The sequence below is a fragment of the Streptomyces sp. NPDC028331 genome (assembly GCF_055565775.1).
In genome coordinates this window covers 16509-74179 of record NZ_JBVHTR010000018.1, presented here as the reverse complement: position 1 = coordinate 74179, position 57671 = coordinate 16509, and the positions used below count along the sequence as shown (strand labels likewise).

Below are 57671 nucleotides of genomic sequence, written 5' to 3'. Positions count from 1 at the left end.
CCGCCCTCAACGTGAGCAACGGCCCCGGCACCCGTCCCGACCCGCACTGCCTGCGGGCCGCGGGACGGCTGCACACCGCTGGCGTCCGTGTTCTCGGTCACCTCGACGCCGTCTGGGGCGCGCGCCCCTTCGCCGAGATGATCTCCGAGGCGCACCGGTATCTCGACTGGTACCAGGTCGACGGCTTCCTCCTGGACCGCTGCCCCACCGAACGCGCCCTCCTCCCCGAGACCGGCCGCACGGTCGCCGCCCTGCGCGCGCTCCTCGGCCACGGGCACATCGTCCTCGGACACGGCACCCACCCGTATCCCGGATACGTCGAACACGCCGACCAGTTGGTCACCTTCCGCGGCTCCTGGAGCGACTACCGCTGGTCGCAGGTGGCCGAATGGACAGCCGACCACCCGCCCGAGCGCTTCTGCCACTTCGTGCACGGCGTACCCCGCGGCCACCTCGAGGAGGCGCTGCGCATCGCCCGCTGGCAGGGCGCCGCCACGATCTGGTTCACCGACCGCACCGACCGCGGCGGGCGCACCGATCCCTGGGAGGGCATGCCCGGCTACTGGGACGACATCGTCTCGCGTCTCGGAACGGGTGTCTCGGAATGAAGGAGGGCGTGGCAGTGTTACGAGGAGAACAACCGTAGTGATTGACCGACCAACGGAGTCCCCGTGTCGCTGCCACCCCTGGTCGAGCCGGCTTCCGAGCTCACCGTAGACGAGGTCCGCAGGTACTCCCGCCACCTGATCATCCCCGACGTCGGGATGGACGGGCAGAAGCGGCTGAAGAACGCCAAGGTGCTGTGTGTGGGCGCCGGCGGTCTGGGCTCGCCGGCGCTGATGTACCTGGCCGCGGCCGGCGTGGGAACGCTCGGCATCGTGGAGTTCGACGAGGTCGACGAGTCGAACCTGCAGCGGCAGATCATCCACAGCCAGTCCGACATCGGCCGCTCCAAGGCCGAGTCGGCGCGTGACACGGTCAAGGGCATCAACCCCTACGTGAACGTGATCCTTCACGAGGAGCGGCTCGAGGCCGACAACGTGATGGAGATCTTCAGCCAGTACGACCTGATCGTCGACGGCACGGACAACTTCGCCACCCGGTACCTCGTCAACGACGCGTGCGTGCTGCTGAACAAGCCGTACGTGTGGGGTTCGATCTACCGCTTCGACGGCCAGGCCTCCGTCTTCTGGTCGGAGCACGGCCCCTGCTACCGCTGCCTGTACCCGGAGCCCCCGCCGCCGGGCATGGTCCCCTCCTGCGCCGAGGGCGGCGTCCTGGGCGTGCTGTGCGCGTCCATCGGCTCCATCCAGGTCAACGAGGCCATCAAGCTCCTCGCGGGCATCGGCGAGCCGCTGGTCGGCCGCTTGATGATCTACGACGCCCTGGAGATGCAGTACCGCCAGGTCAAGGTCCGCAAGGACCCGAACTGCGCGGTCTGCGGTGAGAACCCGACGGTCACCGAGCTCATCGACTACGAGGCCTTCTGCGGCGTCGTCTCCGAAGAGGCCCAGGCGGCGGCCGCCGACTCGACGATCACTCCCAAGCAGCTCAAGGAGTGGATCGACGACGGAGAGAACATCGACATCATCGACGTCCGCGAGCCGAACGAGTACGAGATCGTCTCCATCCCGGGCGCCCGCCTGATCCCGAAGAACGAGTTCCTGATGGGCACCGCCCTGGAGGGCCTGCCGCAGGACAAGAAGATCGTCCTGCACTGCAAGACGGGTGTCCGCAGTGCGGAAGTCCTCGCCGTCCTGAAGTCGGCGGGCTTCTCCGACGCCGTCCACGTGGGCGGCGGCGTGATCGGCTGGGTCAACCAGATCGAGCCGCACAAGCCGGTCTACTGATCAAGGGTCTCGCTGACCAGCGGGATCGACGAAGCCCACGGCTCTGACCAGCTCGGATGCCGTGGGCTTCTGTCGTTGTTGGTCGCCGTCGGGTGACCGCGGACGGCCCGGGGACGGCCCAGCGCTGGTCATGACTGACACCAGCGGACGTGACTGACCTCTTGGCTGCGACAAGCCGTCGATGATCGCGAAGCAGAGTGTTTGCACCGGGAATGGGAAGGAGTCAGAGCGGGAGGGAGGACAGGAGACAACCGTGACCGTCCTCGCGATCTTTCTCCTTATCATCGGGGCGCTCTTGGTCCTGATTGGGGCGCTTCTCGTCTTTATTGGCACGTTTCTGATCGCCATCGGGGTGGTCTTGATCCTTATGGGGATGGTCCTGATCGTCGCGGGCACGTTCTTGCTGATTCGGAGACTCCTCGGCCGTGATCGAAAGCGATCTCACTCCTGGTGAACCTGTGGGTGGCCCCTCAGCGCAGCCACTGCCGTTTACTACGCTCACGCCGGAGCGCGTGCGGGCGCGCGGTGCCGTCTCCCCGAATTCGCGAGAGGCCGGTAGGGGCCGGGGAGTAACCTCCCGCGGTGACCTCACCTGACCAGCCCCTTGTGGCTCCCGATTTCGCCGTGCCGCACCCGCCTGCCACCGACCGCTTCCGTCTGGAGCCCCTCGGCCCTCAGCACAACGCTGCCGATCACGCCGCCTGGACCTCCAGCATCGCCCACATCCGAGCCACCCCCGGCTTCGTCGGTCGCTCCTGGCCGCCTCCGGAGGGGATGTCCCTGGAGGCCAACCTCGACGACCTGCGCCGGCACGCGGAGGACTTCGACCGGCGCGTCGGCTTCACTTACACCGTCCTGTCGGTCCCTGGGGACGACGTCATCGGCTGTGTCTACATATACGGCTCACGCCAGGACCCCGGTGTCACCGACGTCCGCTCCTGGGTCCGCGCGGACCATGCTTCCCTCGACGCCGAGCTGTACCGCGTCGTCAGCGACTGGCTGGCCCGCGAGTGGCCCTTCGAGCGTGTGGCGTACGCGCCTCGCTGAGCCGCGCGATCCGCGCCGCCACGCCCAGGGGGCCGCAGGCAGAAGGCCCGTAGGCGGGGGCTTCCGGTGCCATCGGCGCCCGGGGCGCCCCCGCCGTCGTCATGAACAGACCGTCCCGTCCTTCGGCACGGTCCCGTCCAGCAGATAGGCGTTCACCGCGGAGTCCACGCAGGTGCTTCCGCTTCCGTACGCCCCGTGGCCCTCGCCCTTCCAGGTGAGTTCCACACCGACACCCTTGCCCAGCCCGTCGGCCATCTTCCGGGCGCCCTCGTAGGGGGTCGCGGGGTCCCCGGTGTTGCCCACCAGGAGTACCGGCGCGGCTCCCGGCGCGCTGACCACCGGGTGGTCGAACTCTCCGGCCACCGGCCAGTCGTGGCACCAGCCGGCCGTGTCCCATCCCAGGAAGTCGCCGAAGACGGGCGAGATCTTCTCGAAGTCCGGCAGCAGCTTCTTCACCGACTCGGGCGTCGGCCGCTGCCTGTCGTCCAGGCACGATATGACCCGTTGGGCGTGGGTCGTGGTGCCGTAGTGGCCCGACGAGTCGCGCTCGTTGTAGTTGTCGGCCAGGCTCAGCAGCTCCGAACCGTCGCCCTTCTCGGCCGCCTGCAGGGCGCTGGTGAGCATGGGCCAGCTCTGCTTGCTGTAGAGCGGCAGCACGATGCCGGTGAGGGCCAGTGTCTGGGTGAGCTTGCGGCCCGACGACGTCGACAGTGGTGTCGCGTCGATCCGCCGCAGCAACCGGGTGATCTTCTGTGAGCCCTGCTCGGGGTCCTGGCCCGTCGAGCTCAGGTAGTCGTCGAGCGCGCGCTGGAAGCCGAGGGCCTGGTTCTTCGCGTGGCCGACGATGTCCGCGGTGGGGTCGACGACGGCGTCCAGCACCATGCGCCCCACGTTCTTCGGGAACAGGTGGGCGTACACGCCGCCCAGTTCGGTGCCGTACGAGATGCCGAAGTAGTGGGTCGTGCGGTCACCGAGGACCTGGCGCATCAGGTCCATGTCGCGCGCGGTGTCGGTCGTCGAGACGTGCCCGAGGAGCTTTCCCGCGGCCTTCGCGCAGCCCTTGCCGAAGTCGGCGGCGTCCTTGAGGTACACCTTCTCCTCGGCGGTGTCGTCCGGTGTCACGTCGACGTTCTCGGCGGCCTGGATCGCCTTGTCGCTGCGGCAGCGGATCCCCTCGCTGGCGCCGACGCCGCGCGGATCCCAGCTCACCAGGTCGTACCGCTTGTGCAGGGCGGAGAGCGTGCTCGCGAACGACGGCATGATCGAGACCCCGGAGCCGCCGGGGCCGCCGAAGTTGAAGAGCAGCGAGCCGATCCGGTTGCCTCCCTGGGCCCTGGACCGGATCAGTGCCAGGCCGATCGTCTCGCCGTCCGGCTTCGACCAGTCCAGGGGCGCCCTCAGCGTCGCGCACTGCCAGTCGCCACCCGGCGCCGACGTGCCCTTGCAGCGGCCCCAGTCGAGTTTCTGCGAGGAGAGCGAGGTGGACAGCCCCGAGGTCCCGCCTCCGCCGGACGAACCGCCGCCGCAGCCGGCCATGAGCAGTGCGGCGGCGATCACGGCCGTCCAGCGTGGGAAACGTGACATCTGAACCCCCTACCCGCTCTCCGCTCGGTGCCGCGGAAAGCAATGAGGCCATGCTAGGCGGATCGGGTGGAGCCCATGCCAACCTGTGGATAACCATCTGACCTGGGGTTCCGCGTAATACGGGCGAGATTTCCGGCTGCGGGTCCGGCTGCGCGTGGGTGGCACCGGCCAGGTGCGTCCGGTACGGGGTCGCCGGTCAGCTGCAGACGGTGCCGGCCGCGGGGACCTTTCCGTTCAGCAGGTAGCCGTCCACGACGCCCTGCACGCACTTGTTCTTGCTGTCGTAGGCGCCGTGTCCCTGGCCCTTGTACGTCAGCTCCACGCCGACGCCCTTGCCGAGCGCGTTGGCCATCCTCTTCGCGCCCTCGTACGGGGTGGCCGGGTCGCCGGTGTTGCCGATCACGAGGATCGGCGGGGCACCGGGTGCGCTCACGTTCGGATGGCCGGCGGCTCCCGCCACGGGCCAGCCGGTGCAGCTGAGCATGCCCCAGGCCAGGAAGTCGCCGAAGACCGGGGAGGCGGCCCGGAACTGCGGCAGCTTGGCCTTCACCTCGGCCGGCGTGTACCGCGGCTTCTCGTCCGCGCAGTTGACGGCGACGTTCGCGGGGATGAGGTTGCTGTACTGGCCGTTCTCGTTGCGACCGTTCATCGCGTCCGACAGCAGCATCAGCACCTCGCCGTCGCCGGCGTACGCCTGCTGCAGCCCTTCGGTCAGGTAGCCCCAGAAGTCCTTGGAGTACAGCGCCTGTGCGATGCCGTTGGTCGCGGCGGTCTGGGTCAGCCGGCGGGGGAAGACGCCGGGGATCGGCTTGCTGTCGAGTTTCTTCAGCAGGGCGGCGATCCGGTTCTCGACGTCCTGCGGGGTGCGGCCGACCGGGCACCCGGTGCTCCTGGAGGTGCAGTCCCGGGCGTAGTTGTCGAGCGCGAGCTGGAACCCCTTGGCCTGTCCGAGCGCGCTCTGCTCCGGGTCCTGCGTCGGGTCGACGACGCCGTCCAGCACGGCCCGCCCGACGTTCTTGGGGAACAGGTGCGCGTAGACGCCGCCGAGTTCGGTGCCGTACGAGATGCCGAAGTAGTGCAGCTTCTTGTCGCCGAGCACCTTGCGCAGGAGGTCCATGTCGCGTGCCACGTCGGTGGTGCGCACATACGGCAGCACCTTGCCGGAGTGCTTCTCGCAGGCGTTGTTGAACTGCTTGGTGTTGTTGAGGAAGGCCGTCAGCTCGGCCGCGTTGTCGGGCGTCTCGTCCTGCTGGAAGAACGCGTCGAGCTGCTGGTCGTCCTCGCACCTCACACCCGCGCTCCGGCCGACCCCGCGTGGGTCGAAGCTCACGAGGTCGTAGCGGGTGCGCAGGGTCTCGTAGTCCTGTGCGAAGGCGGGCAGCGCGCTGACGCCGGAGCCGCCCGGCCCGCCGAAGTTGAAGACGAGCGAACCGATCCGCTTGCTCGAGGGACCGCTGGCCTTCACCCGGATCAGCGCGATGTCGATGGTGCCGCCCGTGGGGTCGTCCCAGTTCAGCGGCGCCTTCATGGTGGCGCACTGCCACCGTCCGCCGTTCGGCAGCGGCGAGGGCGCGGTGCCGCCGCCCTCCGCCGCGGACGGCGCCGGGCAGTTGTTCCAGGTCAGCTTCTGACTCGACAGCTCCCCGTCCACGAAGCCGCTGGCGCAGCCCGTCGGAAGGGAGGACACAAGCACGGCGGCGGCGCTCACGGCAACGGCGCGCAACGGGAGACGGTTCGGCATGTTCCCATCGTGCGACCGCACGGCCCGGGGCGCTCGGGACACGGTCCGTGTGGGTGACTCCCGGCCGCCCTCACCGCGTGTCGCCTGTGCCCGAGGGCCGGTGGAGGCCGGCCCGGGCCCGTCGGATGAGCGTCCACGCGCGCGTGCCCTGCCGAGCACCGCACGCGGGTACGTGCGGCACGCGCGCGTGCGGTCCTAGAGTGCGTCCTTGCGCGTGAGATGGTTGAAGAAGAGCCATCCGGGCAGCACCGGCAGCCACAGCGTCAGCAGCCGGTACAGCAGCACCGCGGGCGCCGCGACCTCCTTGGGGAGGCCGACGGCGATCAGACCGACCGTCAGCGTCGCCTCGACCGCGCCCACACCGCCCGGGGTCGGGGCGGCCGAGCCGAGGGCGTTGCCGGCGAGGAAGACGACCGCGACGCTGGCCAGGCTCAGCGTGGTCTTCTCCTCGTGCCCGAAGGCCCGGATCGAGGCGTCCAGGCACATCACGAAGGACGCGGTCAGCAGCAGCATGCCGCCGATGCCGGTGACCAGCTTCTGCGGCCGCTGCAGTACGTCGAGCATGCGCGGGACGACGCCGGCGAACAGCGACCGCACGCGCGTGACGACGAATTTCCGCAGGAACGGGACGGACGTGACCACCAGGACGAGCACCGCCACCGTCAGCAGGCCCGCGATGACCGTGCGGGACGGAGACAGGGACGGCGTCTTCTCGGTGCCCGTGAGGTAGCCGAAGGACAGCAGCATCAGGATGTGACCGCCCAGCCCGAACAGCTGCGAGGCGCCGACGCTCGCCACCGCGAGCCCCGGCCGCACGCCCGCGCGCTGCAGGAAGCGGGTGTTGAGCGCCACACCCCCGACCGCGGCGGGCGCCACGATCTTCACGAACGATCCGGCGACCTGCGCGGCCACGGTCCGCGGGAACGGCACCCGCTCGGGCACGAAGCCCAGCAGTTGCATCGCCGCCGCGACGTAGCTCAGTGCGGAGAACACAACGGCCGCCGCCACCCAGCCCCACTCGGCGTTGGCGAAGAGCGTGCCGAACTGGATGTGGGTGAGCTGCGTCAGCAGGAAGTACGCGCCGATGGCGCCCGCCATGAAGCTGATGAGGGTGCGCGGCCGGACCCGCTCCAGACGGGCGGGTTCCACCGGCGCCTGCGGCCGGATCCGCAGCACCTGGTGGCGGATCTGGGTGAGCAGGTCCTCCTCGCGGGCCTCCTCCAGTGCCTCGTCGATCGCGCGCTTCTCGGCCCGCTGTTCGGCGCGCACCGCCTTCTTGTCGGGCTTGTCGAGGGTGACCCCGGGGCCGCCGGGGACCTCGTCCCCACGGGCCTGTTTCGCCTGCCGGGACGCCTCGAGGACCGCTTCCCGCTCGCGCTCGGCCCGGTCCCGGGCCAACTTCCTGAGGGTCGCGCGCGTGGAGCGGGTCAGCGCGATGGGCTGCAGCATGGGCAGACAGTCGGCGACCGCGTCGGGACCCAGCACGTGGACCGCGGACGCCACCGCCCGCTCGGCGCCGACCCGCAGCCCGAGCGTGGTCAGCAGCTGCGCGATGTCCATCCGCAGCACCAGGTCCCCGGCCGCGATCTCGCCGCTGCGCAGATCCGTCAGGATGACGGTGCCGGAACGATCCACCACCACGGCGTCACCCGCGAGCCGCCGGTGCGCGATGCGTCGCGACTGCAGCGCCCGCACCTGCTGCCAGGTGTCGTGCAGCAGATCGTCGGTGATCTCCTCGTCGGCCAGTTGGTCGAGGGTGCGGCCGCCGGTGTGCTCGTAGACGAGCATCACGGCGTCGGGGCCCAGCTCGGAGGTCGCGATCAGCTTGGGAGCGTTGGCGCCGGCCGCGATGGCCGCGTACGCCAAAAGCGCCTCCTGCTCCAGGGCCTGCCGCAGCGACTGCAGGCTGCGCCGCGTGGTGATCCCGCGCAGTGTCAGCCGCCGCCACACGCGGTAGAAGAAGCCCTGTGCCTGCTGCTCACGGTCGACGACGGTGACGTCGAGGGGCGGGCCGTCCTCCAGGGTGACGAAGTAGCGCCGTCCGCGGTCGCCGTTGTCCGCCGTGTCGGGCATCTCCTCCCGCGCCGCGCTCATCGGGCGGAAGCCGACGGTGCGCAGCCCCGCCATCAGGGTTCGCCCGGTGGGCCGTACGTTCGGCGAGCCGACCGCGTACAGCGTTCCGGCCGCGATGCTCCAGCCGATCAGCACCGTCAGGATGATCGAGAACGGCGTGGTGTAGCCGGTGACCAGCATCGAGAAGGCGTCCAGCAGCAGCACCACCCACAGCACGGCACGCCAGCGTGGCCTGCGTGACATGCCCACGGCGGTCATATACGCGATGACGGGCGCGAGATAGCCGTGCACGGGGTCCGTCAGGGCGTGGATGTCGCCGGGCGAGGGCTGGGTGAGCGCCTCCTGGATGGACGGCGGTGCGGCCCGGGCGACCCACAGGTCCGTGGCGAGTGTCACTCCGTGGGCGAGGACCGCCGCGAGGACGCCGTCGGCGATGCGCAGCCCGTCCCGCTTGATCAGCCGTTCGATCGCGAAGGCGACGGGCACCAGCAGGATCGCGATGCTCGAGGCCAGACCCGCGATCTTGATCAGCAGATCGGGTGCCTGACCCGTGCCCCTGTTGATGTCCTGTTCGAGCCCCGAGGTGGTGCCGTGCGCGAACGCGGCGACGGCGAGCAGCACCACGATCCCGAGTACGCCCACCAGAAGCCGCATCAGGTCCGAGGGACGGTGCACGCGCGCGGGGAGCAGCGGTTCGTCGCCCTCCACCTCGTCGTTGTGGGAGTCGGCGCACTTCTCGTCCGGCGCCGATCGCCGCCGGGCGTCCGCCGTACGCGGCGTGTCGCCGTCGGGCGCCTCGGCGTGCCCGTTCTCGTCTCCGGACGCCTGCTCTCCGTCGTCGTGTGCCGTCTCGTGCGTGCCGTCGGCGCGCGTCTCCTTGCCCGGCTCCTCGCGGGTCTCGTCGCCGGCGCGATGGGCCGCTGCGGCGGTGTCAGGGCGCGACGAACCCCCAGGGGTGCCCTCCGCGCCTTCGGGGTGCACGCCCTGCTGCTTCATCGTCTCTTCTTGATCTCGTATCACCAGTCACCGCCCGCACGATGGTGGCATGCCCACCCGACACACGGGGCTATCAGGGTGCAAATGCGGGGGCGCACAGTCTGCCCGAAGCGCTGCGCCGGGGCGAGAGTCACGCTCGGCCGCTCTCTCATCACATTGTCGGTGGCGTCGGGCAGGATGGGGCGGATGAGCGAGGAGAACCTTGCGGCCGACGCCCTGCCGGAGTACGCGGAACGGGTCCTCGACGTGGCCGAACGCATTCCGCCGGGGCACGTGATGACCTACGGGGACATCGCCGAGTGGCTTCAGGAGGGAGGCCCGCGCCAGGTGGGCCGGGTCATGGCTCTCTACGGCGGAGCGGTCCCCTGGTGGCGCGTCGTCCGCGCGGACGGCGTACTCCTCCCCGGTCAGGAACTGGAGGCGCTCGGCCACTACCGGGCGGAGGGGACCCCGCTGCGGGAGGCCGGCCGCGCCTCGGAGGGGCATCTGCCGCGGATCGACATGAGACGGGCGCGCTGGGACGGAGTCGAACCCGCGGAGGGACATGTCTGAAAGCTTCCTGGGCCGGACGGGCCGAACGGGAACGCATCGCCCGCATGGGTGAACGAGGGCACACCCGCCGCATGCCGTACGTTCGTGCACTGGGCGACTGCTGTGACAGGGGTGACCAGAGGTGTCTCCGGGAAGTGGGGGAGGCCCTGCTTCCGCGGACCGGGCGGGCGTAGCGTCGACGGCGCGCGCCCCTCTCATCCCGTGACCACCGCCCGCCCCACGCGGCCGCCCGTCCGGCCACCCCGCCCCGACGACGGCGCTCCGCGCCGGCAGCGACCAGCACGAGTACGACCACCAGCACGAGCACGACCACCAGGACCGGCGAACCACGTGAGCTCCTCTTCCTCCACCAGGCGCCTGCCGCACCCCCGGGTGCGGGAGGGGAACCGTGGCGCTTACCGACTGGTCCGTACCCCGCCCGTCCGAGTGGATCCCCCTCCACTGGACGCGAGCCAGCGCGCGGTGGTTGACCACGAGACCGGGCCGCTGCTCGTCCTCGCAGGCCCGGGCACCGGCAAGACCACCACGCTCGTCGAGTCCGTCGCCGCCCGGATCGCCCGCGGCGGCCACCCGGAACGCATCCTGGTGCTGACCTTCAGCCGCAAGGCCGCCGTCGACCTGCGCGACCGGATGGCGCTGCGCATCGGCGCGGCGCACGCCCCGCAGGCCACCACGTTCCACTCGTTCTGCTACGCCCTGGTCCGCGCCCACCAGGACAGCGGTCTCTTCGCCGAGCCCCTGCGACTGCTGTCCGGCCCCGAGCAGGACGTGACCGTGCGCGAGCTGCTCGCCGGCCAGCCCGAGCTGGAGCGCCTGGGCCTCGCGCACGTGCGCTGGCCCGACGAACTGCGCGCCTGTCTGACCACACGTGGCTTCGCCGACGAGGTCCGCGCCGTGCTGGCCCGCAGCCGGGAACTCGGCCTCGCCCCGGACGCCCTGCGTCGCTTCGCCGAGCGGACAGGCCGCCCCGACTGGCAGGCCGCGTCCGCCTTCCTCGCCGAGTACCTGGACGTCCTCGACCTCCAGGGAGTGATCGACTACGCCGAGCTCGTGCACCGCGCGGTCCTGCTGGCCCGCCGCCCCGGCGTCGCCGAGCGCCTGGCCGGGCAGTACGACGCGGTCTACGTCGACGAGTACCAGGACACCGATCCGGCGCAGGTACGGCTCCTGCGGGCCCTGGCGGGCGACGGCCGGACCCTGGTGGCCTTCGGCGACCCCGACCAGTCGATCTACGCGTTCCGGGGCGCCGACGTGAACGGCATCCTGGACTTCCCCCACGCCTTCCCGCGCACCGACGGCGCACCGGCACCCGTGGAGGTCCTCCGGACGTCCCGCCGCTCCGGTGCCGCACTCCTGGCCGCCACCCGGCTGCTCACCCAGCGCATGCCGCTGACCCGGCTTCCGGCGGAGAAGGTCCGCGCGCACCGTGAACTGGCCGCCGTACGGGACGGAGGCCGCGTCGAGGTCTACACGTACCCCACCCCCGGCACCGAACTGGACAACATCGCCGACATCCTGCGTCGCGCGCACCTGGAGGACGGCGTTCCGTGGGGCGAGATGGCCGTCCTGGTGCGCGCCGGCGCCCGCACGATCCCGATGGTCCGCCGCGCCCTGACAGCCGCCGGCGTCCCCTTGGACATCGACGGCGACGACCTGCCCCTGCGCCACGAACCGGCGGTCACCCCCCTGCTGACGGCGCTGCGGGCGGTGGCCCGGGCCGAGACGTCGGGCACAGCGGCCGAAGAGACCGGGCAGGAGCCCGAAGGGGCACCCTGGCTGGACACCGAGACCGCGCTCACCCTCCTCGCCTCCCCGCTCGCCGGCATGGACGCCGCGGACCTGCGTCGCCTCGGCCGCGCCCTCCGCGAGGAGGAGCGAGCGGCCGGCAACCCGATACCCCCGCCCTCCGACGACCTGCTCGCCCGGGCACTGGCCGAACCCGAGCGCCTGGTAACGCACGACCCGGCGTACGCGCGCGGAGCCCAGCGCCTCGGTGCGCTGCTCGCGAAGGCCCGCGAGCGGCTCGCGGACGGCGGCACGGCAGAGGAGGCCCTGTGGGTGCTGTGGGACGGCACACCGTGGCCCAGGCGCCTGGAGAACGCCTCCCGGCGCGGCGGCGCCGCCGGACGCAACGCCGACCGTGACCTGGACGCCGTGTGCGCGCTGTTCGCCACCGCCGCCCGTGCGGAGGAGCGCACCGGAGGCCGGGGCGCCCTGAACTTCCTCGAGGAGATCGAGGCCCAGGACATCGCCGCCGACACACTCACCCGCCGCGCCGTGCGTCCCGAAGCCGTCCGCCTGATGACCGCGCACCGCTCCAAGGGCCTGCAGTGGCGCCTGGTCGTGGTCGCCGGCGTCCAGGAGGGACTGTGGCCCGACCTGCGCCGCCGCGGCTCCCTCCTGGAGGCCGACCGCATCGGCCGTGACGGGCTCGCCGAACCCCTCACCCCGGGGGCGCTGCTCGCCGAGGAGCGCCGCCTGTTCTACGTCGCCTGCACACGCGCGCGTGAACGGCTGGTCGTCACCGCCGTCAAGGCCCCCGCCGACGACGGCGACCAGCCCTCCCGCTTCCTCGCCGAACTCGGCGTCGAACCCAGGGACGTCACCGGCCGCCCCCGCCGCCCCCTGTCCGTCGCCGCCCTGGTCGCCGAACTGCGCGCCACGACCGTGGACCCGCGCGCCTCCGACACCCTCCGTGAGGCCGCCGCCCGCCGGCTCGCCCGGCTCGCCGCCCTCGTCGACGAGGACGGACGGCCCCTGGTGCCGTCCGCGCACCCGTACCGCTGGTGGGGCATGTGGGACCCGACCGAGAGCAAGGTGCCGCTGCGCGACCGCGAGCAGCCGGTCGTGCTCTCCGGGAGCGCCCTCGACCAGCTCGCGAACACCTGCGCCCTGCAGTGGTTCCTCGGCCGCGAGGTCAAGGCCGATGCGCCCGCGACCGCCGCCCAGGGGTTCGGGAACGTGGTCCACGTCCTCGCCGACGAGGTCGCCTCCGGGCGCACACCCGCCGACCTGGACGTCCTCATGGAACGCCTGGACTCGGTGTGGAACGCGCTCGCCTTCGACGCGCCGTGGAAGTCCGCCCAGGAGAAGGACAACGCGCGCGTGGCGCTCGAACGCTTCCTGAAGTGGCACGTCGCCTCGGGCGGTGTCCGTGCCGGGCGCACACCGGTGGCGAGCGAGCACGACTTCGACGTCACCCTCGAAGCGGGCGACTACCAGGTGCGCATCCGCGGCTCCATGGACCGTGTGGAGTCCGACGGCGAGGGCCGCGCCTACGTGGTCGACTTCAAGACCGGCAAGCAGGCGCCCAGCGCCGCCGAGGTGGACCGTCATCCGCAGCTCGCGGTCTACCAGCTCGCCGTGCGCGAGGGCGCCGTCGACGAGGCGTTCGGCGGGCGGCGCCCCGAGCCGGGCGGCGCGGAGCTGGTCCACCTGCGGCAGGGCGCCGCCAGGAAGGACGGCGGTGAAACGCTGCCCAAGGTGCAAGCGCAGCAGCCCCTGGAAGGCGAGTGGGTCGGGGAGCTGCTGGCCACCGCGGCCGGCAAGGTCCTCGACGAGCGCTTCTCGCCGACCGCCGGACAGCACTGCACGCACTGCGCGTTCCGGGCGTCGTGCAGCGCGCGGCCGGAGGGCCGGCAGGTCGTGGAGTGACGGCACGGCTGCGGCCACACCGGTGTGATCAGTCGCACCAGACGCGCTGACCAGCGCATCCTCCGGCGCGGCAGGCACTTCGGCATCGACTGTCAGTGGCCGCCGATAGCCTCTGAGTCATGCCCGCCCGTATCACCGACCCCGAGCAGCTCAAGGAGCTCCTCGGCATCCCGTTCACCCCCGAGCAGACGGCCTGCATCACCGCGCCGCCCGCCCCGCAGGTGATCGTGGCCGGAGCCGGATCGGGCAAGACCACGGTGATGGCGGCCCGGGTGGTGTGGCTCGTCGGCACCGGACAGGTCGCCCCGGAGCAGGTTCTCGGCCTGACCTTCACCAACAAGGCGGCCGGCGAGCTCGCCGAGCGCGTCCGCAGGGCGCTGATCAAGGCGGGCGTCACCGACCCCGACGTGATCGACCCGGACGACCCGCCCGGCGAGCCGGTGATCTCGACGTACCACGCCTTCGCGGGCCGCCTCCTCACCGACCACGGCCTGCGCATCGGACTCGAACCCACGTCGCGCCTGCTCGCCGACGCCACCCGCTACCAGCTCGCCGCACGCGTGCTGCGCGAGGCGCCGGGCCCCTATCCGTCGCTGACCCGGTCCTTCCCGGACCTCGTCGGAGACCTGCTCACGCTCGACGCCGAACTGGCCGAGCACCTCGTCACACCGGAGGACCTGCGCGCCCACGACGCCGAGCTGCTGCGCACCCTGGAAGGCGTCCGGCTCACCAACGCCGACCTGCGCAAGGTTCCCGAGACGGCCGCCGCCCGCCGGGAACTCGCCGAGCTGGTGATCCGCTACCGGGCGGCCAAACGCGAGCGGGACCTGCTCGACTTCGGCGACCAGATCGCCCTCTCCGCCCGGCTGGCCGACCTGCCCGAGGTGGGCCGCATCCTGCGGGACGAGTTCCGCGTGGTCCTGCTCGACGAGTACCAGGACACGTCGGTGGCCCAGCGCGTCCTGCTCGCCGGACTGTTCGGCGGCGGCAGCGGCCACCCCGTCACCGCCGTCGGCGACCCCTGTCAGGCGATCTACGGCTGGCGCGGAGCCTCCGTCGCCAACCTCGACGACTTCCCCGAGCACTTCCCGCACGCCGACGGCCGCCCCGCGACCCGCCAGTCCCTCAGCGAGAACCGCCGCAGCGGCGGCCGCCTCCTCGACCTCGCCAACGGCCTCGCGGCGCCCCTGCGCGCGATGCACGCGGGCGTGCAGGCCCTTCGACCGGCTCCCGGCGCCGAGCGTGACGGCCTGGTGCGCTGTGCCCTGCTGCGCACCCACGCCGAGGAGATCGACTGGATCGCCGACTCCCTCGCCCATCTGGTGCGCACCGGCACCGCTCCCGGGGAGATCGCCGTACTGTGCCGCACCGCGACCGACTTCGCCCAGATCCAGGGCGCCCTCGTCGCGCGCGACATCCCGGTCGAGGTCGTGGGCCTGTCCGGGCTGCTGCACCTGCCCGAGATCGCCGACCTCGTCGCCGTCTGCGAGGTTCTCCAGGACCCCGGCGCCAACGCCTCCCTGGTCCGCCTCCTCACCGGGCCGCGCTGGCGCATCGGCCCTCGCGACCTCGCGCTCCTGGGCCGTCGCGCCCGGCTCCTCGTGTCGCACGCGCGCATGGACGGCGACGACGACCCGGACCGCAGGCTCGCCGCCGCCGTCGAGGGCGTCGACCCGTCCGAGGTGATCTCGCTCGCGGATGCCCTCGACACCTTCCTGGAACTGCCCATGGAGGCCGATCGGGAGGAGGACGGGCTGCCGTTCTCTCCCGACGCGCGCGTACGGTTCGCACGGCTGGCCGCCGAACTGCGCGACCTGCGCCGCTCCCTCGCCGACCCGCTGATGGACGTCCTGCACCGCGTGCTCGCCGTCACCGGCCTGGAAGTCGAGCTGTCCGCGTCCCCGCACGCGCTGGCCGCCCGCCGCCGCGAGACCCTCTCGAACTTCCTGGACATCGCCGCGTCCTTCGCCGCCAACGAACCGGACGCCAGCCTTCTCGCATTCCTCGGGTTCCTGCGCACCGCCGCCCAGTACGAGAAGGGCCTGGACAACGCCCTCCCCGGCGGCGAGAACACCGTCAAGGTGCTCACCGCGCACAAGTCCAAGGGACTGGAGTGGGACGTCGTCGCCGTCCCCGGGCTGGTCAAGGGCACCTTCCCGAGCGCCCAGGGCCGCGAGAAGTGGACCGCCCAGAGCAAGGTGCTGCCGCACGCGCTGCGCGGCGACGCCGACACCCTGCCCGACGTCGAGAGCTGGGACTCCCGCGGCTTGAAGGCCTTCCACGAGGCCATGAAGGAGCACCAGCACACCGAGGAGCTGCGCCTCGGCTACGTCACCTTCACCCGCCCCCGCTCCCTGCTGCTCGGCTCCGGCCACTGGTGGGGCCCCGCCCAGAAGCGCCCCCGGGGTCCCTCGGACTTCCTCCAGGCGCTCTACGAGCACTGCGAGGCCGGACACGGCGAGATCGAGGTGTGGGCCGACCCGCCCGCCGAGGACGAGGAGAACCCGGCACTCCACGAGGCGGCCACCGACCACGCGTGGCCGCTCCCGCTGGACGAGGCGGCCCTGGCCCGCCGCCGCGCCGCCGCCGCGACCGTACTCGCCCACCTGGAGCAGGTCGCCTCACACGACGGCGCCCACCCGGCGGCCGACCACGCCCCCTCCGCGTACGACGACCCGGAATGGCCGCCACCGCCGGACGACGAGGACCTCTACGACGACGTCGACGGGGAGGAAACCGCCCTGGGCGCGTTGCCGCCCGTCGAGGAGGAAGCCGCCTGGGACGACCACGCCGAAGTGGACGACTCCGACTGGGACTCCTGGACGACCCACCGTCCCGCGCCCCCCCACGCGCGCGTGCCCGCGGACGACGGCACCCCCACCGTCCCGCACGCCCGGCGGCACCCGTCCGAGGGCGCCCCCGCGCTCACCCCGGAGGAGGCCCGGACCGTCGCCTCCTGGGACCGCGATCTGGACGCCCTCACCGGAGAGCTGCTGCGCGCCCGCGCCGCCGTCACCGACGTGCCGCTGCCGCCGTCGCTGACCGCCTCCCAGGTGCTCCGCCTGGCCGCCGACCCCGACGGGCTCGCCCGGGAACTCGCGCGCCCCATGCCCCGCCCCCCGCAACCCGCGGCGCGCCGGGGCACCCGATTCCACGCCTGGGTGGAGGCACGCTTCGAAGAGCTGCGGCTGCCCATGCTGGAGCCCGAGGAGCTGCCCGGGAGCGATGCCGAGATCGCCGACGAACGCGACCTCGAGGCACTCAAGGACGCCTTCGAACGCACTCCCTACGCCCACCGCACCCCGTACCGCGTCGAGGCACCCTTCCAGCTCTCCGTCGCCGGCCGCGTGGTGCGGGGCCGCATCGACGCCGTCTACCGCGTGGACGACGAGGACGGCACGCAGTACGAGATCGTCGACTGGAAGACCGGCCGCACCCGAAGCGGCGACCCGCTCCAGCTCGCCCTGTACCGGCTGGCCTGGGCCGAGCAGCAGGGTGTGCCCCTGGACGCCGTCAAGGCCGCGTTCCTGTACGTCCGAAGCGGCGAGGTCGTACGCCCCGGGGGACTCCCGGACCGGCCCGCCCTCGAGCGGCTGCTGGCGGCCGGCCCCTCCGGTGGGGAACCGGAGGACCAGGACGCCGGCGGGGGCCGATAGGCTCGTGACCATGAGCGAGACCCCGGACAGTGCCGTCCGCACGTACATCGACAGCCATCGCGCCGCCTTCCTCGACGACCTCGCGGAGTGGCTGCGCATCCCGTCGGTGTCCGCCCAGCCCGAGCGCGCGGCGGACGTGCGGCGCAGTGCCGACTGGCTCGCGGCCCGGCTCCGGGAGACCGGCTTCCCCACGGCCGAGGTGTGGCCGACGGCCGGGGCTCCGGCGGTCTTCGCCGAATGGCCCTCCGACGACCCGCAGGCACCCACCGTCCTCGTCTACGGCCACCACGACGTCCAGCCCGCCGCCCGCGAGGACGGCTGGGACAGCGACCCCTTCGAACCGGTGATCCGCGACGGGCGGCTGTACGCGCGCGGGGCCGCCGACGACAAGGGCCAGGTGTTCTTCCACACACTCGGCGTCCGCGCCCACCTCGCCGCCACCGGGCGCACCGCCCCGGCCGTCCACCTGAAGCTGCTGATCGAGGGCGAGGAGGAGTCAGGCTCCCCGAACTTCCGCGCCCTCGTCGAACAGCACGCCGACCGGCTCACCGCCGACGCGGTGATCGTCTCGGACACCGGCATGTGGTCCGCGGACACTCCCACCGTCTGCACGGGCATGCGCGGCCTCGCCGAGTGCGAGATCACCCTGTACGGGCCCGAGCAGGACATCCACTCCGGGTCCTTCGGGGGCGCCGTGCCCAACCCGGCCACCGCGGCCGCCCGCCTGGTCGCCGCGCTGCACGACGAGCACGCGCGCGTGGCGATACCGGGCTTCTACGACGGCGTCATCGACCTCACCGACCACGAACGCCGACTCTTCGCCGAGCTGCCCTTCGACGAAGAGCAGTGGCTGCGCACCGCCCGGTCGACCGCCACCTACGGGGAGGCGGGACACACCACGCTGGAACGCATCTGGGCCCGGCCCACCGCCGAGGTCAACGGCATCGGCGGCGGCTACCAGGGCCCCGGCAGCAAGACGATCATCCCGTCCACCGCCATGGTGAAGCTCTCCTTCCGGCTGGTCGCGGGCCAGGACCCCGACCACATCGAGAAGGTGGTGCGCGCCTGGGCGGCAGACGTGCTGCCCGCCGGCATCCGGCACGAGATCACGTTCGGCGCGGCCACCCGCCCCTGCCTGACGCCCCTCGACCACCCCGCCCTGCGGTCCGTCGTACGGGCCATGGGCCGGGCCTTCCAGCAGCCCGTCCGCTTCACCCGCGAGGGCGGATCCGGACCCGCCGCCGACCTCCAGGAGGTCCTCGGCGCGCCCGTGCTGTTCCTCGGCATCTCCATCCCCTCCGACGGCTGGCACGCCCCGAACGAGAAGGTGGAACTCGATCTGCTCCTCAAAGGCGTCGAAACCGCCGCATACCTGTGGGACGACCTCGGGGAGAGCCTGCGCGATGCGGACTGACGAACGCGCGGGTCGCCGGGTCGTCCGGGCGGACGGCACCGCGCGGCACACTGGAGGGGCCGCCCCGCCCGCCTCGGCCCCGCCCGACCCGGCCCCCGCACCACCCACGCCTCGCTGAACCGCCCGCCGAAACCACCGTTGCACCGGGGGAGTTGGAAGCACTCGTGACCACCTGGACCGACCACACCGCCGACCGGCCCATCTCGCTCACCGCGCCCAGCGGCATCGACCGGGCCGCCCACCACCGGCTCGACGAGGCATGGCTCGCCGCGGCATGGAGCCACCCCTCGACGCGTTGCTTCGTGGTCTCCGGCGGCCAGGTCCTCATCGACGAGACGTCCGACGGCCGGACCGAACTCGTCATGACCCCCTCCTTCGAGGCACCCCTCACGGAGGCCCACCGCTACTTCCTGGGCACCGACGCGGACGGCGTCAGCTACTTCGCCCTCCAGAAGGACGCACTACCCGGCCGTATGGACCAGTCGGCGCGCCCGGCCGGCCTGCGCGAGGCCGGACTGCTGCTGTCGCCACGCGACGCGGGACTGATGGTGCACGCGGTCGCCCTGGAGAACTGGCAGCGCCTGCACCGCTTCTGCTCGCGCTGCGGCGAGCGCACGGTCATCGCGGCCGCCGGTCACATTCGCCGCTGCCCCGCGTGCGGTGCCGAGCACTACCCGCGCACCGACCCGGCTGTGATCATGGCGGTCACGGACGACGACGACCGCATCCTGCTCGGCCGCCAGGTGCACTGGCCCGAGGGCCGCTTCTCGACCCTCGCCGGATTCGTCGAGCCGGGGGAGGCCATCGAGCAGTCGGTGCGCCGCGAGGTCTTCGAAGAGGTCGGCATCACCATCGGCGAGGTCCGGTACATCGCCAGTCAGCCCTGGCCCTTCCCGTCCAGCCTGATGCTCGGCTTCCTCGCCCACGCCACGAGCACCGACATCGAGGTCGACGGGGACGAGATCCACGAGGCCCGCTGGTTCTCCCGCGAGGAACTGGGTGCCGCGTTCGAGACCGGAGAGGTCCTGCCGCCGTACGGCATCTCCATCGCCGCCCGCCTGATCGAGCTCTGGTACGGCAAGCCCCTGCCGACCCGGAGCGTCTGACCCGGTGCCGACGCGCACCGGCGACCCGTACTGGAACCACAACGTCCACTACCACCCCGCTGTCCTCGCCGCCGTCCCCGATGGCTGCGGCACGGCTCTGGACGTCGGCTGCGGCGACGGCCTGCTCGCCCGGAAGCTCGCGTCCAGGGCGGGAACCGTCACGGCGGTGGACCGCTCGCCGGACATGATCCGGCTGGCGCGTCGGGACGTGCCCCCCAACGTCACGTTCCGCGAAGCGGACTACCTGGACGACGACTCGCTGCCGGAAGGCGGGTACGAGTTCGTCAGTGCGGTCGCCGTCGTCCACCACACGGCCTTCGACGAGGCGGTGGCGCGTCTGGTGCGGCTCACGGCACCCGGCGGCCGACTGGTGATCGTCGGGCTGGCGGCCAACCGGACGTCCCTGGACTGGATGATCAGCGGCTGCGGCGTGCCGGCGAGCCGGCTTCACGCGCTGCTGCGGGGAGGCAAGCGCGACCCGCTCGGCATGCCGGTCCAGGACTCGACCATGCACTGGGGCGAGGTCAGCAGGGCCGCCCGGCACCTGCTGCCCGGCTGCCGGTTCCGGCGCCGGCTCCTGTGGCGGTACACGCTGATCTGGGACAAACCACAGCAGGGCGGTCCCTGAAGCCTTTCAGGGACCGCCCTCCGCACAGGTGAGACGCTGCGGCCGCTACGCGCCGATCTTCTGCTTGACCTGCGCCAGCGACGGGTTCGTCAGCGTCGTGCCGTCCGCGAACAGCACGGTCGGAACCGTCTGGTTTCCGCCATTCGCCTTCTCCACGAAGGCGGCCGACTCCGGGTCCTGCTCGATGTTGATCTCGTTGTACGCGATGCCCTCACGGTCCAGCTGGCTCTTGAGCCGGCGGCAGTAGCCACACCACGAGGTGCTGTACATCGTCACAGTGCCCGACATGTCGGTCGCGCTCCTTTACGGCTAGGGTGCGTGGTCGCTGAGACGGCAACGTTCGTGAAGGTTCCACCATTCCCCGCCCCCGCACCGACGTGACGCCCGCCGCATTAGTACGACCGCAACCGTCCCCCTGTGGACAACCGCCGCACCCGGCTCCGGCGACCTGGCAGCATGGCGGGGTGACAGCAGCAAGGCATTCCACCCTCTTCTCCCGGGATCCCGGCGGTTCCCCGTACTCGGCTCCGCCGAGCGGGGCCGACGCCGTGCTCGAAGGGCTCGACCCCGAGCAGCGCGAGGTGGCGACCGCCCTGCACGGCCCGGTGTGCGTGCTGGCCGGTGCCGGCACCGGCAAGACGCGGGCCATCACCCACCGCATCGCCTACGGAGTCCTGGCCGGCATCCTGCAGCCCTCCAGCGTGCTCGCCGTCACGTTCACCAACCGTGCCGCGGGCGAGATGCGCGGGCGCCTCCGCCAGCTCGGCGCCACCGGCGTCCAGGCCCGCACCTTCCACTCCGCCGCCCTGCGCCAGCTCCAGTACTTCTGGCCGAAAGCGATCGGCGGCAGCCTCCCGAAGATCGTCGACCGCAAGGTCCAGATCGTCGCCGACGCGGCCGCCGCCTGCCGCATCCGCCTCGACCGCAACGAGTTGCGGGACGTCACCGCCGAAATCGAATGGTCCAAGGTCACCCAGACCGTCCCCGCCGACTACGCCGCCGCGGCCGCCAAGACGGGCCGCGAAGCGCCCCGCGACCCCGCCGAGATCGCCCAGCTCTACGCCGCCTATGAGGACCTCAAGCGGGAGCGCGGCGTGATCGACTTCGAGGACGTCCTCCTGCTGACCGTCGGCATCCTCCAGGACCGGCACGACATCGCGGAGGAGGTCCGTGCCCAGTACCAGCACTTCGTCGTCGACGAGTACCAGGACGTCAGCCCCCTGCAGCAGCGCCTGCTGGAGCTGTGGCTCGGCGACCGGGACAACCTGTGCGTGGTCGGCGACGCCAGCCAGACCATCTACTCCTTCACCGGCGCCACCCCCGACCACCTGCTCGACTTCCGCGTCCGCCACCCGGGAGCCACGGTGGTCAAGCTGGTCCGGGACTACCGGTCGACCCCGCAGGTGGTCCACCTCGCCAACGGTCTGCTCGCCCAGGCCCGGGGCCGCGCCGCCGAACACCGCCTCGAACTGGTCTCGCAGCGCGACCCCGGCCCCGAACCCGTCTTCACCGAGTACGCCGACGAGCCCGCCGAGGCCGAGGGCGCCGCTCGCCGCATCCGCGACCTGCTCGCCGACGGTGTGCCCGCGTCCGAGATCGCCATCCTGTTCCGCACCAACTCCCAGTCAGAGATCTACGAACAGGCCCTCGCGGACGTCGGCGTGCCCTATCAGCTCCGTGGCGCCGAACGGTTCTTCGACCGTCCCGAGGTGCGCAAGGCAGGCATCGCCCTGCGCGGCGCCGCCCGCTTCGGCGCGAACGACTCCCTCCTCGACGACGCCGTCGACCTGCCCTCGCAGGTGCGTGCCGTCCTTGCGGGCGAAGGGTGGACGCCCGTGCCGCCCGCGGGCTCCGGAGCCGTCAGGGAGCGGTGGGAGTCGCTGGCCGCGCTCGTGAACCTGAGCCAGGACTTCGCCGCCGCCAAACCCGACGCCACCCTCGCCGACCTCGTGGCGGAGCTCGACGAGCGGGCGAACGCCCAGCACGCCCCGACCGTGCAGGGCGTCACACTCGCCTCCCTGCACTCCGCCAAGGGCCTGGAGTGGGACGCCGTCTTCCTCGTCGGGGTCGCCGAGGGGATGATGCCCATCACCTATGCCCGGACCGACGAGCAGATCGAGGAGGAGCGCCGTCTCCTTTACGTCGGCGTCACCCGCGCCAGACAGCGACTGCATGTCTCCTGGTCCCTGTCCCGCTCGCCGGGCGGCCGCCCCAATCGACGGCCGAGTCGCTTTCTGGACGGACTGCGTCCCGGCTCCTCCGCCGCCACCGGCCGTGCCGCCACCGGGGGGACCGGAGGAATCGAACGGGGCGTCAGCGCCTTCAGCGCGCCTGCGACCGCGCCCACCCCGCGCCGTACCAGCAGAACCCCGGCCCGCTGCCGGGTCTGCGGGCGCACGCTGTCCGACGCGGGGGAGATGAAGCTGATGCGCTGTGACGACTGCCCCTCCGACATGGACGAGGGTCTGTACGAACGGCTGCGTGAGTGGCGGGCCGTGCAGGCGCAGCGCAGCGGGCAGCCCGCGTTCTGCGTCTTCACCGACAGGACGCTGATCGCGATCGCTGAGACGGTGCCGTCCGATGAGCGTGAACTGGCCCGCGTCCCGGGGGTCGGAGCGCGCAAGCTCGGCCGCTACGGCGCCGATGTTCTGGCCATCTGCGCAGGTCGCGAGATCGGGGAACAGGACAACGGTGGCTGATGCCAACTCGTCGAAAAAATAGTTTGCGCATGCCCCGGCAATCCCCATAGGTTCTTAGCCACGGGGACAGTGGCCTTCTCGGAGGCCCTGATTCCGTGTTGTACTTGCATATCCGTCGGACTGGCTCACCCCAGTCCCCCGAGACGCCGAGAGGAGGCGATTGAAGTGATCAGCATCAGCACCCGCTCCACCCGCACCGCCAAACTGAACGATCGCTCGGTCGTCTCCACGTGCATGCTCGGCGCCTCCGACCTGGGCACCGGTCTGTCCGGCATTCGTGCCGTGCGTCCGGCGTCCTCCCTGTCTCTCGCGGGTCTTCCCATCCGCGAGCGCAATGAGCGACCGACCAAGGCACTGGAAGCAGTAGTGGCACAGGCCCAGGCCTATGCCTTTGCGGCGGCCGGTGCCGGATTCCGGAAGCAGACGACGCAGCACCACCTGATGTGGGCCTTCCGTGGGCCAGAACCCTGGAGTGATCCAGCCTGATAGCCGATCAGGCCGGCGCCTTCAGGGCCGCGGAACCCCACCCGGGATCCGCGGCCCTTCTGTTTTCCCCGAACGGGGACGGCAGAGCGAAGGGGCCTCGGGAAAGAAAGAACCCGGTACCAAGCCGCCACCCGGTCCGACCGGACCGGAACGACCAGACGAGGAAGACGAACCGTGCAACTCGAAGCGCACGCCCCGTCCGTACCGCCTTCAGAAACGATCCCCCCGCCCGGCCTCACGGAGGACTCCACCTTGACCCCGCTCACCGCGCTGACCGCGCTCGACGACGCCATCGAGAACCTCGGCGTGCCCGTCCCGTGCCGCTCGTACGACCCGGAGGTGTTCTTCGCCGAGTCGCCGGCCGACGTCGAGTACGCCAAGTCCCTCTGCCGCACCTGCCCGCTGATCGAGGCCTGCCTCGCCGGCGCCAAGGAGCGGCGTGAGCCTTGGGGCGTCTGGGGTGGCGAGCTCTTCGTCCAGGGTGTCGTCGTCGCCCGGAAGCGGCCGCGTGGCCGCCCGCGCAAGAACCCGGTCACGGCATGAACACCGCAGGAACGATCGACCGCCCCCTCACGCACGACCCCCAGAAGCAGGCCCCGATGAAGCCGTCCACGAGTGAGCCCACGGGCTCCGCGATCCGAGACGTCACCACCACCGGCGCGAACGACTCGCGTCAGAACAGGACCCGAGAGATGCAACTCATCCCAGAAGCCATGGCTCGCGCGCATATGCGCGAGCGGCTGCACGAGGCGGAGCGGGAACGTCAGGCCGCGCGCCTGGCGGTGGCCCGCCGGATGCAGCGCCGGGCCGAGCGTGCCTCGATGCGCGCCCGCCGTGCGCTCGCCATGGCCGTGATGCAGTAGCCGACCGCCGTCGGCATCAGGAGAACCCAGCGGGGGTCGGTCCGAACGGGCCGGCCCCCGCGGCGCGTTCCGGGCTTCGGGCGGAACCGGTCACCAACCGGTCACCACGGACACCCGCGGGAAGCCCGGCCCGGTCAGGCCTCCGCCGCCGCCTCCTCCTCCGGCGCTTCCTCCGGCAGGAAGCCCGGCAGCCATTCCTCCAGTTCGTCACGGAGACGTACCGTCGCCCCCAGTTGGCACAGCACGCCGATCGTGCTCAGGGTCACGCGGTGGATGAGGAGGTAGGCCGGGGGCAGGTTGAGCTGCTTGCCCAGCTGGTGGGCGGGGGAGCGAGGGTCGGCGATACGGGCCGCCTGGCTGCGCATCCAGCCACGGGTGAACGTGAAATCGTCCGCCCGGGCCGGTTCGATGATCGGGAGGAGATAGTCGAGGACCGCGTCGGGATCGAGCGCGATGGACTCCTTGACGAAGCCCTCCGCGCAGAGCAGTTCGTAGACCGACTGGGCGTCGCCCTCCAGGGTCATGCGCAGGGAGTGTCCGATCGGGGTGGGCAGGCCGCCCGGCAGACGGTCGACCGTGCCGAAGTCCAGGACGCCGAGGCGCCAGCCGTCCTTCCCGTCGCCGCCGCCGGGGCCGGGCAGAAGACGGAAGTTGCCCGGATGCGGGTCGGCGTGCAGCAGGCCCGTGCGGGCCGGACCGGAGAACAGGAAGCGGGCCAGCAGCTGTCCGGCGCGGTCCCGCTGCTCCTGGGTGCCATCCGCGATCACCTCCGAGAGCGGTATGCCGTCGATCCACTCGGTCACCAGGACCTGCTCGCACTGGTGCACCACGGCCGGCACCATGACGTCGGGGTCGCCTGCGAACTCCTCCGCGTGGGCCCGCTGCGCCTGCGCCTCCAGCCCGTAGTCCAACTCCTCCGACACCCGGTCGCGCAACTCCGCGATCAGGGGCTTGATGTCCATGCCCGGGATCAGGGGGCCCAGCAGACGGGCGAAACGGCTGAGTTGGTTCAGGTCGGAGAGCAGTGCGTCGCCCGCGCCCGGGTACTGGACCTTGACCGCGACCTCACGGCCGTCGTGCCACACCCCGCGGTGCACCTGCCCGATCGAGGCCGCCGCCGACGGCTTGTCCTCGAATTCCAGGAACAGGTCGTGCCAGTCCTCGCCGAGGCGCTCCTTGAGGACCCCGTGCACGGTGCGGGTCGGCATCGGCGGGGCCGCCTCCTGAAGCTTGGTCAGGGCGGCGCGGTAGGGGCCGGCGACCTCCTCGGGGAGCGCCGACTCGAAGACGGACAGCGCCTGCCCGAACTTCATCGCGCCGCCCTTGAGCTCGCCGAGCACCTTGAAGAGTTGCTCGGCGGTGCGCTGTTGGAGTTCGCGGCCGACCATCTCCGCGGACTCGCCGACGATTCTCTTGCCGAGTCCCCAGGTCGCCCGCCCGGCGAAGCCGAGCGGGAGCGCGGCGAGCTTGGCGGTCCGGGTGACCGCCTTCCGGGGAAGATCAGACATGCGCCCTCCAAGTCCCAGACAGCCGTGCCGCGTGTGCCTTGCGGGAGAGGTTCCTCGACGGCCGGTGCTCCGCCATTGTCTCGCGCGGCTCCTCGTCCTTTGAGGTGTGTCCCTCCTTACCTTTCTCCGCCGCGCCGCACCCGCATGCGGAATGCGCCCATACCGGCCGCGCGTGCCAGTCGAGCCGGGGCACGGATGCCTCCCAGCGCGCGCCCGCGCTGGCGGGCTGGAAACCGTCCAGGAAGGCGAGCGCGTGCCCGGCGGCGACCCCCGCGACGGCGGTCGCCAGTGCCAGGTCGCACGCCTGGACCTGGCGCGGGCGTCCCGAACGCCACTGGGCGACCAGACGGGGCCAGGTCTCGTCCCGGTCGGCGCGCCCCCGGTCGAGGCAGCCGGCACAGCTTGTCTCGCCCGGCAGGACGAACGGGCCGACGATTCCCGTGCCTTCCGCGACACCGGCGTACAAATGGGGCGTGCCCGAGGCGATCAGCGGTTCCGCGGTGAACGGGTCGGGGGCGTGCACGTCGACGCCGTCACGCGGGGCGAGGATCACCAGGGAGAAGCCGGAGTCCGGGGCGTCGTCGAGGGAACGGCGCGAGGCGCGCTCCCGGCGCGGGAGCCGGTCCGGGGCGGCCGCGCGGACCGCGCGGCGGGCCGCCTCCTGCCTGCGCTCGCCGATCGCGTCCGCAGGCAGGCCACCCGGGGCCACGTCCCACGGCTCGACGCAGCCCGTGTCGCGGACGTCGACCTCGCCGACGCCGGCGCCCGCGAGGAGCGAGGCGAGGACGACGCCCACCCGCCCCGCGCCGCGGACCTGGACGCGGAGGGAGCGGCGGGCGGCCAGACGCCGGGCTGCCTCACCGGGTGAGGGCTGAACCAGGGACAGGGACGCCAGATCGGCGCGGAGGCGGTCGAGGACGGTGGCCTTGGCGCGGAGGGCGTCGGCCTGCGGGCCACCGCCGGTGGCGTCGTCGAGCAGGCCCGCACCCGACAGGTTGCCCACCAGCGCGTCGACATGGCCGTCCGGCAGGCCCATGCGACGGGCCTCCTCGCGCAACAGCGGCAGCCCGCGGGTGCCGTCGAGCAGGGTGAGGAAACTGCCCGTGGCAGTGTCCACCGGGCCCAGCACCATCGCGTGCGCGGGTGCCATCCCGAACTGCACGGTGTTCAGATCGCGCCAGCCGCGCCGCAGCGCGGGCTTCACCATCGGATGCATGACCGGCCCCCGTAGTCCGTAATGCTTCAGTACGTCACGATGTGGCGGCGGATGTGGTGGTCCGCCGACGCATGCCAGCATGCCCGGACCCGGCCGAGCCGTGCCGAGGGTTGTCCACAGGCGGAGGTGTTCGTCATATGAATCAGGTGCCCGGGGTGGGGATGAGTACGGAACCCTGCTGGAGGCGGGACTTCCCGCGTGTGCAGCGGGTAACGTCGGGGCGTGCCCGCCGACCCACCGCACCGTGCCGGAAAGCCACAGCGCAGCACGACGAGCCAGCCGCCGAGCGGCTCGGGGACGAGCGCGATCGAGGTTCGCAGAAGCGCGCGACGCCGCAGGACGGTGTCCGCGTACCGCGAGGGTGATCGCACCGTCGTGCTCATCCCCGCCCGGATGTCCGCGGCGGAGGAGCAGCGCTGGGTGACCGTCATGCTCGACAAGCTGGCCGCCCAGGAGAGCCGGCGGGTGATCGGCGACACCGGTCTGGCCGAGCGTGCCGAGCGGCTGTCGCTCCAGTACCTGGACGGCCGGGCGCGGCCCGCCTCGGTCCGCTGGGTGACCAACCAGAACACGCGCTGGGGCTCGTGCACCCCGGCCGAGGGCAGCATCCGGCTGTCGCACCGGCTGCAGGGCATGCCCGAGTACGTCATCGACTACGTCCTCCTGCACGAGCTCGCGCATCTGCTCGTGCCGGGACACGGGCCGCGCTTCTGGCGGTTGCTGGAGGCGTATCCGCGCACCGAGCGCGCCCGCGGCTATCTGGAAGGGGTGGTCGCGGCCGGCCGGCTGCCGTACCGGCCGGCGCAGGACGAGGAGTAGACGCGTCCCCGCACCGTCCGCGGCGGCCCGTCCGCAGCGGTCGTACGGACCATCTCCACACCCCTGTGCACAGCCCCGAGAGCACGGAAAAGCCCCCGGGTCCGTGCGACGATGCGGTTGTGTACCGGGTCTGTACCGGCTCCCGCCGCTGCGCGTGTTTGCCGTTAGCCTGGCGCGACGCACTCACATTCGGGATGGGGGACGGTCGTTACGCATGGCCAGGGAATTCCAACGCGGCCACAAGGCCAGGATCAGTGACCTCACGGCGGGCACGGACCTGTACGTAGGGGTGCAGATCTCCGCTCCCGGACTGACCTTCGACATCAGCTGCTTCGGTCTGGACGCCGGTGAACGGCTCTCGGACGACCGGTACTTCGTCTTCTTCAACCAGCCGAAGACACCCGAGGAGGCCGTTCAGCTCCTCGGCCCGCAGGCGGGGGACACGGAGTCCTTCCGGGTCACGCTGGACAGGATCCCGCCGCACATCCACAAGCTGTCCTTCACGGCGACGATCGACGGCGCCGGACAGATGTCGCAGATCGGCCCCGGATACTTGCGTATCGTCGCGGGCGGCGAGGAAGTGGCCCGCTACCCCTTCAGCGGCTCGGAGTTCACCACCGAACGCGCCGTCATGCTGGGCGACTTCTACCTCAAGGACGTCTGGCGGTTCGCCGCGGTCGGACAGGGTTTCGACGGCGGTCTCGAGGCGCTGCTGAAGAACTTCGGCGGGGAGGTCCTCGAGGAGGAGCAGGCGCCCGCGCCGGAGCAGCCGCAGCCCGGTGCCGTCCCTGGGTTCGCGCCGCCCGCCCAGGCCTCGCCGCCGCCCGCGTTCGCCGCCCCGAGCGCACCCGCCCCGGCGCCCGCACCCCCGGCGCCCGCTCCCGCGCCGATGCCGCAACAGCCGCAGCCCGCCCCCCAGGGCTTCGCGCCGCCCCAAGGAGCCACCCCCCGCGCCCCGGCGCCCGCCCCCTCCTTGCACGCCGCGCCCACCATCGTCGCGCCCCTGAACACACCCCCCGCCGGAGCCGTGCCGCCGCCCGGCCCCGCGCCGTACGCCCAGCCGCCCGCTCCCCCCGGCCCCCCGCCCGGATACGGTCAGCAGCCGGCCTTGACCACGCCCCCCGGCTACGGCGCGCAGCCGCCGCACGGTCAGGTTCCCGGCCAGTACCCGGGCCCGCCCGGCGTCCCCTCCGCATCCGGCGTTCCCCAGGGCGCGCCGCAGGCCGGCGCCGGTGTGGCCGCCGCGTTGCAGGCCTTCAAGGAGACCCCCACCGGGCAGCGGTGGACGCAGCAGAACAAGAAGCTCGTCCGCGTGGACCTCGGCATCGGCGGCCAGCCCGTACTGGCCCGCCAGGGCAGCATGGTGCTCTACCAGGGCAGGGTCGACTTCGGTTACAAGGGAGCCGGCTTCGCCGGGCGGATCGTGGGCAACGCCACCGGCCAGGAGATGCAGCTGATGCGCTGCACGGGCCAGGGCCAGGTGTTCCTCGCGGAGAACGCCGCCGATCTGCACCCGGTCGAGCTCCAGGGGGACGCGATCTGTGTCTCCGCGGAGAACGTCCTCGCCTTCGACGAGTCCCTCCAGTACGAGGTGCGGCGCATCGAGGGGCACGGCATCCCCGGGGGCGCGCTGTTCACCATGCAGTTCCAGGGGACCGGCACGATCGTCGTCAAGACACACGGCGTGCCCGTGGTGCTGCCCGTCACCCCGACCACGTTCGTCGACTCCAACGCCGTCGTCGCCTGGTCGGCCGCCGCCCAGGTGATCGTCTCCAGCCAGGTGCGCATGCGCCGCAACGCCTACCCGGGGCACACCGGGGAGGGCGTCAACCTGCAGTTCCGGGCCGCGCCCGGCAATTTCGTCGTCGTCCAGCCGTACGAGGTCTGAGGGAGCCCGTCATGAACCAGCCGCTCGCGGGCTTCGCCCCCGCACCGGTCACCGCCCGCATGGAGAACCACGGCAGTCACATGCTGAAGGTCGCCATGCAGACCGGAAACGACCTCCTCGCGCGCGTGGGCTCGATGGTCGCCTACGAAGGGTTCATCCAGTACGAGCCCAACCCGCCCGCCGTGCGCCAGATCGCCCGGGACTGGATCACCGGTGAGGGCGCGCCCCTGATGAAGTGCTCCGGCGACGGCCTGCTCTACCTCGCCGACTACGGCGCGAACGTCGTCGTCATCAACCTGGCCGGGGACGCGATCTCCGTCAACGCCTCCAACCTGCTCGCCTTCGACGCGCACCTCCAGTGGGGTGTCGAACGCGTCAAGGGGCTCGCGAAATTCGCCGGGCAGGGCCTGTGGAACACGAAGATCTCCGGTCAGGGCTGGGTGGCCCTCACCTCCCGCGGAACACCCATCGTGGTCGACTGCGGTGGAGGCGAGGACGAGACGTACGTCGACCCCGACGCGCTCGTCGCCTGGTCGCCGAACCTCAAGGTGAAGGGCAAGCGCAGCTTCAAGGCGCAGTCGCTCATCGGGCGCGGCAGCGGCGAGGCCTACCAGATGGCGTTCTCCGGGCAGGGCATCGTCGTCGTCCAGCCCAGCGAGGACAGCACCGACCGCCTCCGGATCCGGGGCTGAGGGGGAACCGCACACCATGCAGAGCTCGCTTTTCGCCTACAACGAGCAGCAGACCCAGGAGCGCTACAGCCTGCAGAACGCGCAGATGCTGCGCGTCCTGTTGGAAGGCCATGACGACGTCCTGGCACGCAAGGGGACCATGGTCGCCTACCAGGGGCTCATCGAGTTCGACGCCGAGTACCAGAGCGGCGGTCAGCGTCGCGCGCGTGCCCACACCGGCGAGGGCCTGGACCTGATGCGCTGTCACGGGCAGGGCACCGTCTACCTCGCCAACCTCGCCCAGCACGTGCACATCATGGACGTCGAGCAGGACGGGCTGACGGTCGACAGCAGCTACGTCCTGGCGATGGACTCCTCGCTGCACCACGAGGTGATCGCCGTCGACAGCCTGTACGGGATCTCCGGGTCCGGCAAGTACCAGCTCAACATCACCGGCCGCGGCAAGGTCGCGCTGATGACGTCGGGCGCGCCGCTGCTGATGCAGGTCACGCCGGACAAGTACGTCAACTGCGACGCCGACGCGATCGTCGCCTGGTCCACCGGCCTGAGGGTGCAGATGCAGGCCCAGACGCACTCCTCGGGGGTGTGGCGGCGCCGCGGCAGCACCGGAGAGGGCTGGGAGCTCAGCTTCATGGGCAACGGCTTCGCGCTGGTGCAGCCCAGCGAGCTGCTGCCGCCGCAGAACGCGCAGATCGGCCAGGGGCTCGCCGCGCAGTTCGGCATGGGGCAGCACGGCGCACGGGGGCAGAACCAGGGCAACGTCTGGAGCTGAGCGCGGGTGAGGGGTGACCGCCCTTGGGGTCACCCCTCACACCGTCACAGCCTCGCGCGCGTCGCCTCCAGCAGGCGCACGACCGATGCGTCCGCCACGTCCGCCACCTCGTCGTAGGCGAACCAGCGCACGTCCAGGGACTCGTCGCTGATCGCGTGCTCCGCGTCCGGTGGCGCCAGCACGGCGTACTGGACGTCGAAGTGCCAGTGGCACGGTGCCGGGATCGGGTGCCGGTCGAGTCTCACCGGCCCGCCCGGCAGCAGCGTCAGACCGGCGATGCCGGACTCCTCGGTGGCCTCCCGCAGGGCCGCCGCCGCCAGTGTGGCGTCCCCCGGCTCGCAGTGGCCGCCCATCTGCAGCCACATCCTGAGCTTCCTGTGGAGGGTCAGCAGCACCTGGCCGCGCTCGGGGTCGATCACCAGTGCGCTCGCGGTGATGTGTCCGTGCCCGCAGGACTTCCACAGACCGTCCGGGTGCTCCGCCAGGTGGTCCAGATACGCCTGGCGCAGCTCTTCCTGGTCCTCGTACGACTTGAGCACGAGGACCGCGTCGTCGTGGAGGCTCACTCGGCGTCGTCGCCCCCGGCCTCGCCGTCGTCCTTCTTCTTCAGGTCCGGCTTCCGGCCGGAGCCGTCCGCCGCCTCCCCGAGCATCTTGTCCAGCTCGGAGAAGTCGAGCTGCTCGCGGTGCACGAAGCCGTCCGGGTCGTCCAGGTCGGAGGCCGTCGGCAGCATGTCCGGGTGGGCCCACAGGCCGTCCCGGCCGTCCACACCGCGCGCGTCCGTCAGCGACGCCCACAGGCGTGAGGCGTCCCGCAGCCGGCGCGGGCGCAGCTCCAGGCCGATCAGCGTGGCGAACGTCTGCTCGGCCGGACCGCCGGAGGCGCGACGGCGGCGCAGCGTCTCGCGCAGTGCGTCAGCGGAGGCCAGGCGCGGCTTCGCGGCCGCGTGCACCACCGCGTCCACCCAGCCCTCGACGAGCGCCAGCGCGGTCTCCAGACGGGCCAGGGCCGCCTTCTGCTCCGGCGTGTCCTCCGGCTGGAACATGCCCTGCTGGAGCGCCTGCTGCAGCTCCTCCGGGTTCTGCGGGTCGAACTGGCCGACCACGTCCTCCAGCTTCGCCGTGTCGACCTTGATGCCGCGGGCGTAGCCCTCGACCGCGCCGAACAGGTGCGAGCGCAGCCACGGCACGTGCGCGAACAGGCGCTGGTGGGCGGCCTCGCGCAGCGCGAGGTACAGCCGCACCTCCTCCTTGGGCACGCCCAGGTCCTTGCCGAACACCTCGATGTTCAGCGGCAGCAGCGCGGCCTTGCCGGCCGGGCCGAGCGGCAGACCGATGTCGGTCGAGCCGACGACCTCGCCGGCGAGCACGCCGACGGCCTGCCCGATCTGCGTGCCGAACATGGCGCCGCCCATGGAGCGCATCATGCCGATCAGCGGGCCCGCCATGGCCTGCATCTCCTCCGGCAGGACGTCGCCCATCGCCGCGCCGACGCGCTCGGCGACCGGGTCGACGAGTTCCTTCCACACCGGAAGGGTCGCCTCGACCCACTCCGCGCGGCTCCAGGCCACAGCGGAGCCCGAGCCGGACGGCAGCGACGTGACGTCGTCCAGCCACAGGTCGGCAAGGCGGACGGCCTCCTGGACCGCGGAGTGCTCGCCGGGGCTCACGCTCTGGTCCTTGGTGCCGTCCGAGGTGCCCTGGGAGACCGTCTGGCGGGCGATCTGCTTGGCCATGTCCCAGTTCACCGGGCCGCCCTCGTACGAGAGCATCTGGCCCAGTTGCTGGAAGGCGGCGCCCAGGTCGGTGGGGTTCAGGGAACCGAACATCGCGGCGAGCGGGTTGTCGGCGCCGGCGCCCCCGGCTCCGGGCAGCCCGAAACCGAACGGGTTGGCCGGTCCCTGACCACCGCCGCTCTCCTGGTCCTTCTTCTTGCCCTCGTCGCCGTTCTCCGGCTCCTCCGGCGGAAGGCCGAATCCGAATGGGGTGTCACTCACGGGATTCCTCGGCTGGTAAGGCCACCGGTTCCTTCCGGCGGCTGGCTGCCCGACAACACCACCCAGCGTAGACACCTCGCCCCGTTCGAGCCTGGGTGCTTCGCCGACTGCTGGCCTGCGGCAGGATGGATGCCACCTGGTACGCACGCGTGCTTTGCGTCCGTACGGAAGACAACCGCTGGAGACGCCCGGTGAGTTCCCCAGATCCGCAGGTTCGCGCAGCGCGAAACCAATCAGCCCAGCCGTCGCCCGACCACCGCCCCTCGGACACGGAGCTTCGCACCGGCGAGTCCCCTGCCACCCGCGGGCCCGTCGTCGCGGTCACCGGCGCCGCGTCCGGCGTCGGTGCGCTCCTCACCGAGCGGCTCGCCGCGTCCGACGGGATCAGGCAGGTCGTCGCCATCGACGAGCGGCGCGGGGAGTGCGCGGCGGCGCTGTGGCACGTCCTGGACGTGCGGGACCCGGCGATCGCGGACAAACTGCGGGGCGCCGACGTGGTGGTGCACCTGGCGCTCGACCTGGACCTGGAGACCGACCCGGCGGCGCGCACGGCGTACAACGTGCGCGGGACGCAGACCGTGCTGACCGCGGCCGCGGCGGCCGGGGTGCACCGGGTGGTGCTGTGCACGTCCGCGATGGTCTACGGGGCGCTGCCGGACAACGAGCTGCCGTTGTCGGAGGACGCCGAACTGCGGGCGACGGCGGAGGCGACCGGGGTCGGGGACCTGCTGGAGATCGAGCGGCTCGCGCGGCGGGCGCCGCGGGCGCACCCGGGGCTCAACGTCACCGTGGTGCGCCCGGCTGTCCTGGTGGGCGGCACCGATACGGCGCTGACCAGGTATTTCGAGTCGCCTCGACTGTTGGTGGTGGCGGGGTCGAGGCCGGCGTGGCAGTTCTGCCATGTCGAGGATCTGTGCAGCGCTCTGGAGTACGCCGTCCTGGAGAAGGTGGACGGGGAACTGGCCGTCGGGTGCGAGGGCTGGCTGGAGCAGGAGGAGGTCGAGGAGCTGAGCGGGATCCGGCGGATGGAGCTGCCGTCCGCGGTCGCGCTGGGCGCGGCGGCGCGGCTGCACCGGATCGGGCTGACGCCGTCGCCCGCGGGGGACCTCGCGTACACGATGTACCCCTGGGTCGTGAGCGGCAGCCGGCTGTACGACGCGGGATGGCGGCCGAAGTGGACGAACGAGGAGGTGCTGGCCGAGCTGCTGGAGGAGGTGGCCGGGCGGCACACCGTGGTGGGGCGGCGGCTGGGACGCAAGGACGCGACGGCGGCGGGGGCCGCGGGGGCGACGGTCGCTCTGCTGGGTGCGGCGGCGGTGGTGCGGCGGGCCCGGAAGGCACGGCGGCGAGGCTGAGGGGTGGCCGGGCTGCGCCGGGGCATGCCGTCTGTTCCTACTCGTGCCGGGTGTACGGCACGATGGGGGCATGGCACCCAACAGTGATCACCCCGGTGAGCAGGCGGCGGACGAGCCGATCAAGCTGCTGGCCATTCGTGACACCCCGCTCTCCCTCGACGAGGTCTTCCGGGCGGTCGGGGACGACGCCGCCGGGGGGACCGCGCTGTTCGTCGGGACCGTGCGGAACCACGACGGCGGGGCGGACGTCGACAGGCTCGGCTACTCGTGCCATCCCACCGCCGAGGCCGAGATGCGGCGCGTCGCCGAGAAGGTCGTCGCCGAGTACCCCGTGCGGGCGCTCGCGGCGGTGCACCGCGTGGGGGACCTGCGCGTCGGTGATCTCGCCGTCGTCGTCGCCGTGGCGTGCCCCCACCGCGGCGAGGCGTTCGAGGCCTGTCGCAAGCTCATCGACGACCTCAAGCACGAGGTGCCGATCTGGAAGCACCAGAGGTTCTCCGACGGCACAGAAGAGTGGGTCGGCGCGTAGCGCCGTCGTTGGGGGGTGGTGGTCGGGTGACGGGTGGGCGGGTCGGCGCGTAGCGCCGTCGTTGGGGGGTGGTGGTCGGGTGACGGGTGGGCGGGTCGGCGCGTAGCGCCGTCGTCGGGGGGCGTATACCTCTCGCGGAGTTAACCAAGCTCTCACCCGGGCTCCGGTTGCGTAACCGTACCCCTCGCGTGAGCGTTGACATTGCGGATGATTAATCTGCTGATCAGTCAGTTGCGGTCGCTCGTTCGGGGTTGGGAGGTCGGCATGGCGGCGCTCGCCTGGTTGCTGATTCCGCTTATGGCTGCGATCGGTGCAGGACTGTGGGGCACTTGGGCCAGTCGGAACCGCAAGGCCGCGGGCGACGGTTCCGAGCTCGCCGGGTACGCGCGTTTCCGCGAGGCCATGGAGAGGTCCCACTCGGGCGGCTGAGCGCGCCCGGGATCCAGGGCCGCCCGTGCTCGTACGGACGGCCCTGACGGTCCGCTGACAGCACCGTCCCGTACTGTCGTTCCATGCCACGCCGCACCGCGACGATGCTCGCCTCCACCCTGATGCTGATCGCGCTCCTGTGCGCGGGAGTGTTCATCAAAGTGCCGTATTCGGAGATGTCCCCGGGGCCGACGGTGAACACCCTGGACGATCACGACGGCGAGCCGGTGCTGCAGATCTCCGGGCGCAAGACGTATCCCACGACCGGGCACCTGAACATGACCACCGTCCGGGTCACCAGCGCCGACTACAACATGAACCTGGTGGAGGCCGTCTACGGCTGGCTGGCGCACGACACCAAGGTGGTCCCGCACGAAACGCTCTACCCGGACGGCAAGACCGAGCAGCAGTCCACCCAGGAGAACGCCGAGGAGTTCAGCCAGTCCCAGGAGAGCGCCAAGGTGGCCGCGCTGAAGGAGCTGGGCATCCCCGTGAAGTCCTGGGTGATCGTCTCCAGCGTGCTCAAGGGGTCGCCCGCCGAGGGCAGGCTGCATGCGGGCGATGTCATCAAGGCCGTCGACGGCAGCGCCGTGAAGGCGCCCGAAGACGTCGCGAAGCTGGTCACCAAGCACAAGCCCGGCGAGAATGTCGTGTTCACGATCATTCCCGCGAAGGAGCAGGCCGCCGCCGAGAAGGCGCACAAGACGGCCACCGGAACCCAGAATGTGACGATCACCACGACGAGGTCCCACGACACCGGCAAGGAGCGGGCCATCGTCGGGATCTCCGCCGGGACCGATCACACGTTCCCGTTCACCATCGACATCAGGCTCGCCGACGTCGGCGGACCGAGCGCCGGCCTGATGTTCGCGCTCGGCATCTACGACAAGCTCACCCCGGGCAGCCTCACCGGCGGCAAGTTCGTCGCCGGCACCGGCACCATCGACGACGACGGCCAGGTCGGGCCGATCGGCGGCGTCGAGATGAAGACCGTCGGCGCTCGCAGCAAGGGCGCCCAGTACTTCCTGACCCCCAAGGACAACTGCTCGGCCGCCGCCAAGGACACCCCCGAGGGGCTCACTCTCGTCAAGGTCAACACCATCGGGGACGCCCTGAACGCCCTGAAGGACATCCGCACGGGCAAGACCGCCGATCTGCCCAAGTGCACCACCAAGGGCTAGGGGGCCCGCCCGCCCAGGCCTGCACGCCCTGCGTAGAGCGCACACGACGACGGCCCCTGCTCCCCACGGCGCGCGCGCCGCGCCGCACGGCGCATACGGCGATGGGGCGCCCCCCGAAAGACCGGGGGGCGCCCCATCGCCGTGGAACCGCCGCGTGCGGGCCTGGCGGTCTCAGTCCTCGAACGTCGCCGCCAGCGCCTCGGCCAGGCCCGGCACCAGGTCGGGACCCGTCAGCACCTCCGTCGGCGAGTCCTTCTCCCGCAGCCGCAGCGCCGACTCCCGCGCGCCGTCCCGCAGCACCGCCACCGTCATCCGCACCTCCTGGCGCTCCGGGTGCGCGGCGACCCAGGCGGCCAGCTTCTTCCCGCTCAGCCCCTGCGGTACCTGGGACTCCGCGGACGGCGGAAGCATCAGCCGTTCCACCGTGAGTGCACAGCCGACCACCGCATCGGGCCAGGCGATGGTGCCGAGGAACTCGTCCAGCGGCTGGTCGGCAGGGATCTCGTCCTGCTCGATCGGGGTGAGACCCGCAGCCTCGGGCTCGTCCTCCAGGCCGAGCTGGGTCGCGAGCGCGGGTTCCTCGGTGCGCAGGCGCGCGGTGTCGACCAGGGCGAAGAGGCGGGCAGGCTGGTCCCAGCCGAGGCCGGAGGCGTACTCGTCGATCTCGAGCACGGCCCGGGTGAGCGGGTTCGCTGCCATGGGGGTGTTGGGCATGGTCACAATCCTGCCTTGTTCGCCCCCCGAAGCGGGAACCGAGTAAAGCGCCAGTAAGTTGCATAGATGAGGCTCCGCGATCGTGGAGCCTCATCCATGGTCCGCGTTCACGGGGGCCTGACGGATCACTCGGATCGACAGCGAACTTCGAGGTGCGCACCTTGGCTTTCCAGATGCCGGACCGCGGCGGAGGCCCCACGGGGCCGCGGATCAGAGTGGGCCGCCCGTCCGGGCGGGCCCGGACCCTGCTCATGACGCTCGGGGTCCTCGCCGTCCTCGGTATGGCGTTCGTCATGTTCGCCGGCTTCTGGACGGACTGGCTGTGGTACCGGTCGGTGAAGTACTCGTCCGTCTTCACCACCACCCTGTGGACCAAGATCGGGCTCTTCTTCGTCTTCGGTCTGCTGATGGCGGCAGCGGTCGGCGTCAACATCTGGCTCGCGCACCGGCTGCGTCCTCCGCTGAGCGCCATGTCCATGGAGCAGCAGAGCCTGGACCGCTACCGGATGGGGATCGCGCCGTACAAGACGTGGCTGCTGCTGGGGATCACCGCGCTGGTGGGCCTGGTCGCGGGCGCGTCGGCGTCCAGCCAGTGGCGGACCTGGCTGATGTGGGTGAACGGCGTGCCGTTCCACCAGAAGGACCCCCAGTTCCACCTGGACGTCTCCTTCTACGCCTTCGACCTGCCCTGGTACCGCTTCCTGCTGGGCTTCGGCTTCGCCGCGACCGTCCTGTCGCTGATCGCCGCCGCGCTCACCCACTACCTGTACGGCGGGCTGCGGATCACCTCCCCCGGAGCGCGCGCCACGGCCGCCGCCACCGGGCACCTGTCGGTGCTGCTCGGCGTCTTCGTCGCCCTGAAGGCGGTCGCCTACTGGCTCGACCGGTACGGACTCGCGGTCAAGTCCAGCGACTTCAGGGCGACCGGCAACTGGACGGGCCTGAGGTACGTCGACGCCAACGCCTACCTGCCGGCCAAGACGATCCTGTTCTGCATCGCGGTCATCTGCGCGCTGCTGTTCTTCGCCACCCTGTGGCGGCGCACCTGGCAACTGCCCGTGATCGGCTTCGGACTGATGGTGCTCTCGGCGATCCTCATCGGCGGGCTGTACCCGGCGATCGTCCAGAAGTTCCAGGTCCAGCCGAACGAGCAGGCCAAGGAGGCGCCGTACGTCGAGAAGAACCTCAAGGCGACCCGCGAGGCCTACGGCATCGACGACGCCCAGGTCACCGAGTACGCCGGCACGAGCGACGCCAGGGACAAGAGCAAGCTGCGCGACGACGCGGACGCCACGGCGAGCATCCGCCTGCTGGACCCGAACATCGTCTCCCCGACGTTCCAGCAGCTCCAGCAGATGAGGAACTACTACGCGTTCCCGACCAACCTGGACGTCGACCGGTACACCAAGGACGGCAAGGATCAGGACACGGTCATCGGTCTGCGCGAGCTGAACCTGAACGGCGTTCCGAAGAGCAACTGGATCAACGACCACTTCCGCTACACCCACGGCTACGGCGTGGTCGCCGCGAAGGGCACCACCGCCGACGCCAACGGCCAGCCGGTCTTCACCGAGTACGACCTGCCGTCGACCGGTGACCTGGGGACGTACCAACAGCGGATCTACTACGGCGAGAAGACCACCACGTACTCGATCGTCGGCGGCCCCCAGAAGGAGATCGACTACTCCGACGACAACGGCGAGAAGACCACCAGCTACCGGGGCAAGAGCGGGGTCAGCCTCTCCAGCCCGATCAACCGGGCCGCGTACGCGGTGGCGTTCAGCGAGCCGCAGATCCTCTACTCCGGGGCCATAGGCGACGGCTCGCGGATCCTGTACAACCGCACCCCCAAGGACCGCGTCGAGGCCGTCGCACCGTGGCTGACCATCGACGGCGACGCCTACCCGGCGGTCGTCGACGGCCACATCCAGTGGATCGTCGACGCCTACACGACGTCGAACGGCTATCCGTACTCCTCCCGTACGACGCTGGGCGACACGACGGCCGACTCGCTGACCGCGGGCAACACACAGCGTGCGGTGCTGGCCCAGCAGAACCAGGTCAACTACATCCGCAACTCGGTGAAGGCGACCGTCGACGCGTACACGGGCGAGGTCAAGCTCTACCAGTGGGACACCGAGGACCCGGTCCTGAAGACCTGGATGAAGGCGTTCCCGGGCACCGTGCAGCCGCGGAGCGACATCTCGCCGTCGCTGATGTCCCATCTGCGCTACCCCCAGGACCTGTTCAAGGTGCAGCGCGAACTGCTGACCCGCTACCACGTCAAGGACGCACAGACGTTCCTGAGCGGCAGCGAGGTCTGGCAGGTGCCCGACGACCCGACGAACAAGACGGGCAACGCGGTACCGCCGTACTACCTGAGCATGAAGATGCCCGACCAGCAGGCGCAGGCGTTCTCCCTGACGACGACGTTCACACCGAACGGCCGGGACAACCTGAGCGCCTTCATGGCGGTCGACTCCGAGGCGGGCACCCCCGACTACGGCAAGATCAGAATCCTGAAACTGCCGACCAGCAAGACGGTCGACGGGCCGAAGCAGGTGCAGAGCCAGTTCAACTCCCAACAGGACATCGCCGAGTCGATCAGGCTGCTCAGAGGCGGCGACTCGGAGGTCGAGTACGGCAATCTGCTCACGGTTCCGATCGACGGCGGCCTGCTGTACGTGGAACCCGTCTACGTCCGTGGCGGCGAGCTCAAGTTGCCCCTGCTGCGCAAGGTGCTGGTGACCTACGGCGGCCACACCGCGTTCGAGGACACGCTCGACGCGGCGCTCAACAAGGTCTTCGGCGCGGAGAGTTCCGCCTCGCCGCCGGACACGGGGACCGGGAACCCGCCGACGTCCGGCAATCCGACGGTCCAACAGGCCCTCCAGGACGCCCAGAAGGCCTTCGACGCCGGTCAGGACGCCCTGAAGAAGGGCGACTGGGGAGCGTACGGGCGGGCGCAGAAAGACCTTCAGGATGCGCTGAAGCGGGCCGAGGACGCGCAGGCCAAGGCCGGGAAGCCCAGTGGCGGCGGCAAGGGCGCTGCGAGCGGCGGCAGTCCCTCTGCCTCCGCCACTCCCGGCAGCTCGCCCGGCAGTTCACCGAGCGGCGGTCCGAGCAGCTCGCCCAGCAGTTCGCCCAGCAGCTCGCCGAGCGGTTCCGGCGGGGGCTGAACCAGGGCCCCTCCCGCGTCGTGGTACGGTGAACGAACAACGGCGCGGGGTGGAGCAGCTCGGTAGCTCGCTGGGCTCATAACCCAGAGGTCGCAGGTTCAAATCCTGTCCCCGCTACTGAAGTCGAGGGCCCGGATCCTGATCGTGGATCCGGGCCCTCGACGTGTGTGCGACACGAGGGGTGTACGGCTTGACCAGGCGAATCGCCTGGAATGCGGCCGCTTGCGGGGGCAGTTGACCATTTCTGTGTTTGACTTGTCTCTCTGTGGGCATGTCGACAAAACGCTGTAGTGACCTCACTGGCTGCGGTATACGAGGTGTACCCAGGTTGCAGGTGGTGCGACGATGGACGTTATGGGGGACAAGGCAACTCTGTTCGGGACGGGCCGATTTGTGCAGCCCGCCGACCGGCTCGTGAACCGGTCGGCCGAGCAGTCCGCCGCCATGTCCGCCCACCGGCTCGCTCACCAGTCCATCGATCACTCGGCCGATCTCTCGGCGGATCCCTCTGCTGATTCCTCTGCCGACTCCTCCGCGGATCCGTCCGTCGACCAGGCCGTCGACCAGGCCGTCGAGCGGGACGAGGCCGGTGAGGCGGCCGAGGAGGCGCGGCAGCGGCTCGCCGCCGAGGCCGGCGACGTCCAGGCGATGAGCGTCCTCGGGGCCATGCTGCTGCGCCGCGGTGACCTCGACGGGGCCGAGCCCCAACTGCGCGCGGCCACCGCCGCGGGCGACCGCGCCGCCGCCAACAACCTGGGTGTCCTTCTGCACCAGCGCGGGTACGCCGAGGAGGCGGCCGGCTGGTGGCGCGTCGCCGCCGTCGCCGGGTCCGCCGCCGCCGCGCACGCGCTCGGACGGCACCACCGTGAGCGCGGCGACGAGCCGGCCGCCGAGTACTGGCTGCGTCAGGCGGCCGAGCAGGGGCACGTTCTGGGCGCGTACGCGCTCGCCGACCTGCTGGAGCACCGCGGTGACGAGAGCGCCGAGCAGTGGATGCGGGCCGCCGCGGAGCGCGGGCATCGTGAGGCCGCGTACCGGTTGGCCAGAACGCTCGACCGCAGGGCGCTGGGCGCGCAGGAGGCCGGCGCCGACAACGGTGTCGGGTCTGCCGCGCTCGAAGAGGCCGAGCAGTGGTACCGGCAGGCCGCCGCGCGCGGGCACCGGCGGGCGGCGCTGCACCTCGGGACGATCCTGGAGCGGCGGGGCGAGCTGAAGGAGGCCGGGCGCTGGTACCTGACCAGCGCCAAGGACGGCGAGGCGCGGGCCGCCTGCGCGCTCGGCTTCCTGCTGCGCGACGCGGGGGACACCGAGAGCGCCGCGGTGTGGTGGCTCAGAGCCGCGCAGGAAGGGGACGGCAACGCGGCGAACGCGCTCGGCGCGCTGCACGCGGAGCGTGGCGAGACGCAGACCGCCGAGCGCTGGTACCGGGCGGCGATGGACGCGGGGGACGTCAACGGCGCGTACAACCTGGGGCTGCTCTGCGCCGAGCAGGGGCGGACCGCGCAGGCCGAGCAGTGGTACCGGCGCGCGGCGTACGCCGGGCACCGGGAGGCGGCGAACGCGCTCGCCATCCTGCTGCTGCAGAGCGGGGACGCGACGGGGGCGGAACCGTGGTTCTCCAAGGCGGCGGAGGCGGGGAGCGTGGACGCCGCGTTCAACCTGGGGATCCTGTACGCCGGGCGGGGCGACGGCGAGACGGCCCTCGGATGGTACGAGCGGGCGGCGGCCGCCGGGCACACCGAGGCGGCGCTCCAGGTGGGGATCGCCCGGCTGCGCCAGGGGGACGAGCAGACGGCCGAGCGGCACCTGCGCTGCGCCGCGGGGGGCGGCAGCGCGGAGGCGGCGTACCGGCTGGCCACGCTCCTGGACGCGCGGCGGCCGCCGGCGCCCGCGCATGAGCTGGGGGAGCCGTCGCAGGAGAAGAGCGAGTGCGAGGAGTGGTACGAGCGGGCGGCGTCGCAGGGGCACCGCCGGGCGCAGGTACGGGTCGGGATGCTGGCCGCCGCGCGGGGTGACGTGGTGGAGGCGGCCCGCTGGTACCGGGAGGCCGCGGAGGGCGGGTCGCGCAACGGCGCGTTCAATCTGGGGCTGCTGCTGGCGCGGGAGGGCAGCGAACCGGAGGCGGCGCTGTGGTGGACGCGGGCGGCGGACGCCGGGCACGGTCGGGCGGCGTTGCGGCTTGCGCTGGTCTACGCGCGTCAGGGGGAGCTGGCGGAGGGACAGCGGTGGGCCGACCGCGCGGTGTCACTGGGACCGGCGGAGGTGGCGGAGCGGGCGGCGCGGTTGCGGGACGCCCTGCGGGAGGAGCTGTCGGCGTGAGGAGTGCCCCTCCGGCTGCCGGAGGGGCGGGTGCTGAAGCGATTTGCCTCAGGCTGTGTCGTTGACGTAATGTTGCGTTCACCGACGCGGGGTGGAGCAGCTCGGTAGCTCGCTGGGCTCATAACCCAGAGGTCGCAGGTTCAAATCCTGTCCCCGCTACTGAAAGACCGAGGCCGGAGCCCACATGGGTTCCGGCCTCGGTCTGTTGATGCGCTGATGCGCCCCCGGTGCGGAGGCGGCCCCGCCGGGCCCTGCCGGGCGCCGCTACGCCGCCGCGCAGTTCGGGCACAGTCCGCGGTACGTCACCTCTACGTCCGACACGGTGAAGCCGAAGCGCTCCGAGTCGGGGAGGTCCGTCAGCGGGTTGCCCGTCGGGTGGACGTCGCGGATCGTGCCGCAGTGGGCGCACACCAGGTGGTGGTGCGGCCGGTGCGCGTTCGGGTCGTACCGCTTGGCGCGCTTGTCCGTGGTGACCTCGAGCACCTCGCCGAGGGACACCAGCTCGCCCAGCGTGTTGTAGACGGTCGCCCGGGAGATCTCCGGCAGCTTCGCGACGGCACGCGCGTGCACCTCGTCGGCCGTCAGATGGACGTGCTCGCCGTCGAGGACCTCGGCCACCACACGCCGCTGCGCGGTCATCCGCCATCCACGTCCGCGCAGTCGTTCCAACAGGTCACTCATGCCAACCAGCCTAACAGCAACGGACCAGTTTCCGAACGGGTGTGACTTTGGATGTCTACTGGATCTGGACTTTGTCCAATATCAGACTGTGAGGCTCTCGCGCACGCCGAGGGCGACGCGGCGTCCTCGGTCGGACCGGCGCGGCTCTCGCGGCGGCTCTGGTCGCCCGCCGCGGGGCCGCCCGCTCCACCGGGTGATGAGCGCGGCGTGAGTGCGGTGCCCGCGCGGATCCCGTCCGTACAGGCACCGTCGTGCGTCAGCTCACCGATGCCGGTCGGCGGACCGGTGCCCAGCAGCGGATGATGTCGCGGACCGAGACGACGCCGACCGGTTGGTCGTCGTCCAGGACGATCAGATGGCGGAAACCGCCGTGGGCCATCGCCTGTGCTGCCTCCTCGAGGGTCCAGGACGGCGCGGCGAACACGACGTCCGTGGTGGTGTGGGCGTGGGCCCGCTCGATGTCCGGGCTCTGGCCCAGACCGACGGAGTTGAGAATGTCGCGCTCGGTGAGGATGCCGGGGCCGCCGGCGTCCGGGTCGAGGACGACGGCCGCGCCGACCCGGCGGGCGGACATCAGGGCTGCTGCCTGGCGGAGGGTGTGTGCGGGGCCGATGGTGAGGATCACCGTGCTCATGGCGTCGCGGACGAGCATGGGGCGGAGCCACCTCCTACGAATGCACTGGGGCTGTGCGTGCACTGGACCGAACCCACTCGATGGCGTCGGCTCGGGGCTCCGGATCCGTAGGATGCCGCCCACCGGAAGTGCCCGTTCAAGCTTCACAAATTCACAAGTGGGTGATCCCCAGCTTCCCAGGCAAAGGGTCGGTCAACAAGAGGGCGCGCGACGTGAGTTCAGGGGCGCTCGCGGAGCACAGGAGCACCCCTGGTGTCTCATACCGGCCGGTAAGGACCGCCCCGGGCCGACAGGGACTGCGATCGGCCGGAAGGGCGGCACCGGCGGAAGAGCTGGTACCGGCCGGAAGGTCTAGTACCGGCCGGAAGGGCTGGTAAAGCCGGAAGGCCTAGTACCGGTCGTTCAGATAGTCCAGCAACGTGTCGTGGAGAAGGCCGTTCGACGCCGCCGCGTTGCCGCTGTGCGGGCCCGGGCGGCCGTCCAGGCCCGTGAAGGAGCCGCCGGCCTCGGTCACGATGATCGCGTTCGCCGCCATGTCCCACAGCGACAGCTCCGGCTCGGCGCAGAGGTCCACCGAGCCCTCCGCGACCATCATGTACGGCCAGAAGTCGCCGTAGCCGCGGGTGCGCCACACCGCGCGCGTCAGGTCCAGGAAGCCGTTCAGCCGGCCCTGCTCCTCCCAGCCAGAGAGCGAGGAGTAGGCGAAGGAGGCGTCCGACAGCCTCGAGACGCGCGAGACGTGCAGCCGTGACGCCGAGGAGAGACTGCGCCCGGTGAACGCGCCGTGCCCCTTCGCGGCCCACCAGCGGCGGCCCAGCGCGGGCGCCGAGACGACCCCGACGACCGGCTGGTAGCCCCCTTCGCCCGCCTCCATCAGCGAGATCAGCGTGGCCCACACCGGTACGCCCCGCACGTAGTTCTTGGTGCCGTCGATCGGGTCGATCACCCAGCGGCGGGGACCCGTTCCCTCGACGCCGTACTCCTCGCCGAGGATCGCGTCGCGCGGCCGGGCGCGCTGGAGCTGGCCGCGGATCAGCTCCTCGGCGGCCTTGTCGGCCTCGCTCACCGGTGTCATGTCCGGTTTGGTCTCGACCTTGAGGTCCAGGGCCTTGAACCGGGCCGTGGTCGCGGCGTCGGCCGCGTCCGCGAGCACATGGGCGAGCCGCAGGTCATCGCGATAGTCGGGCATGACCGAACCGTATCTGTCCCTTCCCCGGACAGGCCACAGGGGACGGGGGGATCTTCGCGGGGTGCCTCCGGAGGCGCCACCGCACTGTCGCTGTTCGCGGCGTGTGACGGCGGGTACGCGCCCCTCTGTGCCGCCGAGAACCCTTGACACTGTCGGTGCACGCGTCAACCCTGTCCGTCAGAGCCCCTGGTCCCGAGGGAGGCGATGATGCCTGCAGCGCGGGAATCCCTGCTGGACGCCGCCTACACGGCGCTCCTGCGCCGACCATGGTCCGCCGTGCGCATGGTGGACGTGGCCGCGGCGGCCGGTGTGTCCCGCCAGACGCTGTACAACGAGTTCGGCAGCAAGGACGGACTCGCCCGAGCCCTGGTGCGCCGGGAGGCGGACGGGTACCTCGCGGGCGTCGAGAGGGCTCTCGCCGGGCACGGGGACGCGGGCGAGCGGCTGTCTTCGGCCGCGGAGTGGACCGTCTCGGCGGCGCGCGGGAACGTCCTCGTCCGGGCCATGCTCACCGGGTGCTGGAACGAGTCGCTGCCCTCGCCGTCACTCGCGGCCGTGCCGTCCGGCTCCGCGGTGCCGGCGCAGCGCCGGGCCGATGGGCCGCTGCCCTCGCCGTCGGATCTCGTGGGCCTGGTCCGCGATCGCGCCGTCGCGGCGGTGGCCGTCCCCGGCATGGGCAAGGGCGACGCCGCGGAGTTGGCCCGCGCCTGTGAGGTGGTGGTCCGGCTGTCGCTGTCGTGCGTGACGGCCCCGCCCGGGGAGGGCGGGGTGACGGAACTGGTGCGGGGTGCGCTGCCGCGACACGTCCGGTGACGGTGCGCCTCGCGCCCGCGCGGCGCACAGGGAGCGCGGGCGCGAGACCGCGCGGCCCCACAGGGTGCGCGCCCCCGGTTCCGGATTCCGCGCCCCTCAGTTCGCACTCAGTGGGCTGACCCCGAAAGCTGCAAGCCGACGACACCCACGATCACGAACGTGATCGAGACGATCTTCAGCGTCGACACCAGGTCGCCCAGGAACACCATCCCGTAGATCGCCGTACCCGCCGCCCCGATCCCCGTCCACACCGCGTACGCCGGACCGACGTCCAGTTTCCTCAACGACAGCGTGAGGAGTCCGAAGCTGCCCAGCGCGAAACAGCAGAACGCGATGGTCGGCCAGAGCCTGGTGAAACCGTGGGAGAGCTTGAGGCAGACGGCGAAGCCGGTTTCGAGCAGTCCGGCCACGATGACCAGCAGCCACGCCATGTGTCGTCCTCCCGGGTCCCCACACCGGCTGCTTCGTCCGGTCGGATCAAGCTCGGTGCGAGTAAGCCTTTACCTGCGGGTGAGGGACGCAAACACCGGCGAGGTCAGTCCCCTTCCCTGCGTTCCCGCGTGGCCAGCAGCCTGCGCAGGGAGTACAGCCGGGCCGGGTCCGCGTGCCCCTCGGCGACCCATGCGTCCAGCGCGCAGTCCGGTTCGTCGTGGCTGCACGCCCGCGGGCACCCCTCGGTACCGGGCTCCAGGTCCGGGAAGGCGTGGATGACGCGGGACGGGTCGATGTGCGCGAGGCCGAAGGACCGTACGCCCGGCGTGTCGACGACCCACCCGTCCGCCTCCCGCAGCGGCAGCGCGAGCGCCGAGGTCGTGGTGTGCCGGCCGCGGCCCGTGACCGCGTTGACGTGCCCGGTCATACGGCGCCGCTCCTCCGGAACCAGCGCGTTGACCAGGGTCGTCTTGCCCACGCCCGAATGCCCGACGAACGCGGTGACCTTGCCGTCGAGGTGCACGCGCACGCGGTGCGCGGCATCCCCGGTCTCCAGTTCCTCCCGGCTGGTGACGACGAAGGGGATGTCCAGGTCGCCGTACAGCTCCAGCAGCTTGTCGGGCGGGGCGAGGTCCGACTTGGTCAGCACCAGCAGCGGGTCCAGACCGCCGTCGAAGGCGGCCACCAGGCAGCGGTCGATCAGGCGCGGGCGCGGCTCGGGGTCCGCGAGCGCGGTGACGATGGCCAACTGGTCGGCGTTGGCGACGACCACGCGCTCGTAGGGATCGTCGTCGTCGGCGGTGCGGCGCAGCACCGAGGCGCGTTCCTCGATGCGGACGATCCGCGCGAGGGTGTCCTTCTGACCGGACAGGTCGCCGACCAGGGCGACGCGGTCACCGACCACCGCGGCCTTGCGGCCCAGTTCGCGGGCCTTCATCGCCATGACCGTACGGCCGTCGACGAGGCAGGTCAGCCGGCCGCGGTCGACGGTGAGGACCATGCCCTCCGCCGCGTCCTCGTGTTTCGGCCGGATGTGCGTACGCGGTCGGTTGCCCCTGCGGTTGGGGCGGCTGCGGATGTCGTCCTCGTCGGTGTGCTTGCCGTAGCGGCGCATGGTCGTCAGTCCGCCCGTCAGTTCCCCAGCATCCCGGTCCACAGGTCGGGGAAGTCCGGCAGGGTCTTGGCCGTGGTCGCCACGTTCTCGATCTGCACGCCCTCGACCGCGAGGCCGATGACGGCGCCCGCGGTGGCCATGCGGTGGTCCTCGTAGGTGTGGAAGACACCGCCGTGCAGGGGGCGGGGGCGGATGTGCAGACCGTCGGCGGTCTCGGTGACGTCGCCGCCCAGCTCGTTGATCTCCTTGGTCAGGGCGGCCAGGCGGTCCGTCTCGTGCAGCCGCAGATGGGCCACACCGCGCAGGGTGGACGGGGAGTCCGCGAGGGCCGCGACCGCCGCGATGCCCGGGGTGAGCTCGCCGACCTCGCTCAGGTCCACGTCGATGCCGTGGATGGCACCCGAACCGGTGAAGGCCAGGCCGCGTTCGGTCAGTTCGCAGGAGCCGCCCATCTCGGTGAAGATCTCGCGCAGCCGGTCGCCGGGCTGGGTCGTACGGGCCGGCCAGTCCGGGATGACGACCGTGCCGCCGGTGACCAGCGCGGCGGCGAGGAACGGCTGGGCGTTGGACAGGTCGGGCTCGACGGTCAGGTCACGCCCGAGCAGGGCGCCCGGCGTGACCCGCCAGACGTTGGGTTCGCCGCCCGACTCGGGGGTGTCCACCTGGGCGCCGACCGCGCGCAGCATGTCGACGGTCATCCGGATGTGCGGCAGGGAGGGCAGCGTGGCGCCGGTGTGGCGGACCTCGACGCCCTGGTTGAAGCGGGGCGCGGACAGCAGCAGGGCGCTGACGAACTGGGAGGACGAGGACGCGTCGACCGACACCGGGCCGCCGTCCAGCGCGCCGCCGCCGTGGACGGTCAGCGGCAGCGCGCCGCGGCCGTCGTCGTCGATGCGGGCGCCGAGGACGCGCAGGGCGTCGATCACGCCGTTCAGCGGGCGTTCGTACGAGCGCGGGTCGCCGTCGAAGCGGATCGGGCCGTCGGCGAGGGCGGCCACCGGGGGCAGGAAGCGCATCACGGTGCCGGCGTTGCCGACGTCGACCGTGGCCGGGCCGTGCAGTACGGCGGGGATGACGCGCCAGGTCTCGCCGGAGCCGTCAGGCCCCACCCCCTCCTCGATGCCGACCCCCATCGCGCGCAGGGCCGCGGCCATCAGCAGGGTGTCGCGGGAGCGCAGCGGGCGGCGCAGCCAGCCGGGCTCGGAGGCGAGGGCGGCGAGCACGAGCGCGCGGTTGGTGACCGACTTGGACCCGGGCACGTGGACCGTCGCGTCGACGGCTCCGCTCGCGTGCGGGGCGGGCCAGAGGGCGGTGTGCGGGGGGTTCGGGGCCATGACCCCACTCTATAAGGGTGCCGTTGACGGGGCCGTCGTCCGGGAGCGGCCCCGTTGCGGCCGGCCGGTCCCACCGGGTTCCGGGCCTTGCTCGAACAGGGGGACGCCTTCGCGGCGACCCGCACGGCGCGACAGCCCGCCTCCCCTGCGGGGCGTCACATCTCCAGCAGCCAGCGCGCGCCTCCCATCAGCGAGCACAGCGACACCGCGTGGAACAGGAACAGCCACAGGCCCGCGGGGACGTTCGTCAGCCGGGCGAGCTGGTCGGCGTCCGAGTCGCGGGCGCCCCCGCGGGACCGCTTGGCGTGCAGCTCGAAGGCCGGGCGCACGCCGCCGAGCAGCAGGAACCACACCGCCGCGTAGGCGAACGCCGCCTGCACCTGCGGGCCGGTCAGCCAGGACACCGCCAGGAACGTGCCGCCGGTCAGCAGCACGGTCAGCGCCCCGTACGCGTTGCGGATCATCGCGAGCATCGCCACGAGGAGCGCGGTCGCCAGCCACAGCAGCGCGGTGATGTGCCCGGCGGCGAGCAGCGCGGCGCCGCCGAGGCCGAGGAGCGGGGGAGCGGTGTACCCCGCTGCGGCGGTGAGGATCATGCCGAGCCCGTACGGCTTGCCACGGCTGACCGTGAGACCGCTGGTGTCCGAGTGGAGCCGGATGCCGGTGAGCGTGCGGCCGGTGAGCAGCGCCACCAGGCCGTGGCCGCCCTCGTGGGCGATGGTGATCGCGTTGCGGGATATCCGCCACAGGCTGTGCGGGACGACCACGGCGAGCGCCGCGACCATGGTTGCGATCACCACCCACAGTGCGGGGTCCGGCTGGCTGCCGAAGACCTCGTCCCAGAGATCGGGCAGTGAACTCAGCGAGGTCGAGGCGAGGCTGTCCATTGCGGTGAGTGGCTCCAGGTGTGTCGGCGGATCTGGCAGTGTGGCACGCATGTGCGGACGGTACGCAGCGAGTCGCAGGCCCGAGGATCTCGCAGGAATCTTTGAAATCGAGAAGATCGAGGAGTCGGAGCCGGAGGGGTCCCCGGCGCCCGACTACAACGTGGCTCCGACCAAGGAGGTCTACGCGGTTCTGGACCGTCCTGTGAAGGACGCCGGCGACACGCGCCCGGTTCGCCAGCTCCGCCGGCTCAGGTGGGGCCTCGTGCCCTCCTGGGCCAAGTCCCCCGAGGGCGGCGCCCGCATGATCAACGCGCGCGCCGAGACCGTGCACGAGAAGCCGTCGTACCGCCGCGCCTTCGCCGCCCGGCGGTGCATCCTGCCCGCCGACGGCTACTACGAGTGGGTCACCGGCAAGGACGAGCGCGACCTGGAGGTCGAGGGCAGGCGGAAGCGCCCGCGCAAGCAGCCGTACTTCGTGCTGCCCGCCGACGGCTCGGTCTTCGCGATGGCCGGGCTGTACGAGTTCTGGCGCGACCGGACCCTGCCCGACGACCACCCCCGGGCCTGGTGGGTGACCTGCTCGGTGATCACCACGGAGGCGGAGACGACCCCGCTGGCGGTGGCCCCGGCCGAGGGCCCGCGCACCCTCGCCGACATCCACCCCCGGATGCCGCTGATGCTCACCCCGGACCGCTGGGACGCCTGGCTCGACCCGTCCCGCACGGACCCCGACGACCTGCGCTCCCTGCTGGACCCGCCGCCCCCCGGCCTGATGCGCGCCTATCCGGTCTCCACGGCGGTCAGCAACGTCCGGAACAACGGCCCGGAGCTGCTGAAGGAGCTGGCGGGGCCCGAAGAGGGCACACTGTTCTGACGTGACCGATGTGACACAGAGCGTCGAGACGGACGCCGGTACGGCCCGCGTGACCTGGCACCGGGCGAAGCAGGCGCGGCTGGTCCTGGCCGTGAGCCACGGCGCCGGCGGCGGCATCGAGGCGCGCGACCTCCAGGCGCTCGCCCGGGTCCTGCCCGGGCACGGTGTGACCGTCGCGCTCGTCGAGCAGCCCTGGCGCGTCGCCGGCAAGAAGGTGGCGCCCGCGCCGAAGACGCTGGATCTGGGCTGGCGCGGGGTGTGGCCCGCGCTCGCCGGGCCGGGGCTGCCGGTGGTCGCGGGCGGGCGCAGCGCCGGGGCGCGGGTCGCCTGCCGCACGGCGACCGAGCTGGGCGCGCACGCGGTCCTCGCCCTGAGCTTCCCGCTGCATCCCCCCGGCCGGCCGGAGAAGTCCCGCGCGGAGGAACTGCTGGCCGCGGGCGTGCCCACGCTGGTGGTGCAGGGCGGCAACGACCCGTTCGGGAAGCCCGAGGAGTTCCCGCAGGGCTCCTACGAGATCGTCGACGTGCCCTTCGGCGACCACGGCTTCGCGGTGCCCAAGCGCGCGGACACCACCCAGGAGCGGGCCCTGGAGACGATCACCGACGCCGTGGTGAAGTGGGTCACGTCACTCGGGTGACGTCCGGGAATGTTGCGCGACGGACCACTGTTGTGGGGATCAGACGGCACCGGCCGTGCTGTTACGCACCGACGAGAGGAAGTCCGCCGCATGGGTTCGACCATCTGCCCGAGCCGCAGCAGCAGCGCTGACCTGGAGTGGACGGTGCTGCACGCGGCGAAGACCGCTCCGATTCGAGCGGCGGCGGGCAAGGATGTTCGTCTATCCTCCGATTCGAGTGGGACCGGTCTCGGTCCCGCCACGTCGCTGGAGGAGGTGGGTCCGGTCACCGGTACCGACGCAGGGACCGACTACGGCCAGGCGGAGCAGCCCGAGGGCCGGGGCACGGGCACGGAGTCGTCCGCCGAGCGCAGCGCGCGCTTCGAGCGGGACGCGCTCGAATTCCTCGACCAGATGTATTCGGCCGCGCTGCGCATGACGCGCAACCCGGCCGACGCGGAGGACCTGGTGCAGGAGACGTACGCCAAGGCGTACGCGTCCTTCCACCAGTTCCGCGAGGGCACCAACCTCAAGGCCTGGCTGTACCGGATCCTCACCAACACGTTCATCAACTCGTACCGCAAGAAGCAGCGCGAACCCCAGCGCAGCGCGGCCGAGGAGATCGAGGACTGGCAGCTGGCACGCGCCGAGTCGCACATGTCGACCGGTCTGCGCTCGGCGGAGTCGCAGGCCCTCGACCACCTGCCCGACTCGGACGTGAAGGAAGCGCTGCAGGCGATCCCCGAGGAATTCCGCATCGCCGTCTACCTCGCGGACGTAGAGGGCTTTGCCTACAAGGAGATCGCCGACATCATGGGGACACCCATCGGCACGGTGATGTCCCGGCTGCACCGGGGCCGTCGTCAACTGCGCGGCATGCTCGAGGACTACGCCCGCGAGCGCGGACTGGTCCCGGCCGGCGCCGGAGAGTCGAACGAGAAAGGCTCGGGCTCATGAGCTGCGGAGAGCCGCACGAGACGGACTGCAGTGAGGTCCTGGACCATCTCTACGAGTTCCTCGACAGTGAGATGCCGGACGTCGACCGCACCAAGTTCCAGCAGCACTTCAAGGAGTGCTCCCCCTGCCTGGAGAAGTACGGGCTGGAGCAGGCCGTGAAGAAGCTGGTCAAGCGGTGCTGCGGCCACGACGACGTGCCGACGGACCTGCGGGCGAAGGTCATGAGCCGGATCGAGCTGATCCGCTCCGGTCAGACGGTCCCCGAGCACGATGTGACCGCGACACCCCAGGAGTCCTGAACTCCAGTTCGGGACGCTCGGTCAATCCTCGACAGTTCATCACCCGAACGTGCTAATCCGCGGGTCGCAAGCCCATGGATTCGCCCAATGCCACCCCGGTCTGCCACCTGCCCCTCTAGGCTCCCGAGCCTGAATGGGGCATGACCGGGCCCGCCCGGTTCCGGGTCCGGGCGCCGGTTCGGCGGGAGGTGCGTCGTGGGACCGGTACGGCCATGGGGCTGCGTGTACGTCGGGTGTGCCGTCCTGGCCGCCCTGTTCTGCGTGGCTCCCGTGCCGGAGCTCCCGGTCCCCTGGTGGGTGGCGGCCCTGCTCGCCGCGCTCTACGCCGCCTGCGAGCAGGCCCCCCGGTGCTCCCTCCTGGGCCGCCGCGCACCCGACGGCATGGGCACCTTCTTCCCCGTGCTGCTCGCCGGGGCGTTCCTGCTGCCGCCCCCGGCCGCCGCGCTCGTCCCGCTGCCGGGCGCCCTGCTCGCCCGCGTCGACGGGCGGCCGGCCTGGCTGCGCCGGACCTGGCGGGCCGCACAGCTCGCCCTGGCCGTCTGGGCGGCCTCCCGCGTGCACTGGTGGCTCGGCGGCCACGACGCGGTCGTCGGCCCCCGCTTCCCGTACGCGCTCCTGCCCGCGGGCGCCGCCGTGGTGGCCTTCTGCCTGGCGCTCACCGCCCTCGACGGTGGCATCCTGGCGCTCGCCGAGGGCGTACCGGCGCACACCGCCTGGCGCGGGCTGTTTCCGCGCTGCCTCGCGCCCGTGGCCGTGCACGGCCTGGCCGGACTGATGATGGCCGTGCTGTGGCGCAGCCCGTACGGGCCGGTCGCGGCGCTGCTCGTGCTGCTGCCCATGTACGTCTCCTGCTGGGTGTTCGCCCAGTACCACCGGGAGCGGGCGGCTCACCAGGCCACGATCCGGGCGCTGGTCCAGGCCGTGGACATCAAGGACGGCTACACCCGCGGGCACAGCGAACGGGTCGGACAGGCCTCGATGATGATCGCCCGCGAACTCGGCATGGAGGACGAACGGGTCGAGGTGCTGCGTTTCGCCGGGATCCTGCACGACGTGGGCAAGCTCGGCGTGCCCACCCGTCTGCTGCGCAAGGACGGACCGCTCACGCCCGAGGAGCGGCGGGTCATCGAACTGCACCCGGAGTACGGCCACGAGATGGTCCGCGGCATCGGGTTCCTCGACGAGGCGCGGTCCGCGATCCTCCACCACCACGAACGCCTCGACGGCAGCGGGTATCCGTACGGGCTGACGGGCGACCGGATCCCCGAGTGCGCCCGCGTGGTCGCCGTCGCCGACGCCTTCGACGCCATGACCTCCACCCGCTCCTACCGGCGGGCCCGTCCCGTCGCCGCGGCCCTGGACGAGCTCCAGCGGTGCGCCGGGTCGCAGTTCGACCCGGCGATGGTGCGGGCGCTGGTCCGGGCCCTGGAAGAGCACGGCTGGCACCCGGTGGTGACCGCGGACGAGGAACGGCGGGACGGGGCCCGTGACGGCCGGGGGCGCGGAAACGTGCCGCCTCCCGCCCTGCCGGCGGCGGTCCGGCCGGCCGGGCGGACCCACGGTGGGGGCGGTGCATGACCTCCGTCCGCCCGCCCCTGGTCCTCGCCCACGCGGCGGCCGGGCTCCTCGCCGCCGGCTGTCTCGCCCGCACCCTCTGGCACGGCCTGGACGCACCCGGTGCCGCCCTCGCCTTCGGGGTGCTCGTCGGCGTGGGGGAGCTCGGCCGGTGGAGCGGCAGCGGCGAGCGGGAGCCCGCACCTCTCGGGGCGGCCGGGGCGCTCGCCTACGCCCTGCTCGGGGAGAACGCGGGCCGGCCCACCCACCACGGTGTGCCCCAGGTCGTCGCGGTGGTGCTCGCGGCGTCCCTGGCCGGCTGCGTCCCGCACGTGGCCCGCGGGCGCGGCCCCACCACCGACCACCTGACCCGCCGCCTGCTCACCGTCGGCTTCGCGGCCGTCTGCTTCCAGCCCCTCTACCACCACGGCGGTCCGCACCACTGGAGCGGACCCGTCTACGCGCTGATCGTCGTCGCCCTGCTCGTCCTGACCACCCTCTGCGACGCCGTGCTCGCCGCCGCGCTCGCGCACTGCCGGACCCGCTGGCCCTTCGGGCCCCTGCTGCGGGACGAGTTGCGCGGCAGGCGCGGCATCGGCTCCGCCGTGTGCGCGACAGGAGCCGTGATGTCCCTGGCCGTCGCGGTCGTCGGCCTGTGGGCGCTGCCCGTCTTCTCGCTGCCGCTGCTGCTCACCCAGCTCTCCTACCGGCGGTACGCGGCCGTGCGCACCACCTACCGGCAGACCATCGCCTCCCTGGCCCGTGCCACCGAGATCGCCGGGTACACGCCCGCCGGGCACGCCCGCCGGGTGGCCGAGCTCAGCCGGGCCGTCGGCCGTGAGATGGGCCTCACCGAGCCCGAGCTGACCGTCCTGGAGTACGCGGCCCTCATGCACGACATCGGGCAGCTCAGCCTGATCGACCCGGTGCCCGCCGGCGCCACCGCCCGGCTGCCCGCCGAGGAGCAGCGGCGCATCGCGCTGCTCGGAGGCGCCGTGGTCCGCCAGACCGGCGTGGACGCCGAGGTCGCCGTCGTCGTGGAACGGCAGGCCGACCCCTACCGGGAACAGCCGGTCAGCGCCAGAATCGTCCGTGCGGTCAACGCATACGAGGAGATGGCGAGGGAAGAGGCGGGACTTGGGGGGCCGCTCAGCGCACTGGAGCGGCTGCGGCTCGCCTGCGCCCGCGACTACCAGCCGGACGTCGTGGAGTCACTCGCACGAGTGCTGCATCAAAGGGGTGGCGCGGTGGGGGTCCCCCCAGGCGTTCAGCTCTGGGGGAGCCTCTGACAAGGGTGGTGGCGGGGCACGGGCGGGCGGTCTGAGGGCCCCCGTGGTGGGGTAACCCATGGGTAATGAGCGTCCGTCCGGCCGTACGTGGTTGGATGCGAGGAGAGGGTGTTCGGGGGCACAGCTCGGTCCGTGGCCCCCGCAGACGGCAGGAATCCGGCAGGCGGGAATCGCAAGGGACTGGCAGGCGGAATCGTGAGGATCTTCGGGAAGGGACGGCACCGGCCCTCCGCCTCCTGGCGGCAGGCCACCGACCGTGCGTTCACCCTGATCGGCGACGGCCGGTACGAGGACGCGGGCGCGCTGCTGACCCGTGCCGCGGACCTGGAACCCTGGCTTTCGGAGTCCTGGTTCAACCTGGCGCTGCTGCACAAGTTCCGCCACGACTGGGAGCAGGCCCGTACCGCCGGGCTGCGCGCGGTGGCGCTGCTGGAGAAGGAGACCGGGGCGCCCGACTGGTGGAACGTGGGCATCGCCGCCACCGCCCTGCAGGACTGGCCCCTGGCCCGCCGCGCCTGGCAGGCGTACGGGCTGAAGGTGCCGGGGGGTGCCGCGGTCTCCTCGGAGCCCGTCGGGATGGAGCTGGGCAGCGCCGCCGTGCGGCTGTCGCCGGAGGGCGAGGCCGAGGTGGTCTGGGGCCGCCGGCTGGACCCCGCCCGCATCGAGGTGCTCTCCATCCCGCTGCCGTCCTCCGGGCGCCGCTGGGGCGAGGTCGTGCTCCACGACGGAGTGCCGCACGGGGAGCGGACGACGGCCACCGGGCACACCTACCCGGTGTTCGACGAGATCGAGCTGTGGGCGCCCTCTCCGGTGCCCACCTGGGTGGTCCTGCTGGAAGCCGCCACCGAGGCCGACCGGGACGCGCTGGAGCAGCTCGCCGCCGACGCTGGGTTCGCCGCCGAGGACTGGTCCTCTTCGGTGCGGCTGCTGTGCCGTACGTGCTCCGAGTCCCGGATGCCGGCCGACGAGGGCGACGGCGAGCACCTCGACCCGCACGACCACAGCGAGCCCGGCCACCCGGGGCCGCTGGGGCACCGCACGGACGGGCAGCTCTGGGTGCCCGAGCGGGAGTGCGGAGTGGCGGCGCCGGCGTCGCTGGTCCGGGGGCTGCTGGACGGATGGGTCGCGGACAGTCCTGATTCCCGGGACTGGCGGGACCTCGAAGAGGTGTGCTGACCGCGCCCCCACCGGTGGATCACGGGGAGGTCACCCGACCGCGCCCCGTAGGCTGTACTCGCAGAATTCTCATGGTTGCAGGAAGGCGTACGTCGGTCATGGCGCAGCAGGACACCGATCAGCAGCACGCGGGCGTGCTCCCCGTCGACGACGAGGGCTATGTCGTCGACACGGAGGACTGCGAGGAGCGCGAGACGGCCTGGCGCGAGCGCGGCACCTCGCGGCCCATCACGGTCGTCGGGAACCCGGTGCTGCACAAGGAGTGCAAGGACGTCACCGAGTTCGGCGAGGAGCTCGAGCAACTGGTCGCGGACATGTTCGCCAGCCAGCGCACCGCGGAGGGTGTGGGCCTGGCCGCCAACCAGATCGGTGTCGACCTGAAGGTCTTCGTGTACGACTGCCAGGACGACGAGGGCGTGCGCCACGTGGGCGTGGTCTGCAACCCCGAGCTCGTCGAGCTGCCCGCCGACAAGCGCCGCCTGGACGACAGCAACGAGGGCTGCCTGTCCGTGCCGGGCGCCTACGCGCAGCTCGCCCGCCCCGACTACGCCGAGGTCACCGGGCAGGACGAGAAGGGCAACCCGATCAGGGTCCGCGGCACCGGCTACTTCGCTCGGTGTTTGCAGCACGAGACGGACCATCTGTACGGCTACCTCTACATCGACCGGCTCTCCAAGCGCGAACGCAAGGACGCCCTGCGGCAGATGGCCGAGAACGAGCCCCGCTACCCCGTGGTGGCCAACGACTGAGCCGTCGCCGCACCCCCTCTCCTCCTCGGGGGGGGGGGGGGGGGGGGGGGGGGGGGGGGGGGTGGGGGGGGGGGGGGGGGGGGGGGGGGGGGGGGGGGGGTGGAGGGCGCGGTAAGCAAGAAAGGAG

The 57671-nt window shown here is 71.8% G+C and carries 48 protein-coding genes and 2 tRNA genes (1 of these 50 only partly in view); 34 read left to right on the top strand and 16 right to left on the bottom strand.

Annotation, left to right across the window (positions count from 1 at the left end; all coding sequences use genetic code 11):
* The 4 genes from ACZ4SW_RS25160 to ACZ4SW_RS25145 all read left to right on the top strand — a co-directional run.
* A protein-coding gene (locus tag ACZ4SW_RS25160) for a spherulation-specific family 4 protein (protein WP_468249961.1) crosses the window boundary here: on the top strand, window positions 1-608 show its 3' portion. Its footprint begins 142 nt before the window's first position; the window shows 608 of its 750 coding nt (coding positions 143-750); its start codon lies beyond the left edge, outside the window; its stop codon occupies window positions 606-608.
* Window positions 609-671: 63 nt separating this feature from the next.
* Entirely contained in the window at window positions 672-1850 is a 1179-nt protein-coding gene (moeZ, locus tag ACZ4SW_RS25155; protein WP_468249957.1) for an adenylyltransferase/sulfurtransferase MoeZ, read from the top strand.
* Window positions 1851-2103: 253 nt separating this feature from the next.
* A complete protein-coding gene (locus ACZ4SW_RS25150; protein ID WP_468249954.1) occupies window positions 2104-2304 on the top strand; it encodes a hypothetical protein in 201 nt (66 codons plus the stop codon).
* Between the two features lie 128 nt (window positions 2305-2432).
* Window positions 2433-2897 carry a GNAT family N-acetyltransferase gene (locus ACZ4SW_RS25145; RefSeq protein WP_468249950.1) on the top strand — a complete coding sequence of 155 codons (465 nt, stop codon included), beginning with the start codon at window positions 2433-2435 and terminating at the stop codon, window positions 2895-2897.
* Window positions 2898-2996: 99 nt separating this feature from the next.
* Here the strand turns inward: ACZ4SW_RS25145 and ACZ4SW_RS25140 are convergent, their stop codons facing one another.
* The 3 genes from ACZ4SW_RS25140 to ACZ4SW_RS25130 form a co-directional block, all read right to left on the bottom strand.
* Window positions 2997-4481, bottom strand: coding sequence for an alpha/beta hydrolase (locus ACZ4SW_RS25140; protein ID WP_468249946.1), 1485 nt, complete (start codon window positions 4479-4481; stop codon window positions 2997-2999).
* Between the two features lie 196 nt (window positions 4482-4677).
* Entirely contained in the window at window positions 4678-6222 is a 1545-nt protein-coding gene (locus ACZ4SW_RS25135; RefSeq protein ID WP_468249942.1) for an alpha/beta hydrolase, read from the bottom strand.
* Window positions 6223-6417: 195 nt separating this feature from the next.
* Window positions 6418-9291, bottom strand: a complete 2874-nt coding sequence (locus tag ACZ4SW_RS25130) for a lysylphosphatidylglycerol synthase transmembrane domain-containing protein (protein ID WP_468249938.1) — start codon at window positions 9289-9291, stop codon at window positions 6418-6420.
* A 186-nt stretch (window positions 9292-9477) separates the two neighbouring features.
* Here ACZ4SW_RS25130 and ACZ4SW_RS25125 point away from each other — a divergent pair, with 186 nt between their 5' ends.
* From ACZ4SW_RS25125 to ACZ4SW_RS25100, 6 genes are all read left to right on the top strand, one after another.
* A complete protein-coding gene (locus ACZ4SW_RS25125; RefSeq protein ID WP_468249936.1) occupies window positions 9478-9843 on the top strand; it encodes an MGMT family protein in 366 nt (121 codons plus the stop codon).
* 330 nt (window positions 9844-10173) lie between these two features.
* Entirely contained in the window at window positions 10174-13497 is a 3324-nt protein-coding gene (locus tag ACZ4SW_RS25120; protein WP_468249933.1) for an ATP-dependent helicase, read from the top strand.
* Between the two features lie 119 nt (window positions 13498-13616).
* Window positions 13617-17153, top strand: a complete 3537-nt coding sequence (locus ACZ4SW_RS25115; protein ID WP_468249929.1) for an ATP-dependent helicase — start codon at window positions 13617-13619, stop codon at window positions 17151-17153.
* A 10-nt stretch (window positions 17154-17163) separates the two neighbouring features.
* Entirely contained in the window at window positions 17164-18567 is a 1404-nt protein-coding gene (locus tag ACZ4SW_RS25110; RefSeq protein WP_468249925.1) for a dipeptidase, read from the top strand.
* Between the two features lie 164 nt (window positions 18568-18731).
* On the top strand, window positions 18732-19673 hold the full coding sequence (gene nudC, locus ACZ4SW_RS25105; RefSeq protein ID WP_468249920.1) for an NAD(+) diphosphatase: 942 nt from the start codon (window positions 18732-18734) through the stop codon (window positions 19671-19673).
* A gap of 4 nt (window positions 19674-19677) precedes the next feature.
* Complete coding sequence (locus ACZ4SW_RS25100; RefSeq protein WP_468249917.1) at window positions 19678-20301, top strand: class I SAM-dependent methyltransferase; 624 nt, start codon at window positions 19678-19680, stop codon at window positions 20299-20301.
* A 45-nt stretch (window positions 20302-20346) separates the two neighbouring features.
* Here ACZ4SW_RS25100 and ACZ4SW_RS25095 read toward each other — a convergent pair whose 3' ends face one another.
* Window positions 20347-20589 (bottom strand): mycoredoxin, encoded by a 243-nt coding sequence (locus ACZ4SW_RS25095; protein ID WP_468249915.1) that lies wholly within the window; start codon window positions 20587-20589, stop codon window positions 20347-20349.
* Between the two features lie 89 nt (window positions 20590-20678).
* Here ACZ4SW_RS25095 and ACZ4SW_RS25090 point away from each other — a divergent pair, with 89 nt between their 5' ends.
* The 4 genes from ACZ4SW_RS25090 to ACZ4SW_RS25075 all read left to right on the top strand — a co-directional run bounded on the left by ACZ4SW_RS25090 (window position 20679) and on the right by ACZ4SW_RS25075 (window position 24349).
* The gene (locus tag ACZ4SW_RS25090; protein ID WP_468249911.1) at window positions 20679-23000 is read left to right on the top strand and encodes an ATP-dependent DNA helicase UvrD2; all 2322 of its coding nucleotides are present in this window, start codon (window positions 20679-20681) and stop codon (window positions 22998-23000) included.
* A 165-nt stretch (window positions 23001-23165) separates the two neighbouring features.
* Window positions 23166-23486 carry a hypothetical protein gene (locus ACZ4SW_RS25085; protein WP_468249908.1) on the top strand — a complete coding sequence of 107 codons (321 nt, stop codon included), beginning with the start codon at window positions 23166-23168 and terminating at the stop codon, window positions 23484-23486.
* Between the two features lie 174 nt (window positions 23487-23660).
* Window positions 23661-24029, top strand: a complete 369-nt coding sequence (locus ACZ4SW_RS25080) for a WhiB family transcriptional regulator (RefSeq protein ID WP_019072119.1) — start codon at window positions 23661-23663, stop codon at window positions 24027-24029.
* Window positions 24026-24349 carry a hypothetical protein gene (locus ACZ4SW_RS25075; RefSeq protein WP_468249904.1) on the top strand — a complete coding sequence of 108 codons (324 nt, stop codon included), beginning with the start codon at window positions 24026-24028 and terminating at the stop codon, window positions 24347-24349. The genes ACZ4SW_RS25080 and ACZ4SW_RS25075 overlap by 4 nt, the downstream gene beginning before the upstream one ends.
* Before the next feature lie 134 nt (window positions 24350-24483).
* On the opposite strand, the gene ACZ4SW_RS25070 is transcribed toward ACZ4SW_RS25075, so the two are convergent.
* Both ACZ4SW_RS25070 and ACZ4SW_RS25065 read right to left on the bottom strand, forming a co-directional pair.
* Window positions 24484-25857: an ABC1 kinase family protein gene (locus ACZ4SW_RS25070; RefSeq protein WP_468249901.1), complete on the bottom strand. Its 1374-nt coding sequence runs from the start codon at window positions 25855-25857 to the stop codon at window positions 24484-24486.
* Window positions 25850-27073, bottom strand: coding sequence for a ThiF family adenylyltransferase (locus tag ACZ4SW_RS25065; RefSeq protein ID WP_468249898.1), 1224 nt, complete (start codon window positions 27071-27073; stop codon window positions 25850-25852). The genes ACZ4SW_RS25070 and ACZ4SW_RS25065 overlap by 8 nt, the downstream gene beginning before the upstream one ends.
* A 222-nt stretch (window positions 27074-27295) precedes the next feature.
* Between ACZ4SW_RS25065 and ACZ4SW_RS25060 the strand changes: the two genes are divergently transcribed.
* The 4 genes from ACZ4SW_RS25060 to ACZ4SW_RS25045 all read left to right on the top strand — a co-directional run bounded on the left by ACZ4SW_RS25060 (window position 27296) and on the right by ACZ4SW_RS25045 (window position 31244).
* A complete protein-coding gene (locus tag ACZ4SW_RS25060) occupies window positions 27296-27892 on the top strand; it encodes a M48 metallopeptidase family protein (protein ID WP_468249895.1) in 597 nt (198 codons plus the stop codon).
* A 214-nt stretch (window positions 27893-28106) separates the two neighbouring features.
* Window positions 28107-29780: a TerD family protein gene (locus tag ACZ4SW_RS25055; RefSeq protein ID WP_468249891.1), complete on the top strand. Its 1674-nt coding sequence runs from the start codon at window positions 28107-28109 to the stop codon at window positions 29778-29780.
* Window positions 29781-29791: 11 nt separating this feature from the next.
* Entirely contained in the window at window positions 29792-30472 is a 681-nt protein-coding gene (locus tag ACZ4SW_RS25050; RefSeq protein ID WP_468249887.1) for an AIM24 family protein, read from the top strand.
* Between the two features lie 16 nt (window positions 30473-30488).
* Window positions 30489-31244 (top strand): AIM24 family protein, encoded by a 756-nt coding sequence (locus ACZ4SW_RS25045; RefSeq protein WP_468249884.1) that lies wholly within the window; start codon window positions 30489-30491, stop codon window positions 31242-31244.
* A 44-nt stretch (window positions 31245-31288) separates the two neighbouring features.
* Here ACZ4SW_RS25045 and ACZ4SW_RS25040 read toward each other — a convergent pair whose 3' ends face one another.
* Both ACZ4SW_RS25040 and ACZ4SW_RS25035 read right to left on the bottom strand, forming a co-directional pair.
* Window positions 31289-31810, bottom strand: coding sequence for an NUDIX hydrolase (locus tag ACZ4SW_RS25040; RefSeq protein WP_468249882.1), 522 nt, complete (start codon window positions 31808-31810; stop codon window positions 31289-31291).
* The gene (locus tag ACZ4SW_RS25035) at window positions 31807-33240 is read right to left on the bottom strand and encodes a zinc-dependent metalloprotease (RefSeq protein WP_468249879.1); all 1434 of its coding nucleotides are present in this window, start codon (window positions 33238-33240) and stop codon (window positions 31807-31809) included. Before ACZ4SW_RS25035 ends, ACZ4SW_RS25040 begins: the two co-directional genes overlap by 4 nt.
* A gap of 191 nt (window positions 33241-33431) precedes the next feature.
* Here ACZ4SW_RS25035 and ACZ4SW_RS25030 point away from each other — a divergent pair, with 191 nt between their 5' ends.
* The 3 genes from ACZ4SW_RS25030 to ACZ4SW_RS25020 all read left to right on the top strand — a co-directional run bounded on the left by ACZ4SW_RS25030 (window position 33432) and on the right by ACZ4SW_RS25020 (window position 36734).
* Entirely contained in the window at window positions 33432-34595 is a 1164-nt protein-coding gene (locus tag ACZ4SW_RS25030) for an SDR family oxidoreductase (RefSeq protein WP_468249875.1), read from the top strand.
* Between the two features lie 70 nt (window positions 34596-34665).
* On the top strand, window positions 34666-35124 hold the full coding sequence (locus ACZ4SW_RS25025) for a molybdenum cofactor biosynthesis protein MoaE (RefSeq protein ID WP_468249872.1): 459 nt from the start codon (window positions 34666-34668) through the stop codon (window positions 35122-35124).
* Between the two features lie 512 nt (window positions 35125-35636).
* A complete protein-coding gene (locus ACZ4SW_RS25020) occupies window positions 35637-36734 on the top strand; it encodes a YlbL family protein (RefSeq protein ID WP_468249868.1) in 1098 nt (365 codons plus the stop codon).
* Window positions 36735-36905: 171 nt separating this feature from the next.
* Here ACZ4SW_RS25020 and ACZ4SW_RS25015 read toward each other — a convergent pair whose 3' ends face one another.
* Window positions 36906-37448 (bottom strand): PPA1309 family protein, encoded by a 543-nt coding sequence (locus ACZ4SW_RS25015; RefSeq protein WP_468249864.1) that lies wholly within the window; start codon window positions 37446-37448, stop codon window positions 36906-36908.
* 173 nt (window positions 37449-37621) lie between these two features.
* On the opposite strand from ACZ4SW_RS25015, the gene ACZ4SW_RS25010 reads away from it, so the two are divergent.
* The 4 genes from ACZ4SW_RS25010 to ACZ4SW_RS24995 all read left to right on the top strand — a co-directional run bounded on the left by ACZ4SW_RS25010 (window position 37622) and on the right by ACZ4SW_RS24995 (window position 43105).
* Window positions 37622-40627 (top strand): UPF0182 family membrane protein, encoded by a 3006-nt coding sequence (locus tag ACZ4SW_RS25010; RefSeq protein ID WP_468250251.1) that lies wholly within the window; start codon window positions 37622-37624, stop codon window positions 40625-40627.
* A gap of 43 nt (window positions 40628-40670) precedes the next feature.
* Window positions 40671-40744: transfer RNA gene (locus ACZ4SW_RS25005), tRNA-Met, on the top strand.
* Between the two features lie 228 nt (window positions 40745-40972).
* Window positions 40973-42946 carry a tetratricopeptide repeat protein gene (locus ACZ4SW_RS25000; RefSeq protein WP_468249861.1) on the top strand — a complete coding sequence of 658 codons (1974 nt, stop codon included), beginning with the start codon at window positions 40973-40975 and terminating at the stop codon, window positions 42944-42946.
* An 85-nt stretch (window positions 42947-43031) separates the two neighbouring features.
* Window positions 43032-43105: transfer RNA gene (locus ACZ4SW_RS24995), tRNA-Met, on the top strand.
* Between the two features lie 105 nt (window positions 43106-43210).
* Here ACZ4SW_RS24995 and ACZ4SW_RS24990 read toward each other — a convergent pair.
* The 3 genes from ACZ4SW_RS24990 to hisN form a co-directional block, all read right to left on the bottom strand.
* Complete coding sequence (locus ACZ4SW_RS24990) at window positions 43211-43627, bottom strand: Fur family transcriptional regulator (protein WP_468249857.1); 417 nt, start codon at window positions 43625-43627, stop codon at window positions 43211-43213.
* Window positions 43628-43883: 256 nt separating this feature from the next.
* On the bottom strand, window positions 43884-44279 hold the full coding sequence (locus ACZ4SW_RS24985; RefSeq protein ID WP_468249854.1) for a CBS domain-containing protein: 396 nt from the start codon (window positions 44277-44279) through the stop codon (window positions 43884-43886).
* A gap of 370 nt (window positions 44280-44649) precedes the next feature.
* On the bottom strand, window positions 44650-45450 hold the full coding sequence (hisN, locus tag ACZ4SW_RS24980; protein ID WP_468249852.1) for a histidinol-phosphatase: 801 nt from the start codon (window positions 45448-45450) through the stop codon (window positions 44650-44652).
* Between the two features lie 204 nt (window positions 45451-45654).
* Here hisN and ACZ4SW_RS24975 point away from each other — a divergent pair, with 204 nt between their 5' ends.
* Entirely contained in the window at window positions 45655-46263 is a 609-nt protein-coding gene (locus ACZ4SW_RS24975; protein ID WP_468249848.1) for a TetR/AcrR family transcriptional regulator, read from the top strand.
* 107 nt (window positions 46264-46370) lie between these two features.
* Here ACZ4SW_RS24975 and ACZ4SW_RS24970 read toward each other — a convergent pair whose 3' ends face one another.
* The 4 genes from ACZ4SW_RS24970 to ACZ4SW_RS24955 form a co-directional block, all read right to left on the bottom strand.
* A complete protein-coding gene (locus ACZ4SW_RS24970; RefSeq protein ID WP_468249845.1) occupies window positions 46371-46694 on the bottom strand; it encodes a DMT family transporter in 324 nt (107 codons plus the stop codon).
* Between the two features lie 104 nt (window positions 46695-46798).
* Complete coding sequence (gene rsgA, locus ACZ4SW_RS24965) at window positions 46799-47809, bottom strand: ribosome small subunit-dependent GTPase A (protein WP_468249839.1); 1011 nt, start codon at window positions 47807-47809, stop codon at window positions 46799-46801.
* 17 nt (window positions 47810-47826) lie between these two features.
* Window positions 47827-49143 (bottom strand): 3-phosphoshikimate 1-carboxyvinyltransferase, encoded by a 1317-nt coding sequence (gene aroA, locus ACZ4SW_RS24960; RefSeq protein WP_468249832.1) that lies wholly within the window; start codon window positions 49141-49143, stop codon window positions 47827-47829.
* Window positions 49144-49298: 155 nt separating this feature from the next.
* Window positions 49299-50030 carry a M50 family metallopeptidase gene (locus tag ACZ4SW_RS24955; protein WP_468250248.1) on the bottom strand — a complete coding sequence of 244 codons (732 nt, stop codon included), beginning with the start codon at window positions 50028-50030 and terminating at the stop codon, window positions 49299-49301.
* A gap of 49 nt (window positions 50031-50079) precedes the next feature.
* Here ACZ4SW_RS24955 and ACZ4SW_RS24950 point away from each other — a divergent pair, with 49 nt between their 5' ends.
* The 8 genes from ACZ4SW_RS24950 (at window position 50080) to def (ending at window position 57544) form a co-directional block, all read left to right on the top strand.
* Window positions 50080-50904 carry an SOS response-associated peptidase gene (locus ACZ4SW_RS24950; RefSeq protein ID WP_453192067.1) on the top strand — a complete coding sequence of 275 codons (825 nt, stop codon included), beginning with the start codon at window positions 50080-50082 and terminating at the stop codon, window positions 50902-50904.
* Between the two features lie 10 nt (window positions 50905-50914).
* A complete protein-coding gene (locus ACZ4SW_RS24945; RefSeq protein WP_468250244.1) occupies window positions 50915-51541 on the top strand; it encodes an alpha/beta hydrolase family protein in 627 nt (208 codons plus the stop codon).
* Window positions 51542-51796: 255 nt separating this feature from the next.
* Complete coding sequence (gene sigR, locus ACZ4SW_RS24940; protein WP_468250241.1) at window positions 51797-52477, top strand: RNA polymerase sigma factor SigR; 681 nt, start codon at window positions 51797-51799, stop codon at window positions 52475-52477.
* Window positions 52474-52776 carry a mycothiol system anti-sigma-R factor gene (gene rsrA, locus ACZ4SW_RS24935; RefSeq protein WP_468249826.1) on the top strand — a complete coding sequence of 101 codons (303 nt, stop codon included), beginning with the start codon at window positions 52474-52476 and terminating at the stop codon, window positions 52774-52776. Before sigR ends, rsrA begins: the two co-directional genes overlap by 4 nt.
* A 195-nt stretch (window positions 52777-52971) precedes the next feature.
* Complete coding sequence (locus ACZ4SW_RS24930; RefSeq protein WP_468249820.1) at window positions 52972-54354, top strand: HD-GYP domain-containing protein; 1383 nt, start codon at window positions 52972-52974, stop codon at window positions 54352-54354.
* Window positions 54351-55619 (top strand): HD-GYP domain-containing protein, encoded by a 1269-nt coding sequence (locus ACZ4SW_RS24925; RefSeq protein WP_468249815.1) that lies wholly within the window; start codon window positions 54351-54353, stop codon window positions 55617-55619. The genes ACZ4SW_RS24930 and ACZ4SW_RS24925 overlap by 4 nt, the downstream gene beginning before the upstream one ends.
* Window positions 55620-55814: 195 nt before the next feature.
* Window positions 55815-56795: a tetratricopeptide repeat protein gene (locus ACZ4SW_RS24920; RefSeq protein WP_468249810.1), complete on the top strand. Its 981-nt coding sequence runs from the start codon at window positions 55815-55817 to the stop codon at window positions 56793-56795.
* A gap of 98 nt (window positions 56796-56893) precedes the next feature.
* A complete protein-coding gene (def, locus tag ACZ4SW_RS24915; protein WP_468249806.1) occupies window positions 56894-57544 on the top strand; it encodes a peptide deformylase in 651 nt (216 codons plus the stop codon).
* Window positions 57545-57671: the final 127 nt, after the last annotated feature.

Excerpts from the sequence above, each read along its gene's own strand:
- ACZ4SW_RS25015 (WP_468249864.1), bottom strand. The coding sequence starts at position 37,448 with ATGCCCAACACCCCCATGGCAGCGAACCCGCTCACCCGGGCCGTGCTC.
- ACZ4SW_RS25140 (WP_468249946.1), bottom strand. The coding sequence starts at position 4,481 with ATGTCACGTTTCCCACGCTGGACGGCCGTGATCGCCGCCGCACTGCTC.
- ACZ4SW_RS25050 (WP_468249887.1), top strand. The coding sequence starts at position 29,792 with ATGAACCAGCCGCTCGCGGGCTTCGCCCCCGCACCGGTCACCGCCCGC.
- ACZ4SW_RS25115 (WP_468249929.1), top strand. The coding sequence starts at position 13,617 with ATGCCCGCCCGTATCACCGACCCCGAGCAGCTCAAGGAGCTCCTCGGC.
- aroA (WP_468249832.1), bottom strand. The coding sequence starts at position 49,143 with ATGGCCCCGAACCCCCCGCACACCGCCCTCTGGCCCGCCCCGCACGCG.
- rsgA (WP_468249839.1), bottom strand. The coding sequence starts at position 47,809 with ATGCGCCGCTACGGCAAGCACACCGACGAGGACGACATCCGCAGCCGC.
- ACZ4SW_RS25020 (WP_468249868.1), top strand. The coding sequence starts at position 35,637 with ATGCCACGCCGCACCGCGACGATGCTCGCCTCCACCCTGATGCTGATC.
- ACZ4SW_RS25110 (WP_468249925.1), top strand. The coding sequence starts at position 17,164 with ATGAGCGAGACCCCGGACAGTGCCGTCCGCACGTACATCGACAGCCAT.
- ACZ4SW_RS25135 (WP_468249942.1), bottom strand. The coding sequence starts at position 6,222 with ATGCCGAACCGTCTCCCGTTGCGCGCCGTTGCCGTGAGCGCCGCCGCC.
- rsrA (WP_468249826.1), top strand. The coding sequence starts at position 52,474 with ATGAGCTGCGGAGAGCCGCACGAGACGGACTGCAGTGAGGTCCTGGAC.
- ACZ4SW_RS25070 (WP_468249901.1), bottom strand. The coding sequence starts at position 25,857 with ATGTCTGATCTTCCCCGGAAGGCGGTCACCCGGACCGCCAAGCTCGCC.
- ACZ4SW_RS25130 (WP_468249938.1), bottom strand. The coding sequence starts at position 9,291 with ATGAAGCAGCAGGGCGTGCACCCCGAAGGCGCGGAGGGCACCCCTGGG.
- ACZ4SW_RS25075 (WP_468249904.1), top strand. The coding sequence starts at position 24,026 with ATGAACACCGCAGGAACGATCGACCGCCCCCTCACGCACGACCCCCAG.
- ACZ4SW_RS25065 (WP_468249898.1), bottom strand. The coding sequence starts at position 27,073 with ATGCATCCGATGGTGAAGCCCGCGCTGCGGCGCGGCTGGCGCGATCTG.
- ACZ4SW_RS24985 (WP_468249854.1), bottom strand. The coding sequence starts at position 44,279 with ATGCTCGTCCGCGACGCCATGAGCACGGTGATCCTCACCATCGGCCCC.
- ACZ4SW_RS24950 (WP_453192067.1), top strand. The coding sequence starts at position 50,080 with ATGTGCGGACGGTACGCAGCGAGTCGCAGGCCCGAGGATCTCGCAGGA.
- ACZ4SW_RS25125 (WP_468249936.1), top strand. The coding sequence starts at position 9,478 with ATGAGCGAGGAGAACCTTGCGGCCGACGCCCTGCCGGAGTACGCGGAA.
- ACZ4SW_RS25055 (WP_468249891.1), top strand. The coding sequence starts at position 28,107 with ATGGCCAGGGAATTCCAACGCGGCCACAAGGCCAGGATCAGTGACCTC.
- ACZ4SW_RS24925 (WP_468249815.1), top strand. The coding sequence starts at position 54,351 with ATGACCTCCGTCCGCCCGCCCCTGGTCCTCGCCCACGCGGCGGCCGGG.
- def (WP_468249806.1), top strand. The coding sequence starts at position 56,894 with ATGGCGCAGCAGGACACCGATCAGCAGCACGCGGGCGTGCTCCCCGTC.
- ACZ4SW_RS24970 (WP_468249845.1), bottom strand. The coding sequence starts at position 46,694 with ATGGCGTGGCTGCTGGTCATCGTGGCCGGACTGCTCGAAACCGGCTTC.
- ACZ4SW_RS25025 (WP_468249872.1), top strand. The coding sequence starts at position 34,666 with ATGGCACCCAACAGTGATCACCCCGGTGAGCAGGCGGCGGACGAGCCG.
- ACZ4SW_RS24975 (WP_468249848.1), top strand. The coding sequence starts at position 45,655 with ATGATGCCTGCAGCGCGGGAATCCCTGCTGGACGCCGCCTACACGGCG.
- ACZ4SW_RS25045 (WP_468249884.1), top strand. The coding sequence starts at position 30,489 with ATGCAGAGCTCGCTTTTCGCCTACAACGAGCAGCAGACCCAGGAGCGC.
- ACZ4SW_RS25010 (WP_468250251.1), top strand. The coding sequence starts at position 37,622 with ATGCCGGACCGCGGCGGAGGCCCCACGGGGCCGCGGATCAGAGTGGGC.
- ACZ4SW_RS24955 (WP_468250248.1), bottom strand. The coding sequence starts at position 50,030 with ATGGACAGCCTCGCCTCGACCTCGCTGAGTTCACTGCCCGATCTCTGG.
- ACZ4SW_RS24990 (WP_468249857.1), bottom strand. The coding sequence starts at position 43,627 with ATGAGTGACCTGTTGGAACGACTGCGCGGACGTGGATGGCGGATGACC.
- hisN (WP_468249852.1), bottom strand. The coding sequence starts at position 45,450 with ATGCCCGACTATCGCGATGACCTGCGGCTCGCCCATGTGCTCGCGGAC.
- ACZ4SW_RS25095 (WP_468249915.1), bottom strand. The coding sequence starts at position 20,589 with ATGTCGGGCACTGTGACGATGTACAGCACCTCGTGGTGTGGCTACTGC.
- ACZ4SW_RS25000 (WP_468249861.1), top strand. The coding sequence starts at position 40,973 with ATGGACGTTATGGGGGACAAGGCAACTCTGTTCGGGACGGGCCGATTT.